Source organism: Nonomuraea sp. NPDC049486 (assembly GCF_040676925.1).
Lineage (GTDB): Bacteria > Actinomycetota > Actinomycetes > Streptosporangiales > Streptosporangiaceae > Nonomuraea > Nonomuraea ferruginea.
Map to the genome: position 1 here is coordinate 1 of NZ_JBFAPV010000031.1, position 46,355 is coordinate 46,355.

Annotated in this window: 44 protein-coding genes; 20 read left to right on the forward strand and 24 right to left on the reverse strand. The window is 71.1% G+C overall.

Annotated elements, in window-relative coordinates; translation table 11 throughout:
• Positions 1-153 precede the first annotated feature (153 nt).
• Positions 154-1,677: an MFS transporter gene (locus tag AB0K05_RS43325; protein ID WP_364237482.1), complete on the reverse strand. Its 1,524-nt coding sequence runs from the start codon at positions 1,675-1,677 to the stop codon at positions 154-156.
• 141 nt (positions 1,678-1,818) lie between these two features.
• On the opposite strand from AB0K05_RS43325, the gene glgB reads away from it, so the two are divergent.
• The 4 genes from glgB to sppA all read left to right on the forward strand — a co-directional run bounded on the left by glgB (position 1,819) and on the right by sppA (position 9,204).
• Entirely contained in the window at positions 1,819-3,969 is a 2,151-nt protein-coding gene (glgB, locus tag AB0K05_RS43330) for a 1,4-alpha-glucan branching protein GlgB (protein ID WP_364237484.1), read from the forward strand.
• A gap of 98 nt (positions 3,970-4,067) precedes the next feature.
• A complete protein-coding gene (locus AB0K05_RS43335; protein WP_271277195.1) occupies positions 4,068-5,993 on the forward strand; it encodes a S8 family serine peptidase in 1,926 nt (641 codons plus the stop codon).
• Positions 5,994-6,077: 84 nt separating this feature from the next.
• Positions 6,078-7,445 carry a S8 family serine peptidase gene (locus tag AB0K05_RS43340; RefSeq protein ID WP_364237487.1) on the forward strand — a complete coding sequence of 456 codons (1,368 nt, stop codon included), beginning with the start codon at positions 6,078-6,080 and terminating at the stop codon, positions 7,443-7,445.
• A gap of 61 nt (positions 7,446-7,506) precedes the next feature.
• Positions 7,507-9,204 carry a signal peptide peptidase SppA gene (gene sppA / locus AB0K05_RS43345; RefSeq protein WP_364237489.1) on the forward strand — a complete coding sequence of 566 codons (1,698 nt, stop codon included), beginning with the start codon at positions 7,507-7,509 and terminating at the stop codon, positions 9,202-9,204.
• Here sppA and AB0K05_RS43350 read toward each other — a convergent pair.
• From AB0K05_RS43350 to AB0K05_RS43370, 5 genes are read right to left on the reverse strand one after another with little or no spacing between them, the layout of a single operon-like run.
• A complete protein-coding gene (locus tag AB0K05_RS43350; protein ID WP_261808325.1) occupies positions 9,201-9,683 on the reverse strand; it encodes a flavin reductase family protein in 483 nt (160 codons plus the stop codon). The genes sppA and AB0K05_RS43350 overlap by 4 nt on opposite strands.
• A gap of 31 nt (positions 9,684-9,714) precedes the next feature.
• Positions 9,715-10,626: an ABC transporter substrate-binding protein gene (locus AB0K05_RS43355; RefSeq protein ID WP_148029421.1), complete on the reverse strand. Its 912-nt coding sequence runs from the start codon at positions 10,624-10,626 to the stop codon at positions 9,715-9,717.
• 15 nt (positions 10,627-10,641) lie between these two features.
• The gene (locus AB0K05_RS43360) at positions 10,642-11,334 is read right to left on the reverse strand and encodes an ABC transporter permease subunit (protein WP_148029420.1); all 693 of its coding nucleotides are present in this window, start codon (positions 11,332-11,334) and stop codon (positions 10,642-10,644) included.
• Positions 11,331-12,005 carry an ABC transporter permease gene (locus AB0K05_RS43365; RefSeq protein ID WP_148029419.1) on the reverse strand — a complete coding sequence of 225 codons (675 nt, stop codon included), beginning with the start codon at positions 12,003-12,005 and terminating at the stop codon, positions 11,331-11,333. Before AB0K05_RS43365 ends, AB0K05_RS43360 begins: the two co-directional genes overlap by 4 nt.
• On the reverse strand, positions 11,998-13,056 hold the full coding sequence (locus AB0K05_RS43370; RefSeq protein WP_219550988.1) for an ATP-binding cassette domain-containing protein: 1,059 nt from the start codon (positions 13,054-13,056) through the stop codon (positions 11,998-12,000). Before AB0K05_RS43370 ends, AB0K05_RS43365 begins: the two co-directional genes overlap by 8 nt.
• Positions 13,057-13,326: 270 nt before the next feature.
• Here AB0K05_RS43370 and AB0K05_RS43375 point away from each other — a divergent pair, with 270 nt between their 5' ends.
• The gene (locus AB0K05_RS43375) at positions 13,327-15,198 is read left to right on the forward strand and encodes a hypothetical protein (RefSeq protein ID WP_364237495.1); all 1,872 of its coding nucleotides are present in this window, start codon (positions 13,327-13,329) and stop codon (positions 15,196-15,198) included.
• Between the two features lie 31 nt (positions 15,199-15,229).
• Here the strand turns inward: AB0K05_RS43375 and AB0K05_RS43380 are convergent, their stop codons facing one another.
• Together AB0K05_RS43380 and AB0K05_RS43385 are read right to left on the reverse strand one after the other, a co-directional pair.
• Positions 15,230-16,384: an acyl-CoA dehydrogenase family protein gene (locus tag AB0K05_RS43380; RefSeq protein WP_271277200.1), complete on the reverse strand. Its 1,155-nt coding sequence runs from the start codon at positions 16,382-16,384 to the stop codon at positions 15,230-15,232.
• On the reverse strand, positions 16,384-17,589 hold the full coding sequence (locus tag AB0K05_RS43385) for an acyl-CoA dehydrogenase family protein (protein ID WP_364237497.1): 1,206 nt from the start codon (positions 17,587-17,589) through the stop codon (positions 16,384-16,386). The genes AB0K05_RS43380 and AB0K05_RS43385 overlap by 1 nt, the downstream gene beginning before the upstream one ends.
• A 253-nt stretch (positions 17,590-17,842) precedes the next feature.
• Between AB0K05_RS43385 and AB0K05_RS43390 the strand changes: the two genes are divergently transcribed.
• The gene (locus AB0K05_RS43390; protein ID WP_219551039.1) at positions 17,843-18,469 is read left to right on the forward strand and encodes a TetR family transcriptional regulator; all 627 of its coding nucleotides are present in this window, start codon (positions 17,843-17,845) and stop codon (positions 18,467-18,469) included.
• Positions 18,470-18,493: 24 nt separating this feature from the next.
• Here the strand turns inward: AB0K05_RS43390 and AB0K05_RS43395 are convergent, their stop codons facing one another.
• The gene (locus AB0K05_RS43395) at positions 18,494-19,048 is read right to left on the reverse strand and encodes a helix-turn-helix transcriptional regulator (RefSeq protein ID WP_271277202.1); all 555 of its coding nucleotides are present in this window, start codon (positions 19,046-19,048) and stop codon (positions 18,494-18,496) included.
• A 92-nt stretch (positions 19,049-19,140) separates the two neighbouring features.
• Between AB0K05_RS43395 and AB0K05_RS43400 the strand changes: the two genes are divergently transcribed.
• The 6 genes from AB0K05_RS43400 (at position 19,141) to AB0K05_RS43425 (ending at position 25,017) form a co-directional block, all read left to right on the forward strand.
• Positions 19,141-20,061 carry a serine hydrolase domain-containing protein gene (locus AB0K05_RS43400; protein ID WP_364237552.1) on the forward strand — a complete coding sequence of 307 codons (921 nt, stop codon included), beginning with the start codon at positions 19,141-19,143 and terminating at the stop codon, positions 20,059-20,061.
• A gap of 88 nt (positions 20,062-20,149) precedes the next feature.
• On the forward strand, positions 20,150-21,088 hold the full coding sequence (locus AB0K05_RS43405; RefSeq protein ID WP_271277224.1) for an NADP-dependent oxidoreductase: 939 nt from the start codon (positions 20,150-20,152) through the stop codon (positions 21,086-21,088).
• Between the two features lie 52 nt (positions 21,089-21,140).
• Positions 21,141-22,136: a sigma-70 family RNA polymerase sigma factor gene (locus AB0K05_RS43410; RefSeq protein ID WP_271277203.1), complete on the forward strand. Its 996-nt coding sequence runs from the start codon at positions 21,141-21,143 to the stop codon at positions 22,134-22,136.
• Between the two features lie 43 nt (positions 22,137-22,179).
• Positions 22,180-23,298 (forward strand): steroid 3-ketoacyl-CoA thiolase, encoded by a 1,119-nt coding sequence (locus AB0K05_RS43415; RefSeq protein WP_271277225.1) that lies wholly within the window; start codon positions 22,180-22,182, stop codon positions 23,296-23,298.
• Positions 23,295-24,317 (forward strand): MBL fold metallo-hydrolase, encoded by a 1,023-nt coding sequence (locus AB0K05_RS43420; protein WP_148029412.1) that lies wholly within the window; start codon positions 23,295-23,297, stop codon positions 24,315-24,317. Before AB0K05_RS43415 ends, AB0K05_RS43420 begins: the two co-directional genes overlap by 4 nt.
• Before the next feature lie 25 nt (positions 24,318-24,342).
• Positions 24,343-25,017 (forward strand): FadR/GntR family transcriptional regulator, encoded by a 675-nt coding sequence (locus AB0K05_RS43425; RefSeq protein WP_364237502.1) that lies wholly within the window; start codon positions 24,343-24,345, stop codon positions 25,015-25,017.
• Here the strand turns inward: AB0K05_RS43425 and AB0K05_RS43430 are convergent.
• A complete protein-coding gene (locus tag AB0K05_RS43430; RefSeq protein WP_364237505.1) occupies positions 25,014-25,835 on the reverse strand; it encodes a hypothetical protein in 822 nt (273 codons plus the stop codon). The two genes, AB0K05_RS43425 and AB0K05_RS43430, sit on opposite strands and share 4 nt — an antisense overlap.
• Complete coding sequence (locus tag AB0K05_RS43435; RefSeq protein WP_148029409.1) at positions 25,832-26,686, reverse strand: hypothetical protein; 855 nt, start codon at positions 26,684-26,686, stop codon at positions 25,832-25,834. Before AB0K05_RS43435 ends, AB0K05_RS43430 begins: the two co-directional genes overlap by 4 nt.
• 105 nt (positions 26,687-26,791) lie before the next feature.
• Here AB0K05_RS43435 and AB0K05_RS43440 point away from each other — a divergent pair, with 105 nt between their 5' ends.
• Positions 26,792-27,739, forward strand: a complete 948-nt coding sequence (locus AB0K05_RS43440; RefSeq protein ID WP_271277205.1) for a DNA polymerase ligase N-terminal domain-containing protein — start codon at positions 26,792-26,794, stop codon at positions 27,737-27,739.
• Here the strand turns inward: AB0K05_RS43440 and AB0K05_RS43445 are convergent.
• From AB0K05_RS43445 to AB0K05_RS43455, 3 genes are all read right to left on the reverse strand, one after another.
• Positions 27,694-28,863, reverse strand: coding sequence for a Cmx/CmrA family chloramphenicol efflux MFS transporter (locus AB0K05_RS43445; RefSeq protein WP_271277206.1), 1,170 nt, complete (start codon positions 28,861-28,863; stop codon positions 27,694-27,696). The genes AB0K05_RS43440 and AB0K05_RS43445 overlap by 46 nt on opposite strands.
• Before the next feature lie 183 nt (positions 28,864-29,046).
• Positions 29,047-29,778, reverse strand: coding sequence for an alpha/beta hydrolase (locus tag AB0K05_RS43450; RefSeq protein ID WP_271277207.1), 732 nt, complete (start codon positions 29,776-29,778; stop codon positions 29,047-29,049).
• Between the two features lie 294 nt (positions 29,779-30,072).
• Complete coding sequence (locus AB0K05_RS43455; RefSeq protein ID WP_364237511.1) at positions 30,073-30,702, reverse strand: hypothetical protein; 630 nt, start codon at positions 30,700-30,702, stop codon at positions 30,073-30,075.
• 38 nt (positions 30,703-30,740) lie between these two features.
• Between AB0K05_RS43455 and AB0K05_RS43460 the strand changes: the two genes are divergently transcribed.
• Entirely contained in the window at positions 30,741-31,337 is a 597-nt protein-coding gene (locus AB0K05_RS43460; RefSeq protein ID WP_148029404.1) for a UTRA domain-containing protein, read from the forward strand.
• Between the two features lie 139 nt (positions 31,338-31,476).
• Here AB0K05_RS43460 and AB0K05_RS43465 read toward each other — a convergent pair whose 3' ends face one another.
• Positions 31,477-32,349 carry an Ig-like domain-containing protein gene (locus AB0K05_RS43465; RefSeq protein WP_364237515.1) on the reverse strand — a complete coding sequence of 291 codons (873 nt, stop codon included), beginning with the start codon at positions 32,347-32,349 and terminating at the stop codon, positions 31,477-31,479.
• A gap of 260 nt (positions 32,350-32,609) precedes the next feature.
• On the opposite strand from AB0K05_RS43465, the gene AB0K05_RS43470 reads away from it, so the two are divergent.
• Complete coding sequence (locus tag AB0K05_RS43470) at positions 32,610-33,815, forward strand: ATP-binding protein (RefSeq protein WP_364237518.1); 1,206 nt, start codon at positions 32,610-32,612, stop codon at positions 33,813-33,815.
• On the forward strand, positions 33,816-34,280 hold the full coding sequence (locus AB0K05_RS43475; protein ID WP_364237521.1) for a GNAT family N-acetyltransferase: 465 nt from the start codon (positions 33,816-33,818) through the stop codon (positions 34,278-34,280). It abuts the gene before it with no gap.
• A gap of 15 nt (positions 34,281-34,295) precedes the next feature.
• Here the strand turns inward: AB0K05_RS43475 and AB0K05_RS43480 are convergent, their stop codons facing one another.
• On the reverse strand, positions 34,296-34,880 hold the full coding sequence (locus tag AB0K05_RS43480) for a hypothetical protein (RefSeq protein WP_364237524.1): 585 nt from the start codon (positions 34,878-34,880) through the stop codon (positions 34,296-34,298).
• 66 nt (positions 34,881-34,946) lie between these two features.
• On the opposite strand from AB0K05_RS43480, the gene AB0K05_RS43485 reads away from it, so the two are divergent.
• Together AB0K05_RS43485 and AB0K05_RS43490 are read left to right on the forward strand one after the other, a co-directional pair.
• Positions 34,947-35,807 (forward strand): alpha/beta hydrolase, encoded by an 861-nt coding sequence (locus AB0K05_RS43485; protein WP_364237527.1) that lies wholly within the window; start codon positions 34,947-34,949, stop codon positions 35,805-35,807.
• A complete protein-coding gene (locus AB0K05_RS43490; protein ID WP_364237530.1) occupies positions 35,807-36,592 on the forward strand; it encodes a MerR family transcriptional regulator in 786 nt (261 codons plus the stop codon). Before AB0K05_RS43485 ends, AB0K05_RS43490 begins: the two co-directional genes overlap by 1 nt.
• Here the strand turns inward: AB0K05_RS43490 and AB0K05_RS43495 are convergent.
• The 8 genes from AB0K05_RS43495 to AB0K05_RS43530 are packed head-to-tail and all read right to left on the reverse strand — an operon-like array spanning position 36,577 to position 44,159.
• Positions 36,577-37,506, reverse strand: a complete 930-nt coding sequence (locus AB0K05_RS43495; RefSeq protein ID WP_364237533.1) for an aldo/keto reductase — start codon at positions 37,504-37,506, stop codon at positions 36,577-36,579. The two genes, AB0K05_RS43490 and AB0K05_RS43495, sit on opposite strands and share 16 nt — an antisense overlap.
• Positions 37,503-37,808, reverse strand: a complete 306-nt coding sequence (locus AB0K05_RS43500; RefSeq protein WP_364237536.1) for an L-rhamnose mutarotase — start codon at positions 37,806-37,808, stop codon at positions 37,503-37,505. Before AB0K05_RS43500 ends, AB0K05_RS43495 begins: the two co-directional genes overlap by 4 nt.
• Entirely contained in the window at positions 37,808-38,806 is a 999-nt protein-coding gene (locus AB0K05_RS43505; RefSeq protein WP_187280961.1) for an ABC transporter permease, read from the reverse strand. Before AB0K05_RS43505 ends, AB0K05_RS43500 begins: the two co-directional genes overlap by 1 nt.
• On the reverse strand, positions 38,803-40,251 hold the full coding sequence (locus tag AB0K05_RS43510) for a sugar ABC transporter ATP-binding protein (protein ID WP_364237540.1): 1,449 nt from the start codon (positions 40,249-40,251) through the stop codon (positions 38,803-38,805). Before AB0K05_RS43510 ends, AB0K05_RS43505 begins: the two co-directional genes overlap by 4 nt.
• Positions 40,252-40,280: 29 nt before the next feature.
• A complete protein-coding gene (locus AB0K05_RS43515; protein WP_271277217.1) occupies positions 40,281-41,309 on the reverse strand; it encodes a sugar ABC transporter substrate-binding protein in 1,029 nt (342 codons plus the stop codon).
• 8 nt (positions 41,310-41,317) lie between these two features.
• Positions 41,318-42,061, reverse strand: a complete 744-nt coding sequence (locus tag AB0K05_RS43520; RefSeq protein ID WP_271277218.1) for an SDR family oxidoreductase — start codon at positions 42,059-42,061, stop codon at positions 41,318-41,320.
• Positions 42,058-43,365 (reverse strand): L-fuconate dehydratase, encoded by a 1,308-nt coding sequence (locus AB0K05_RS43525; protein WP_271277219.1) that lies wholly within the window; start codon positions 43,363-43,365, stop codon positions 42,058-42,060. Before AB0K05_RS43525 ends, AB0K05_RS43520 begins: the two co-directional genes overlap by 4 nt.
• Positions 43,362-44,159 (reverse strand): fumarylacetoacetate hydrolase family protein, encoded by a 798-nt coding sequence (locus AB0K05_RS43530; protein ID WP_271277220.1) that lies wholly within the window; start codon positions 44,157-44,159, stop codon positions 43,362-43,364. Before AB0K05_RS43530 ends, AB0K05_RS43525 begins: the two co-directional genes overlap by 4 nt.
• Positions 44,160-44,503: 344 nt before the next feature.
• On the opposite strand from AB0K05_RS43530, the gene AB0K05_RS43535 reads away from it, so the two are divergent.
• Both AB0K05_RS43535 and AB0K05_RS43540 read left to right on the forward strand, forming a co-directional pair.
• Positions 44,504-45,697: a cytochrome P450 gene (locus tag AB0K05_RS43535; RefSeq protein ID WP_364237545.1), complete on the forward strand. Its 1,194-nt coding sequence runs from the start codon at positions 44,504-44,506 to the stop codon at positions 45,695-45,697.
• A 38-nt stretch (positions 45,698-45,735) separates the two neighbouring features.
• Positions 45,736-46,355, forward strand: a 620-nt coding sequence (locus AB0K05_RS43540) for an ATP-binding protein (RefSeq protein ID WP_364237548.1), incomplete at its 3' end; no start/stop codon positions are given.

The window sequence follows — 46,355 nt, forward strand, 5'->3', positions numbered from 1 at the left end:
GGGGCTTACCTAAAAGCGCTGCTCAAGCGCGTGCCATCGATGGGTCCGAAGGTAATCGTCGCGCAAGGGAAAGGGCAAGCGCGGGACGGGCCCCGGCGACGGGATCCCCTATGACATCGGGGATCCCGCACGAATTCTTTACCTTCGATCCGGTTACGAACCGTCGGGCGAGGAGCCGAGCCGGGGGACGTGGCGCAGGGTGGTGGCCGCCAGGATCGCCGCGGCGAGCAGGACGACCGAGGCGGCCGCCGCCGTGACCGTGAGGCTCGTGGTGAAGGCGGCCCTGGCCGCCTCCGCGAGCGTGGCGGCGACGGAGGCGGGCTGACCGGACGCGACGGCCATGGCGCCGCCCAGGGTGTCGCGGGCCGCTGCCGCCGCCTCGGCGGGGACTTCCTCCGGTACGCGCAGGCGGGCCTGGTAGACGGCGGCGGCGATGCTCCCGAAGACGGCCAGCCCGGCCGCGCCGCCGAACTCCTGGGCGGTCTCCGACAGCGCCGCCGCCGAGCCGGAGCGCTCCGGCGGCGCCGCGCCGACCACGATGTCGATGCCCAGCACGAGCAGCGGCGAGCCGCCCAGGAAGAACAGCGTCTGCCCGGTCACCAGCGCGGCGAGCCCCGACGTGCCCGCCATGGTGAGGAGCAGGACCCCTGCCGCGCCGAGCACCAGTCCCCCGGCCGCGAGGACCGCGGGCCGGACCCGCCGCGCCAGCGCCGGGGTCGCCACGAACCCGAAGATGATCGCCACCGCGTTGGGCAGCGTCCACAGCCCGGCCTCCAGCGGCGACAGGCCGAGCACGAGTTGCAGGTACTGCGCCGTCAGCAGGCCGATCCCCGGCCCCACCAGGATGACCAGCATCAGCGTGCCCAGCGCCCCGGAGAAGCGCCGCTCGGCGAACAGCCGCAGGTCGAGCAGGGGTTCGGCCAGCCCGCGCTGCCTTCGTACGAAGACCACCGCCAGCGCCGTCCCCGCCACCAGGGAGAGCGGCGCGACGGCGCCCGCCCCGCCGGCGGCCAGCTCCTTCACCCCGTAGGTGACCGCGAGCGCGGCCGCCACCGACAGCACCACACTGGGGGCGTCGATCCGGCCCACGGCGGGCGAGCGGTACTCGGGCAGCAGCAGCGGCCCCGCCACCAGCAGCACGGCCATCACCGGCACCCCGAGCAGGAACGCCGCCCCCCACCAGAAGGTCTCCAGCAGTGATCCGCCGAGCAGCGGCCCGATCACCATGCCGCCGGTGAAGCCGACCATCCACAGGCTGATCGCGGTCGTCCGCTGGGCGGGGTCGTGGAACATGGTGCGGATCAGCGACAGTGTCGAGGGCATCAGCGTCGCGCCCGCCACGCCCAGCGCGGCGCGGGCGGCGATGAGCACTTCGGCGCTCGGCGCGTACGCGGCCGCGGCGGAGGCGAGCGCGAAGGCCGCGGCCCCGATCAGCAGCAGCCGCCTGCGCCCGATCCGGTCGCCCAGCGTGCCCATGGGGATGAGGAAGCCGGCGATCAGGAACCCGTAGATGTCGTTGATCCACAGCAGCTGCGCCCCGGTGGGCCGGAGGTCCTCACTCAGCGCGGGCACGGCCAGGTGCAGCACGGTCACGTCTATCGAGAGCAGCAGGGTCGGCAGGATGAGGACGGCCAGGCCGATCCACTCCCGCTTTCCCGCACGCTGTTGTATGTCCATGCATGGAACGCTAAAAACCCAACCACGCTTGAGGTCAATCCCCGATAAACCCAAGATTCCGCACTTTCGGTGATTGTCGGGGTGAATGCGGGCAGTGCCACAGATGGACGGTCGCCATAGGGCAGTGTTGGGAGCATGCCGATGAGGACAGAGCTCGACCGCCTCGCGGGCGGGGCGCACCACGATCCGCATTCCGTGCTGGGCGCCCACCCAGGCGCGGGTGGGGTGACCTTCCGAGCGCTGCGCCCGCTCGCCGAACGGGTCCGCGTGGTGCTGGACGACGGCACCGCGCACGACATGAAGCACGTGGCCCACGGCGTGTTCGAGACCACGGTCCCCGGTCTGGACAAGGTTCCCTCGTACACCTTGAGCGTGCGCTATCCCGGCGGTGAGGCGCACGAGACGCGCGACCCGTACCGGCACTGGCCCACGCTGGGCGAGGTCGACCTGCACCTGATCGGCGAGGGGCGGCACGAGCGGCTGTGGGAGGTGCTCGGCGCCCGCGTGATGGAACACCAGGACACGCCGGGCACGGCGTTCGCCGTCTGGGCGCCCAACGCCCGCGGCATCCGGGTGATCGGCGACTTCAACCACTGGGACGGCACCGCCTACCCCATGCGCTCGCTGGGCCGCTCGGGGGTGTGGGAGCTGTTCGTCCCCGGTCTCGGCGCGGGCGAACGTTACAAGTACCAGGTGCTGGGCGCCGACGGCGTATGGCGCGACAAGGCCGACCCGATGGCGCGCAGGACCGAGCTGCCCCCGCAGACCGCCTCGGTCGTCGAGCAGTCCGACTACGTCTGGGCCGACGAGGAGTGGATGGCGGGGCGGCGCGACGAGCAGCCGCGCAACGGGCCGATGAGCATCTACGAGGTCCACCTGGGCTCGTGGCGGCCCGGCCTGTCCTATCTGGAGCTGGCCGACCAGCTCTCGGAGTACGTGGCCGACCTGGGCTTCACGCACGTGGAGCTGCTGCCGGTGGCCGAGCACCCGTTCGGCGGGTCGTGGGGCTACCAGGTGACCTCCTACTACGCGCCGACGGCCCGCTTCGGCACCCCCGACGAGTTCCGCGCGTTCGTCGACCGGATGCACGCCAAGGGCATCGGGGTGGTGCTCGACTGGGTGCCGGCGCACTTCCCGATGGACGACTGGGCGCTGGCCCGCTTCGACGGCACCCCGCTCTACGAGCACGCCGACCCGGCCAGGGGCGAGCACCCCGACTGGGGCACGTACGTGTTCGACTTCGGGCGCCGCGAGGTGCGCAACTTCCTGGTCGCCAACGCGCTCTACTGGCTCAAGGAGTTCCACATCGACGGCCTGCGGGTGGACGCGGTGGCCTCGATGCTCTATCTCGACTACTCCCGCCGGGAGGGCGAGTGGACCCCCAACGTCTACGGCGGCCGGGAGAACCTCGACGCGGTCGAGTTCCTCAAGGAGATGAACTCGGTCTGCTACCGGGAGGCGCCCGGCATCGCGACCGTGGCCGAGGAGTCGACCGCCTGGCCGGGAGTGTCACGGCCGGTGCACCTGGGCGGGCTCGGCTTCGGGTTCAAGTGGAACATGGGGTGGATGCACGACACGCTGGAGTATCTCCGGCACGAGCCGATCTTCCGGCAGTACCACCACCATCAGATGACGTTCTCCCTCATCTACGCCTACTCGGAGAACTACGTCCTGCCGCTCTCCCATGACGAGGTGGTGCACGGCAAGGGCTCGCTGATGGGCAAGATGCCCGGCGACGAGTGGCAGCGCTTCGCCCAGCTGCGCGCGCTGCTGGCGTTCATGTGGGCGCATCCGGGCAAGCAGCTGCTGTTCATGGGCGGCGAGTTCGGTCAGGGCTCGGAGTGGTCGGAGGAGCGCGGGCTCGACTGGTGGGTGCTGGAGTTCGACGGTCACCAGGGCGTGCAGAGGCTGGTACGCGACCTCAACCGGTTCTACAAGGACACCCCGGCGCTGTGGGAGCAGGACACCAGGCCCGAGGGTTTCCGGTGGATCGACGCCGACGACGCGCCGGGCAACACGTTCTCGTTCCTGCGGTACGCGAAGGACGGGTCCGCGGTGGCGTGCGTGGTCAACTTCAGCGGCGGGGCGCACGAGAACTACCGGCTCGGGCTCCCGTACGGGGGGCGGTGGGAGGAGGCGGTCAACACCGACGCCTACGAGTACTGGGGCAGCGGCGTGGGCAACATGGGCGAGGTGGAGGCGGTCGACGAGCCGTGGCACGGCCTGCGCTACTCGACGACGTTGCGGGTGCCGCCGATGGGCGCGGTCTGGCTGACCTCTCCGCCTTCCTGACTGGTGCCTGAAAGTCTGGTGAGAAAGGAGCGGCAGGGCCTGTCCGGTCCTGACAAATCACCTTAAACTCCGAGATCATGTCTCCTCGGAGGAAGCCGGTGCGACTTCGCCCCCTGATCGCCACCGCGATCATGCTGGCGCTGCTCCCCGCGGCGCCGGCGTTCGCCGACGATTTAACGCCGACGCTGCCCACACCGACCCCCACCCCCGCCGCCACGAGCGCCGAAGAGAAGGTCGAGGAGGGCTTAGCCGTCGACGGCGGCAGCGTGCGCGCCATCGTCGAGCTGACCGACCCCGCCCAGCACGCCCCGATGGCGGCCAGGGCCGCCGAAGGCAGCGTCGAGGTGCTGCTGCAGCCTCAGGCCCAGCCGTTCATGGTGGTCGAGGGCACGGCCGAGGAGCTGGCCGCGCTCGCCGAGGACCCCCGGGTGACGTCCATCCACCGCGACCGCGCCTACCCGCCCGCGCTGGCCTCCAGCATCGCGCAGATCGGGGCCGACCAGGCGCACGCCGCCGGTCACACCGGGGCCGGACAGAACATCGCGATCCTGGACACCGGCGTCGACCTCGACCACCCGTTCCTGAGCGGCCGGGTGGTGGCCGAGGCCTGCTTCTCCGCCGTGGACGCGGGCGTCGAGTCGCTCTGCCCCAACGGCCAGACCAGCCAGGTCGGCGCCGGCTCGGCCGACGCCACCACGGCCAAGTGCCTGCTGGACGGGACGAACCTGTGCGACCACGGCACCCACGTGGCCGGCATCGCCGCGGGCACCGGCGGCGTCGCGCCCGGCGCGGGGATCGTCGCGGTGCAGGTGTTCAGCCGGGTCAACGACGAGGACCTGTGCGGCGCGGCCGCCTGCCTGCTGGCGTACGAGTCGTCGCTGCGGCTGGCCCTGGACCACGTGGCCTCGCTCACCGAGCCCATCGCGGCGGTGAACCTGAGCCTGGGCGGCATGCCGTACGAGACGAGCTGCGACGACAGCGAGGAGGCGCAGGTCTTCAAGCCGAAGATCGACGCGCTGCTCGCCAAGGGCGTCGCGACCGTAGTCGCGGCCGGCAACGAGTACTTCGAGGGCGCCACGTTCCCCGCCTGCATCAGCTCCGCGGTGGCCGTCGGGGCGAACGACGACGGCGACGCCATCGCCGACTTCTCCAACCGGGGCGCGCTGCTCGACCTGTTCGCGCCCGGCGTGGACATCGAGTCGTCGGTGCCTGACGACCAGATGACCACCTACAGCGGCACCTCGATGGCCACCCCGCACGTGGCGGGCGCGCTGGCGCTGCTGAAGGCGCAGTCGCCGGACACGCCGATGCCAGACCTGATCGCCAAGCTCGTGTCGACCGGCAGGCCGTACGTCTACCAGGTCGACGGCGCCGAGGTGCGCACGCCGAGGCTGGACGTGGCGGCGGCGGTGACGGGCGGCACGCCGCAGCCGGAGATCAGCCAGAGCCCGCCGGCCGCCCCCGACCCGGCCGATCCTGGCCCGGGGGACCCGGACCCGGCCGACCCGGACCCGAGCCCTCAGCCCGACCCGACGGGCAGCGGCCCGACCCCCGAGCCGGAGCAGCCGTCCGACGACCCGACGCCGGTGCCGCTGCCGACGGTCACCGTCACAGTCACGATCACCGTCACGCCGACCCCGGCCGCCAAGGCCGCGCCGGTCTGCACCAGGGGCACCGCGGCCAAGCGGCTGACCGCCAAGCAGTGGGCCAAGGAGATCCACCGCGGCAGCGGCACGATGAGCGACGAGACCCTCACCTGCTACCTGAAGCTGGTGGGCAAGGCCAGCAAGGTCTTCCCCGAGCTGACCAAGGCCTCGTCGCTGGGCAAGGCGTACCGGGTGATCAAGAACACCAAGACCGCCAAGCGCAGGCTGGACAGCGCGCTGCTCACCGGCTGGCTCAACTGGGCGCACGGCGTGAACGGCACCAAGACCCTCAAATCATCAGAGAAGGTGCGGCTGGCCAAGAAGCCCACGAATGCCGCGCTCAAGAAAGCTGCCACCAAGGTGATCAAATCCCGGTAAAAGGCTAGAAAACCGAGGCGTCACGGACGACACGACCGGGGAGCTATCCGCCGTGTCGTCCGCTTGACGTCTCGGAGGAAACCCGTGGGATCTCGCTCTGTGCTCGCCTGCGCGGTCGCGCTGACGACGATCGTGGGCACGGCGCCCGCGGGGAACGCCGGCACTCCTGTCAGCGACGGTCCCACCGTCGGCAACGGCCTGGTCGAGCAGATCAGGTCCGAGAAGAAGGTCCGCTCCATCGTCGAACTGCGGCCAGGCCAGCCGGTGGGCAAGGTCGCCACGGACGTCGAGCGGGCCTCGGCCGGCGCCAAGGTGCTGGAGTCGTCCGCCTCGGCGGGCTTCCTGGTCGCCGAGGTCGACGCCGCCACCCTCGCCGAGCTGCGCAGGGACCCCCGGGTCCAGGCCGTGTACGCGGACCGGCCGAGCGTGCCCTTTCTGGCCGACAGCACCCGGGTGATCGGCTCGGACCGGGCCAACGCGGCGGGCTGGACGGGCCGCGGCGCCACCGTCGCCGTCCTGGACCTGGGCATCGACGGCGACCATCCGTTCCTGTCCGGCCGCATCGTGGACCAGGCCTGCTTCTCCACCACCGACGCGAGCACCGGGTCCGTGTCCCTGTGCCCGAGCGGCGAGGACACCCAGACCGGGCCGGGCGCGGCGGACACCACGATCCCGCGCTGCATGTCGCGCGGCGTCAACCAGTGCGGCCACGGGACCCACGTGGCCGGCATCGCCGCGGGCCGGAACGCGCCCGGCGCCCCCGGCAACGGGGTCGCCCCCGACGCGGCGGTCCTGCCCATCCAGGTCTTCAGCCGGGTCGACACCGCCACGGGCTGCGGCGGGGTCGGCGCCCAGGCCCCCTGCTTCGTCACCTACACCTCCGACCAGAAGCTGGCGCTGGACTACGTCACCCGCGTGGCCAGGACGTACAACGTGGCCTCGGTGAACATGAGCTTCGGCGGCAGCGGCCCCTTCCGGGCGCACTGCGACGCCGACCCGGAGGCGTCGGCGCTCAAGGGCCAGTTCGACACGCTGCTGAACCTGGGCGTCGCGCCCGTGGTGGCGGCCGGCAACGGGAGCGCGCGCGACGGCGTCGCCTCGCCCGCGTGCATCTCCAGCGCCGTCACGGTGGGCGCCACCGACGACGCCGACGCGGTCGCCGTCTTCTCCAACCGGGGCGCGCTGCTCGACCTGTTCGCGCCGGGCGTGACGATCGAGTCCTCGGTGCCGGACGACACGTACGCGTCGATGAGCGGCACGTCGATGTCCGCGCCGCACGTGGCTGGGGCGTTCGCGGTGATGAAGCAGGCGTTTCCGGCGCTCGACGCGGCGCAGATCCTGCGGCGGCTCCAGGAGACCGGCCGGTCCATCGTCTACAGCGCCTCCTCCCGGAGCGTCGGCACGCCGCGCATCGACCTGGGCCGCGCGACCTCGGCCGTCACGCAGGGCTGAGCCGCCCCACTTGGCAGGAGTTGGACACACGCGCCCGACTTCTGCCGCTTAGGGTGGCTCTATGGACCCAGGCAAGGCGATCTTCGAAACCGTCGAGAAGCTCCGGCAGCGGCGCACCGCTCCGCTCGTACTTGAACTCGACCTCACCGAGGGGCTCACCCAGGGGCCGCCCTCGGACCCGCTGGCCGCGCTGCTGTCCATGCGCAAGCCCCGCCTGTCCGACGTGCTGGCCGGGCTCAAGCGGGCCCGGCAGGACTCCCGGGTCAAGGCGCTGATCGTGAAGATCGGCGGCAATCCGATCGGGCTGGCGACCGTCCAGGAGCTGCGCCAGGCCGTCGTCGAGTTCCGCGCCTCCGGCAAGCGGACCGTGGCCTTCGCCGAGACGTTCGGCGAGTTCGGCGCCGGCACGATCCCGTACTTCCTGGCCAGCGCCTTCGACCGGGTCTACCTGCAGCCCAGCGGCGACGTGGGGCTCACCGGCGTGGTCCTGGAGCAGCGCTTCCTCAAGAACGCGCTGGGCAAGCTCGGCGTCGACTACGAGATCGGCCAGCGCCACGAGTACAAGACCGCGGCCAACACCTTCACCCAGGACCACATGACCGAGCCGCACCGCGAGTCGATGGCCCGGATCGTCGAGTCCATCACCGAGCAGATCGTGGCCGGCATCGCCGACGGCCGCCGGCTCGACCCCGGCAAGGTGCGCGAGCTGATCGACCGCGGCCCGTTCATCGGCGCCGAGGCGGTGGACGCCGGGCTGGTCGACGGCCTGGCCTACCGGGACGAGGTGTACGGCGAGGTCAAGCGCGCCGCCGGCGAGGACTCCCTGCTGCAGTACGTGTCCCGCTACCACCGGGCGTCGGCCGTCAAGAAGCTGCCGCATCCGACCGCCGACGGCATCGCGCTCGTCCACGGCGACGGCGCGATCCGCACCGGCCGCAGCGGCCGCAGCCCGCTCGGCGGGGGCGGCGCGATGGGCTCCGACACGATCAGCGCCGCGCTGCGCGCCGCCCGCCGCGACGAGCACGTCAAGGCCGTGGTGTTCCGCGTCGACAGCCCGGGCGGCTCGTACGTGGCCTCCGACACGGTGTGGCGTGAGGTGGTGCTGACGCGCAAGGTCAAGCCCGTGATCGTGTCGATGGGCGACGTGGCGGCCTCCGGCGGCTACTTCGTCTCGATGGCCGCCGACGTGATCGTGGCTCAGCCGGGCACGCTCACCGGCTCGATCGGCGTGCTCGGCGGCAAGCCGGTGCTGTCGGAGCTGCTGGAGAAGCTCGGCGTGGACACCGACCACGTCGCCCAGGGCGCGAACGCGGGCATGTTCTCCACCTCGCGCGGCTTCTCGCCGGAGCAGTGGGAGCGGGTCAACGCCTGGCTCGACAGGATCTACGACGACTTCGTGGGCAAGGTGGCCGAGGCCCGTGATCTGAGCCGTGAGCGCGCCCACGAGCTGGCCCGCGGCCGAGTCTGGACGGGCGCCGACGCACGGGCGGGCGGCCTGGTCGACGAGCTGGGCGGGCTGGAGGACGCGCTGCAGCTGGCCAGGAAGCGGGTCGGCCTCGCCGAGGACGCCCCGGTCCGGGTCTATCCCAGGCTCAACCCGCTGGAGCGCCTGCGCGGCCCCGAGTCCAGCGACGACAAGGCCGCGGCCCTGGCCAGGGTGCGCCTGGACTCCTGGGGCCCGCTGGCCAGGCTCTCCGCCGAGCTCGGCCTCCCGGCGACCGGTCCGCTCGCGCTCCCCGCCTGGTACACGATCCGCTAGGCGCCGACCGCGCGGTAGCGGCCCCGCAGGCGGATGAGAGGCCGCAGGCCCGGGGCCACGTAGTCGACGGCCAGGACCCGGGCCACGAACAGCGTGTGGTCGCCCGCCGGCACCACCCGCGTGGTCTCCGCCTCCAGCGCGGCGACGCCGCCGTCCAGGACGATCGCGTCCGAGTGCGGGCCGCGATGGTGCGGGACGCCCGCCACCAGGTGGCGGGCGCTCGGCCGGCCCGCCGCCGCGAACCGGCTGGCCATCGCCGCCTGGCCTGACGACAGCAGGGAGCACGCCCACCGGTCCTGGCGCAGCAGCACCTCGTTGACGTAGCCCCCGCTGCCCAGGCTGACGAGCATCAGCGGCGGGTCCAGCGACACCGACATCAGCGTGGAGACGGTGACGCCCACGTCGTCGCGCCCGTCGCGCACGGTGACGACCGACACGCCCGCCGCGAGCTGCGCCATGGCGTCGGTGAACTCGCTCACCGCCCGGCCCCCCGGATCCGGGCGGGGCGGGTCAGCCGAGGCCGTTCGAGGTCAGCCATTCCCCGGCCACCGTGGCGGGCTCGTCCTTGTTGACGGAGATCTTCTGCATCATGTCGAGCAGCGAGTCCGTCGTCAGCTTGGCGGAGACGCCGTTGAGCGTCGTCCTGACCGTGTCGTCCACCGTGGCCTTGTGGACCAGCGGGGTCACGTTCTGGGCCGGGAAGATGTTCTTGGTGTCCTCAAGGGGCGCCAGCTCGTTGATGGTCATCTTCGGGTCGGTGCTGAAGACGTTGCCCACCTGGATGGAGCCGTCCTTGATGGCGTCGGCCGTCGTGGGCCCCGTCGGCTTCCACTCCTTGAACTCGATCCCGTACACGTCCTTGAAACGCTGCTCCCAGCGGTCCTTGAACTCCGGCGGGCCGCCCACCACCATGTCCTTCGACACCTTGGCCAGGTCGTCCATGGTGGCGGTCTTCTGCGCCGTCTCCTTGGTGACCGAGAGGGTGTCCTTGTCCTCGGCCGGGGAGGAGTCGAGCACCTCCAGCTCGGGCGGCAGCTTCTCCTTCAGCGCGGCGTTGATCTCCTCGGCGGTCGCCGCGGTGTTCTCCTTGTCGACGTAGGCGAGCAGGTTGCCGTTGTACTCGGGCACGATCGTCAGCCCGCCGCCCTTCACCTGGTCGTAGACGACCTCGCGGCTGCCGATCCGCGGCTTCTCCTCCACCTGCACGCCCTTGGCCTCCAGCGCCTGGGCGTAGATCGACGCGAGCAGCACGCTCTCGTCGAAGTCGAACGACCCGATCACGACAGTCCCCCCGCCGGAAGCCGACCCGGTCGGCGTGGCGGCCGTGCTCTGCAGCGGGTTGTCACCGCCGCCGCCGCCACAGCCGGCCAGCGCGAGCGCCGCGGACAGGAGCACCGCCGCGGTGCCGAACATGCGTCTCATCAGTTGTTTCCCCTTCTAGCGGGAGGTTGCACCACTGTCACGTACCTTCAGTCGCCGGCTCACGCCCGGGGAGACGGTCACTCTCTGTACGAGCGTGAATCCGACCTGCACCACGAGCGCGAACAGCACAATCAACACAGAACCCCCGAAGACGCTCGCGTAATCCTGTGTCGCGAAACCGTCGATGACGAACCGCCCGAGCCCGCCCAGACCGGTGTAGGCCGCGACCGTCGTGGTCGCGACCACCTGGATGGCCGACAGCCGCAGCCCCAGCAGGATCAGCGGCAGCGCCACCGGCACCAGCACCTGCCCCAGAACCTGCCCGCCACGCAGCCCCATCCCGTACGCGGCGTCACGCAGCTCCGGGTCCACCCCCCTGATCCCCTCGAAGGTGTTGACCAGGATCGGCGGCACGGCCAGCAGCACCAGCGGGATGATCACCGGCCAGATCGACGCGGTGCCGAGCAGCAGCACGAACAGCACCAGCACGCCCAGCGTGGGGATCGCCCTGGCCAGGTTGGCGGAGACCACCACGACCAGGTGGCCCCTGCCGGTGTGACCGATCAGCAGGCCGAGCGGCACCGCGACCAGCGTGGCCAGGAAGAGGGCCAGCGCGGAGAACTCCAGGTGCTCCAGCAGCCGCACCGGGATCCCGTACGGCCCCGACCAGTGCGCGGGGTCGCCGAAGAAGTCGACGAGCCAGTTCACGTCGCCCTCCTCGCCCGTTCCCACGGCGTCAGCAGCCGCTGCGCGAGCACCAGCAGCCCGTCGGCGACCAGCGCGAGCAGCACGATCAGCCCGATGCCGACGACGACCGGCGGCAGGAACGGGTTCTGGTAGGCGCGGGTGAACAGCATGCCCAGCCCGCCCTGCCCGATCAGCGCGCCCACGCTGACCAGGCTGATGCTGGAGACGGCCACCACCCGCAGCCCGGCGATCACCACCGGCGCCGCGATCGGCAGCTCCACCTGCACCAGCCGGCGCAGCGGCGTGAAGCCCATGGCCACCGCCGACTGCCGGACGTGCTCGGGCACCGCGCGGATCCCGTCGACCACGGCGGGGATGAGCACGGCCATCGCGTAGAAGATCAGCGGGATGATCACGGTGACCGGCGACAGCCCGGTGACCGAGATCAGCAGCATGAACAGCGGCAGCGACGGCAGCGCGTAGAGCACGTTGAACACGGCCGCGGTGGGCTGGTAGAGCCACCGCCACCGGATGCAGGCGAGCCCGAGCGGCAGGGCCAGCGCCAGCCCGGCGACGATCGGCACCAGCGACATCAGCAGGTGGTCGCTCAGCAGGTCCCTGATGCTGCCGGCCCGCCCGGTGTCCCAGTTGCGGGCGATCCACTCCCAGAGTGAGGGAGGCCCGTCACCCATGGACGGCCTCCGTCAGCGCCTCGTCGAGCGCCTGCCGGGTGGCCACCCCGACGACCTTGTCCTGCTCGTCCACCGCCACCGCGTGACCCGACGGGGACAGCAGCGCCGCGTCCAGCGCCGCGCGCATGGAGTCGCGGCCGTGGCGGAACGTGCCCGCGGGCCCCAGCTCGCCCGGCCGGCCGCGCGCCAGCCAGCCGGCGGCCCGTCCCTCGGCGGTGAGCGCGAGCAGCCACGGCTCGTCGCCCCGCCCGTCGGCGCCCTCCCGCACGGTCAGGTCGGTGCGCAGGCGCAGCCCGCCCGTGGAGACGAACTGCAGGCGGCGGATCCCCCGGTCGCGGCCGAGGAACTCGCGCACGAAGTCGTCGGCGGGCTCCGTCAGCAGCGTCTTGGGGTCGGCGACCTGCGCCAGCTTGCCGCCCACGCGCAGCACCGCCACCCGGTCGCCGAGCTTGATCGCCTCGTCGATGTCGTGGGTGACGAACACGATGGTCTTGTTCAGCTCGGCCTGGAGCCTGATCAGCTCGTCCTGGAGGTTCGTGCGGACCACCGGGTCGACCGCGCTGAACGGCTCGTCCATGAGCAGCACGGGCGGGTCGGCGGCCAGCGCCCTGGCCACCCCCACCCGCTGCTGCTGCCCGCCGGACAGCTGGAACGGGTAACGCTCGCCCATCGCGGGGTCCAGGCCGACCCGCTCAAGCAGCTCCATGGCCCGGCCGCGGGCCCGCTTGCGGTTCCAGCCGAGCAGGTACGGGACGGTGGCGACGTTGTCGACGACCTTGCGGTGCGGGAAGAGACCCGCCTGCTGGATCACGTACCCGATGCCGCGGCGCAGCACCGGGGGATCGACGGTGTCCACCGGAGCGCCGTCGAGCAGGATCCGGCCCTCGCTGGGGTCGATCATCCGGTTGATCATCCGGAGCGACGTCGTCTTGCCGCACCCCGAGGGGCCGACGAGCACGGTGATCTCCCCCGTGCGCGCCTCCAGGCCGAGGCGGTCCACGGCGACCGTCCCGTCCGGATAGCGTTTGGTGACAGCATCGAAAGTGATCACGCGCGACCTCCCGCATCGAGCAGGGCCGCGACCCCCTGCCACGACCGCCGCATGATCTCTTGAACCCACAGACTACGGCGATCCATCCCCCTCTGTCCTAGCGGGTCCGAACTGAACCGCTTCACCGACCTGCGATTCCCCAGTAATTCGCCCTTCGGTAGTGCGCTCCACCAGGGATTGTTGGCATGATTGCCTCCACAACCTCCAGATTCACCGGCGCACCCCCTCCCCCTCAGCGTCCGCCCTTGCTATTAAGAGGAACCGGTCAACGTGACACACCCGCTCACCGATCAGCGCTCCCGTCGCGAGCAGATCGCCGAGCTCTACGACGGTCACGCCGCCGGGCTGTTCGTCTACTGCGCCGACCAGCTCGGCGATCTCGGCTCGGCGGCCGACGTCCTGGAGTCCGTCCTCACCAGCGCGCCGGAGGATCCTCCCCGGGCCGCCCTTTACGCGTTCGCCCGCCGGGAGATCCACCGGCGCGACGTCGTCTACGCGCCGCCGGTCGTCGATCCGCTGACCGACCCCGTGTCCGCGCTGGTCGAGCGCATCCTGCGCGAGCTTCGGCCGCAGCAGCGCGAGGTGCTCGTGCTCGGCCACGTCTGCGGGCTCGACCTGGCCGAGCTCGCCTGGGTGCTCGACGTGGCGGCCGACACGGCCGAGGAGCTGGCGCTCAGCGCCGCCCACCGGTTCCGGCAGATACTCAACATGGCGCTGGCCGCGACGGGGGCGGGCGGCTCCAAGCCGGTGGCCGACGTCTACGGCGCGCTCGCGGTCGCGCCGCTGCGCGACGTCTTCGGCCGCCTGCCGTGGCCCGAACCACCCGGCACCCTCCGCATCCACCTGGCCGGCTCCAGCACCGCCGATCCCGCGCCGCTGTTCGTCAAGCCGCGCTGGCCCGTGCCGCCGGCCTGGCCGCAGCCGCTCGGCACGGCCGACCCGGCGACCACGACCGTCCTCTTCCCCCGCGACCTGCTCAGGCCCCCCTCGCCGTCGCGCGTCCCCGACCACGACGCGACCACGACGCCGATGCCCAAGTTCCGCGACGACGTACGCGAGGGCCCGGCCTCCTTCGACGCCCTCCGCGCGAACCCCTTCGACGCCCTGCGCTCGAACCCCGCGTCCCCGGCCTCCTTCGACGCGTTGCGCTCGAACCCGGCGTCCTCAGCGCCCTTCGACGCCCTGCGCTCGAACCCCGGGTCCTCGGCGCCCTTCGAGCGCCTGAGGGGGAACCCCGCCTCGCTGAAGCCCTTCGAGGCCCGCCCGACCCCCTTCGAAGCCTTCCGCCCCCGGCGGCCCTCCCAGCCCGGCGCTGCTCAGCCCGGTCCTGCTCAGCCCGGTCCTGCGCAGCCCGGTCCTGCGCAGCCCGGCGCTGCTCAGCAGGGTCCCGCTCAGCCCGGCGCTGCTCAGCCGGGCCCCGGCAGGTCCGGTCCCGCTCAGCCGTCCGGTCCCGCTCAGTTCGCCCCCGGCCGGCCGACGCCGCGAGGGGCGAAGCCCGGTATGGGCGAGCCGCCGATGGCCGCGCCCACCGGTTTTCTGACCGGCGGCGACGTGCTCGACGACCCGGGCGGCACCAGCCCGGCGGTCGGCGGCCTCCCGGACATGGCGGCTCCCATGACCGGCGACTTCCTCGCCCAGCCCGGCCCCGCCCGTGAGGCCGGGCCGCTGTTCACCCCGCGCGCCCAGCCAAGGGAGCCGGTCTACCGCATGCCGGCCGCCCCTTCAGCCCCGGAGCCGGAGACGCCCCCGATCCAGGACCTCCGCCCTCAGCCGGCGAAGCCCTCCCCCGCCGACTCCCCCACGGCTGACGCCCTCAAGGCCGACTTCCTCAAGGCCGACTCCCGTACCTCTGACTTCCTCCCGGCTGACTCCCGTACGGATGGGTCACGTACGGGAGAGTCCGGACAGCTTCGTACGGCGGGTGGCGGGGAGAAGGCGGATCCGCTGGCGACGAAGCCGCGTCCCGCCCTCCGGAAGCCGCAGGCGCAGAAGGGCCGCAAGCCGTCCCCCGCCAAGAACAGAAAGAAGAAGAAGCGCCGCAACCGTCACCACGACTGGGCATGGGAGCTGATCGGCTTCCTGATCTGCGTGGCGATCGCGATGATCGTGTTCTTCTCGGTCCCCATGATCCTCAAGCCCTGACCGGCCCCGGGCGAAGCCGGGACCAGCGCCGTCACCGAGGCGGCCTGGGCAGGCTCAGCCCGAGCATGGCGATCAGCTCCCGCTGCACCTCGTTGACGCCGCCGCCGAAAGTGAGCACCAGGCCACCCTTGACGCCCCGGTCGGTCACCTCGATCAGCGCGGCCGTCTCCGGGTCGGCCGGGTCGCCGTAGCGGGCCAGGATCTCGCCGACGAGCCGTCCCGCATCCTGCATCCGTTCGGAGGCGTAGATCTTGGTGGCGGAGGCGTCGGGCGCGCCCAGCCAGCCGAGGTCCATGTTCGCCGCGACCTGCCAGTTCAGCAGCTCGTTCGTACGGGAGAAAGCCCGGACGCGGCCGAGCACGCGCCGCACGTCGGGCTGGTCGGCCAGCCCGACGCGGCGGGCCCAGGCCAGGAGGCGGTCGTGGATCTGGGCGAGGTTCCCGGCGGGGCCGAGCGTGACGCGCTCGTGGTTGAGCTGGTTGACGATCAGGTCCCAGCCCTTGTCGACCTCGCCGACCACCATGTCGACCGGGACGCGGACGTCGGTGTAGTAGGTGGCGTTGGTGTGGTGGCGGCCGTCCATGGTGGTGATCGGCGTCCAGGAGAAGCCGGGGTCGTCCGTGGAGGCGATCATCATGGTGATGCCCTTGTGCTTCTTCGCGTCGGGGTTGGTGCGGGCGGCCAGCCAGATGTACTGGGCGTAGTGGGCGCCGCTGGTGAAGATCTTCTGACCGTTCACCACGTAGTGGTCGCCGTCCAGCACGGCCGTGGTGCGGAGCGACGCGAGGTCGGTGCCGGCCTCGGGCTCGGTGTAGCCGATCGCGAAGTGGCACTCTCCCGCGAGGATGCTCGGCAGGAACCGTTCCTTCTGCTCCCGCGTCCCGTACTGCATGATCGTCGGTGCGACGGTCTGCACGGAGATGAGCGGGTACGGGACGCCGGCGCGGGCGATCTCGTTGGCGAAGATCTGCTGCTCGATGGGGCCGAGACCGGCGCCGCCGTACTCCTCCGGCCAGCCGAGGCCGAGCTTGCCGTCTCGGCCCAGGCGGCGGCAGTGGGCCATATACGCCTCGCCGAACGGATCATCGGCGATCTTGGCGCGCTCCTCGGGAGCCAGGCAGGCGGCGAAGTACGCGCGCAGCTCGCCCTGGAGGCGGCGCTGTTCTGGGGTCAGGTCGATGAGCATCAGGCGAGCGCTCCGATCAGGTCGAGCTGGGCGTCGGCGCCGCCGAGCAGGTGCGCCAGGTGCTTGGCGTGCGCGAAGTAGCGGTGCAGCGGGTACGTCACGTCGAGCCCCAGCCCGCCGTGCAGGTGCTGGCAGGTGTAGAGCGCGCGGGCCGCCTCGCTCGTGTGGTACGCGGCCAGCGCCAGGTCCTCCTCGGCGGGCAGCCCTTCGGCCAGCCGCCAGGCCCCGGACCACATGGCGACGTCGAGCGCCCGCGCCGCGATGTAGACGTCGGCGACCTGCGTGGTGACGGCCTGGAACTCGGCCAGCGCGCGGCCGAACTGTTTGCGGTTCCTGACGTGCTCGGTGGTCAGCCGCAGCGCCCCGGCCAGCACCCCGGACGCCTGCGCGGCCGTGGCGGCCGTATAGAGGTGGCGCACCCCCGCCACCGCCTCGGGACCCGCGACCCGCTCCGCCGGCGCCGCGTCGAACGTGACGGTCGCGACGACCTCCCCCGTCGAGGCGAACTCGGACACCGCGACCACGGCGGCGGCCTCACCCCCCGAGGCCGAGCCCGACGCCGGGACGGCGATCCCGGGCGCCGGGGCAGTCGCTTCGGCCGTCGGGGCGGAGCCGGACGTCGGGACGGTGGTCTCGGCCGTCGGGGCGGAGCCGGACGCCGGGACGGCGGTCTCGGCCGTCGGGGTGGAGCCGGGTGTGGGGACCAGGAAGAGGCCCTCGTCCGCGGTGACCAGCAGGTCGCCGTCAGGGTAGGCGACGCCGCACTTGCGGCCGGTCAGCGCCCAGCCGCCTGCCTTCCGCTCGGCGGTGGTGGCGGGTGGGTCGGCCAGGGCCCTGCCCGGCTCCCTGATGGCGACCGTGGAGACGGCGGCGCCGGTCAGCCGTTTCTGCTGGTCCGGGGTGCCGTACCGGCTCGCGGCCAGGGTGCTCACCAGGGTGGCGGCCAGCGGGCCCGGCGCGGCCCGCGCGCCGGCCTCGCGCAGCACCACCGCCATCTCGACGGGCCCCAGCCCCGCGCCGCCCGCGTGCTCCGGCACGCAGATCGCGGTCAGCCCGGACTCGCGCAGCGCCTGCCACAGCCGTTCGTCGTACGGTGCGCCGCCGCGTTCGTGCGCCTCCAGCCGCTCCTGGCTCGCCTCCTTGGCGAGCAGGCCGGCGGCCAGGTCGCGCAGGGCTTCCTGGGTCTCGTCAAGGCCGAAGTCCATCTGCCCTCCACCAAGCGCTCGGTCAACCGAATCGAAAACTAGAACAGATTCCAATATCTGTCCAGTGCCAATTAATCCGAATAATCCTCGATATATCCCCGTAACGGGGAAGACATGCACTGATAGGCCTTCTTTGTGACCGGCGAGTAACAAGCCGGGGCATCGGGAAATCAGATAACGTGTTCTTATGCGTACCCCGCAGGCGGCCACTCGCGGAGCCATCGCCACACCCCCCACCCACCCTGAGGGGACCATGGAGCACGACCTCACACCCGACGGCCTCACGTCCGGCGGATCCTCTCCCGACGGCCAGGGCGCCCGCTCGCGCAGCCAGCACCAACGCCGCAAGCGCATCGTCCAGGCCGCCGCGGCCCTCGCCTCGCGGGGCGGCGTCGAGGCCATGCAGATGCGCACCGTCGCCGAGCGGGCAGGCGTGGCGCTCGGCACGCTCTACCGCTACTTCCCGTCCAAGATGGACCTCGTCGTGGCCGTCGTCGGCGAGGAGATCGACCTGCTGGAGAGCAGCATCGAGCGGCGCCCGCCGAGCGCGGCCACCCCGCCGGGACGCGCGGTCGACGTGCTGATGCGGGCCACCAGAGGGCTCATGCGCGAGCCCGAGCTGGCCGACGCGCTGATCCGCTCGCTCATCCTCGCCGACGACGTCGAGATCCCGCTCGGCGACCGCATGGCCGGCCTCCTGCTGCGCGTCTCCACCGGCACCACCCCCGAGCAGGCCACCGAGGAGCAGCTCGCCCTCGCGGGCTCGCTGGCGAGCGTGTGGGTCCAGGAACTCCTGGAGATCCTCCGGGGCCGCCGCACCCACGACCAGATCCAGCGCCGCATCGAGCTCGCCGCCGACCGCCTCCTCGCCGGCCTCTGACCCGCCGGGCGCGCCGGGGCGGTCTCAGCGGTCCGGCGACTCCTCCCTGTCGATCCGGTGGCTGAACCAGTCGAGCGCGAACCGGAGTGCGGCGACGCCGTAGTCGAGCGTCGCGCGCTGGTATGCGGCGATGTCCCGATGTTCCTCGAGGATGTCCAGGGCGTCGAGCCGCTCGTCGAGGGCCGTGAGCCTGGCGAGGTCGGTCTCGATGCGCGCGGTGATGCGGCGCAGCACCGGCACGCGTTCGCCCGGCTCCAGCAGGCCGAGGAAGAAGAGCCTGGACAGCGCCGCGGTCTCCAGGTCGGGGCCGGCCGGCTCCCCTGTCAGCCACGCGCGGAACTCCTCGCGGCCGGCGTCGGTCACACGGTACGTCTTCCGTCCCCGGCCTCCGGCTTCGACGCTGGCGACCTCGATGTGCCCTTGCGCCAGCAGGATGTCCAGCGCGCGTTTGATGCTGCCGGAGCTGGCGCTGTAGAAGAGCGCCGCGCCTGCCTCGAAATTCTTGATGAGGTCGTACAGGCTCTGTGGGGTGATCTGACGGACCTGCTCGGGCGCCTCGTCACGCGGTCCGGCATCCACCACGCCGACCTCGCCGTCACCAGCGGCGACGGGAAACAGCGCTGGGCCGCCGCCGCCGGCCCCGGCCGCTGGATCCCGGCACCCCGTTCTTCATCGCGAGCGTCACCAAGCGGTTCATCGTCACGCTGGTGCTCCAGGCCTGCGAGCGCGGCGAGCTGGAGCCGGCGGCGCCGATCAGCGACTACCTGCCGGACGCGACTATCGCCGGACTCCACGTGCTCAGGGGGGTCGACCGGACGCCCGCGATCACGGTGCGCCACCTCGCGAGCCACACCTCGGGGCTGCCCGACTTCTTCGAGAAGCGCGATCCTGGCCCCAGCCTGTTCGAGCAGCTCGCGGCAGGCCGTGACCAGGCCTGGACCTTCGATGACGTGATCCGGATGACGCGCGGGCAGCGCCCGCACTTCGAGCCGCAGGACCTCACCGCCACGCGGCAGCGGGCGCGCTACTCCGACACCGGCTTCCAGCTGCTCATCCGCATCCTGGAGACGGTGACCGGTCAGCCCTTCGCCGACCTGCTGGCCGAACGGATCGTCCGCCCGCTCGGCCTGACGCGCACCTGGCTCCCGGGACGCCTCCCGCCCGATCCGGAGGCCCCGGCGCCCTCACCCCTGCACGCGCGACGGCGTCGCGTGGAGCTGCCCTCGCTGATCGAGTCCAGCAACGACCTTTTCAGCACCACCGGCGATCTCCTCGCCTTCCAGCGGGCGCTGCTCGACGGCGCGCTCTTCGACGACGCCCGTTCACTGGAGCTGATCACCGAGCGGCGCAACCGGCTGCGCAACGTCCCCGTCCTCCAGTACGGGCTGGGCACCATGTTCTTCAAGGTCAACCGGTTCATGTCGCCGGACGGCAGGCCCGTCACGCTCGTCGGCCATTCGGGGTCCACCGGGACGTGGCTCTTCCACTGCCCGGAGCTGGACGTGCACCTCGCCGGCACCGTCGACCAGACCGAGGCCCGGGCCATACCCTTCCGGATCATGGCGCGGTGCCTGAAGGTCTGGCGGATGTGACGCGTCGTTTGGCCGGATCTTTGCGGATGTCGGCTTCCCGATCTCTCGTCCGTACGGGGACAGAAGGCGCAAGCTGGTACGCATGAGGATGCTTGCGATCACTCAGGACACGCTCGGCGACCCTGAGGTGCTGAAGATGACGGAAACCGACAAGCCGGTGCCCGGCCCGACCGAGGTGCTGGTGCGGGTGGAGGCCACCGGCGTCAACCCGACCGACTGGAAGACGCGCGCCACGGGCGGGCTGCTGGGCGAGCCGCCGTTCACGCTCGGCTACGACGTCTCCGGCGTGGTGGAGGGCTCCGGCCTCGGCCAGGCCCTGTACGAGCCGGGCGACGAGGTGTTCGGCATGCTGCGCTACCCGTACGGCAACGGCGCCTACGCCCAGTACGTCACCGCGCCGTCCCGTCACTTCGCCCGCAAGCCGCCCAGCGTCGACCACGTGCACGCGGCGGCCGTCCCGCTCGCCGCGCTGACCGCGTGGCAGGCGCTGGTGGACGTGGCGGGGCTCAAGGGCGGGCAGCGGGTCCTCGTCCACGCCGCGGCCGGCGGGGTGGGCCACTTCGCGGTGCAGATCGCCAAGGCGCGGGGCGCGTACGTGATCGGCACGGCGAGCGCGGCCAAGCATGGGTTCCTGCGCGGGCTCGGCGCGGACGAGCTGGTCGACTACCGCGAGGTCGACTTCGCCGAGGTCGTCGGCGACGTGGACGTGGTGCTGGACGGCATCGGCGGCGACTACGGGCGGCGCTCGCTGCGCACCATGCGCCGGGGCGGCACGATCGTCACGCTGCCCCTGTCGGTGATGGACGAGGGCGTGCACGACGAGGCGGCCGCGCTGGGCGTCAGGTCGGCGGTGATGCTGGTCGAGCCGGACCACGCCGCCATGCGCGCGCTTGCGGCGCTGATGGAGGCGGGCAGACTGCGCCCCGAGGTGGCCGCCGTGCTACCGCTGCGGGACGCGGCCAAGGCGCACGAACTCGGCGAGAGCGGCCGTACCACCGGCAAGATCGTCCTCACCGTGCCGCACTGACCCTGACCTGCGCGTAAGCGATCTGTCGGTGGCGTCGTCTATACAGGACTGTATGACCGAGAGGCCATCTAACGAGGAGTTCCTCCGGCAGGCCGATCCGATGCGCCGGGAGCTGCTCGCCCACTGTTATCGCATGATGGGCTCGGTGCACGACGCCGAGGACCTGGTGCAGGAGACCTACCTGCGGGCCTGGCGCCACTACGACGGGTTCGAGGGCCGCTCGTCGCTGCGCACCTGGCTCTACCGCATCGCCACCACGCAGTGCCTGACCGCGCTCGACAGCCGCGGGCGCAGGCCGCTGCCGACCGGGCTGGGCGCGCCGGCGTCCGAGCCGACCGCGCCGCTGGTGGAGCGGCACGAGGTGCCGTGGCTGGAGCCGGTCCCCGACGGGATGGTGGGCGCGGGCGGCGACGACCCGGCCGCGATCGTCACCGCCCGCGAGAGCATCCGGCTCGCGCTCGTCGCGGCCCTGCAGCACCTCCCGCCGCGCCAGCGGGCGGTGCTGGTCCTGCGTGACGTGCTCAAGTGGCGGGCCGCCGAGGTGGCCGAGGTGCTCGACACCACCACCACGGCGGTCAACAGCGTCCTCCAGCGCGCCCGCGCCCAGCTGGAGCAGGTCGCGCCGAGCCTCGACGACCGGCCGGAGCCGCTCACTCCGGACCAGCGCGAGCAGCTCGACCGCTACGTCGAGGCGTTCGAGTCCTACGACGTCGGGGCGATCGTCGAGCTGTTCACCAAGGACGCGGTCTTCGAGATGCCCCCCTTCGACGGGTGGTACCAGGGCGCGGAAGACATCGCCCGGCTCGTGCAAGCGCAGTGCCCCGCAGAGGCGCCTGAGGATCTGCGGCTGGTTCCGGCACGGGCCAACGGGCAGGAGGCGTTCGCCCTCTATCTGCGCGAGGGCGACACCTATCGGGAGTTCGCGCTGCAGGTGCTCGACTTCGACGGGCCGCAGGTCAGCCATGTCGCGATGTTCTTCGAGCCGGGGATGTTCGCGCGGTTCGGGCTGCCCGCCTCGTTGCCCGCCGGGGCTTCCGGATCAAAGTAGAACAAGTTACAGTCGCGACCAGAGTAACGTTCTGGAGGTGACTGTGCGCACACCCGTCATCGTCGAGGCCGTCCGCACCCCGATCGGCAAGCGCGGCGGCTGGCTGGCCGAGCTGAAACCGCAGCAGGTGCTGGCCACCGCGCTCAACGGGCTGATCCAGCGGGCCGGGATCGATCCCGCGCTGGTCGACCAGGTGTTCGCGGGGTGCGTGACGCAGGCGGGCGAGCAGGGCGGCCACGTCGGCAGGCACGCCTGGCTCTACGCCGGTCTCCCCTACCGGACGGGCGTGACCACCATTGACGCCCAGTGCGGCTCCTCCCAGCAGGCGGTGCACCTCGCGGCGGCCATGATCGCGGCCGGGGTGATGGACGTCGGCGTGGGCTGCGGCGTCGAGGTGATGAGCCGGGCGCCGCTCGGCAGCAACGTGCTGCCGGCGAACCCGCGGCCCGACGACTGGAGCATCGACCTGCCCGACCAGTTCACGGCCGCTGAGCGGATCGCCCGGCGGCGGGGGCTCACCCGGGAGCGGCTCGACTGGTTCGGCGCCCGGTCCCAGCAGCGGGCCGCGAAGGCGTGGTCCGACGGGCGGTTCGAGCGCGAGATCGTCCCCGTCGGGACCGTCACCAGGGACCAGGGGCTGCGCGAGACCACGGCCGAAGGGCTGGCCCGGCTCAAGCCGGTGCTGGGCGAGGAAGGGCTCCACACCGCCGGCACCTCCTCGCAGATCTCCGACGGCGCCGCCGCCGTGCTGCTGATGAGCAGGGAGGCCGCCGCACGCCACGGGCTGCGCCCCCGGGCGCGGATCCTGGCCCAGACGCTCGTCGGCGCGGAGCCGTACTACCACCTGGACGGGCCGGTGGACGCGACCGCGAAGGCGCTGGCGGCGGCCGGGATGACGATCGGCGACATCGACCTGTTCGAGGTCAACGAGGCGTTCGCGTCGGTGGCGCTGTCCTGGGCGCAGGTGCACGAGCCCGACCTCGACCGGGTCAACGTCAACGGCGGCGCGATCGCGCTCGGCCACCCGGTCGGGGCGACGGGCGCGCGGCTGATCACCACGGCGCTGCACGAGCTGGAACGGTCGGACGGCTCGACGGCGCTGGTGACCATGTGCGCGGGCGGCGCCCTGGCCACCGCCACGATCATCGAGCGTCTCGCGTGACCCGTCGTTCGTACGCCGAGCAGCGCCCGCTGGACCTCGGCTTCGGGGTGTGGAGCGTGCCCGTGCCCATCCCCGGCAACCCGCTCGGCTACACGCTCGTGTACGCGATCGAGTCCCCGCGCGGGCCGGTGCTGGTGGACGCGGGATGGAACCACCCGGAGGCGTGGGCGGCGCTGCGTGACGGGCTGGCGGCGGCGGGGATCGACGTGGCGTCGGTGCACGGGGTGGTCGTGACCCACTTCCACCCGGACCACGCCGGGCTGGCCGGGAGGGTCAGGGAGGAGTCGGGCGCCTGGATCGCCATGCACGAGGCGGACGCGGCGATCGTGGACATGATGAACGGCGTCCCCTCGGACGTCCGCGGGTCCTTCCAGGTCGACATGCTCCGCCGGGCCGGCGCGCCGTCGGAGGACCTGCCCGAGGGCCCGGCGGCCGACGGCAGGCAGGACCCGCCCGCGCCGGCGGACCGGCGGCTGCGGGACGGCGACCTCGTCGACCTGCCCGGCAGGAAGCTGCGGGTGGTGCACACCCCCGGCCACACTCCCGGCCATGTCTGCCTGCACCTGGAGGACGCCGACCGTCTCTTCACCGGCGACCACGTCCTGCCCGGCATCACCCCGCACATCGGGATCTATCCCTTCGACCGGGACGACGTCGATCCGCTGGGCGACTTCCTGGAGTCGCTGACCAGGGTCGGCGAGCTGGGAGAGCTCGGCGCCCTGCCCGCTCATGAATGGACATTTCCAGATGTGGCGGCACGGGCCGCGCAGATCCGTCACCATCACGAGGAGAAGCTCGAACGGCTCCTCGCCCTGCTGGCCGAGCGCGCGGAGCCGCTGACCATCTGGGAGACCGCCGCCATGATGACCTGGAACCGGCCCTGGTCCGAGCTGCCGCCGATGCTGCGAGGCATGGCGGCCGGCGAGGCCGCCGCCCACCTGCGCACCCTGGAGGTCCGCGGCGTGCTCCGCCGCCTGCCGGGGGGCGATCCGGTACGTTTCCAAGCCCTAGAATCGTAGACATCCGATGTCTAGGGAGAAAAGCGTGGCGGTCACCGACGCGGCCATCGACAAGATCAAACAGATGATCCTCTCGGGCGAGGTCGCCCCGGGAGACAGGCTGCCCAAGGAGGCCGACCTCGCCGAGCGGCTCGGGCTGTCACGCAACTCGCTGCGCGAGGCGGTGCGCGCGCTCGCCCTGATCAACGTCCTGGACGTACGGCAGGGCGACGGCACCTACGTCACCAGCCTGGAGCCCCGGCTGCTGCTCGACACCATGTCGTTCGTCCTCGACCTGCACCGCGACGACACGGTGCTGCAGTTCTTCGAGGTACGCCGCATCCTGGAGCCGGCCGCCACCGCGATGGCCGCCGAGCTGATGACGGACGACGACATCGACGAGCTGCGGGTGATCCTGGAGTCGCTGCCCGAGGAGCCGACGATCGAGGAGCTGGTCGCCAACGACCTGCGGTTCCATCAGCGGATCGCGCTCGGGTCGGGCAACAGCGTGCTCTGCTCGTTCATCGAGAGCCTGTCGGGGCCGACCACCCGGGCGCGCATCTGGCGCGGCCTCACCCAGGAGGGCGCGCTGGCCAAGACCCGCGAGCAGCACACCGCGATCTACGAGGCGATCGCCGCCCGCCAGAGGGAGGTGGCCCGTGCCTGGGCCACCGTCCACGTGGCGGGCGTCGAATCCTGGCTCCGCAAGGCCCTCGACTAGCGGAGCCCGAGGAGACCGTCTCGGAGCATGCCGGGCTCCGTGATCTTGTCGTTGAGGTCTTCGAAGGGGAGCACCTCGTCCTCGGCCGGGGGCGTGATCACCAGGAAATGTCCCCAGTCGGTGTATCTGGTGTCGGCGGTGGTGACCCAACCCGTCTTCTTGGAGGTCCGCAGACGCTTGATCAGGCCCGCGCCGTCGGTCCAGAGCCGATAGTCGACCGTCCGCTTGCCGAACGCGGCCCCCGGAACGCCGTCGAAAGAGGCGCCGTAGTAGGCCTTCGAGGCCTCGTACAGCTCCTTGTACGTCACGACGCCGGAATAGAGGTAGCCGCCGGAGACCCGCTGCGGACGCTCGCCCTTCAAGGTCGCCTTCAGCACGGCCGGGTCGAACACGTTGATCGGCTGCTGGGTGACAGGCAAAGTCGGTAGCAGAGGACCGGTTCCCTTCACCGCCTCGGTTTTCACCCACAGCTTTCCGGGAGGCAGCATCATGGCCAGGCCCTCACCGCCGAGGTACAGGTGCCGCTCGAATCCGAGCATCTCGGACGTGCCTGGTTCTCCCGTCACGTTCTCCATGGAGACGTAGGTGGCGACGGGGCCGGACGGGGAGAGCTGGACGCCGCCCTTGGCCCGGGTGTGCACCGGGTCGTCCTCGATCCCGCCCTTGATCAGCTCGCTCAGTTTGACGCCGCGTTCGGCCTTGAGCTGCTTCTGCAGCGCCCGGACGGGGTCGGGGGCGGCGGTCCGGGCGGCGGCCGGCGGGGCCGTGATCAGGGCGGCCAGCGTGGCGGTTACAACCGCGAGAACGAACCGCCTCACGACTGGCCGGTGCCGGCGTACGCGTCCGTCAGGACCAGGTCGTTCACGGAGTTCGCGGTGCCGGGGCGGCTGCGGTCCTTCCACTCGACGACCTCGGCCCTGGCCGGGGCGGTGACGATGAGGTGCTCGCCCCAGCTGGAGTAGCGGGTGTCGATGGTGCGGTACGCGCCGGACGTGGCCCGCTCGGTGGTCGAGAGCCGCACGGGCAGGCCCCGGCCGTCGGTCCAGAGCTTCCAGGAGATCGCGGTCTTGGCGAAGGAGCCGCGCGGGGCGCCGTCGAACAGCTTGCCGTAGTGGCCCTTCGCGGCCTCGTACAACTTGGCGTACGTGATCGTGCCCTTGTAGTGACGGCCGCCGGTGACCGCCTTGCCACCCTTGCCCTTCAGCACCGCCTTGAGCACGGCCGGGTCGAACACGTTGATCGTCTGCTTGCTGGCCGTGCCCAGCGCCAGGTTGGGGTGGCCGCTCTGCTTCACCCGGATCCAGAGCTTGTCCTTGGGCAGCAGGTCGGCGACGGCCTCGCCGGAGGTGTAGACGGACGTGCCCACGGCGGCCTTCTGGCCGGGCTTGGCGCCCAGGCCGTCCTGGCTGCGGGTGTCGGAGGCGTCCTCGACGTCGGCCCACGAGGCGACCGGGCCGGTCGGGGCGAGCTGGATGCCGCTGTGGTAGCGGGTCCTGGTGGACGCCTTGCCGGTCACGGTCCGCGAGATCTCGGCGATGCGCACCCCGCGCTCGTGCCGCAGCTGCGCTTTGACGGCCTGCGCCGGGTCGGGGGCGGCCTGGGCCACGGCGGGGGTCGCGGGTAGAGCCGCGGCCAGCGCGACGGCCGCGGGGAGGATCCAACGCCTCATGATTCTGATGTCCTTGGGAGGGGGGATTGCTTGGGAGAGATCATCCTTCCAGAAGCCGGCGGGGGTTCGCTCGTCCATTCGCGAATAACCGGGTAGTACGGCTGTGTGGCTGACAAACTCACGCAATACAGGAGCAAACGCGACGCCAGCCGTACCCCCGAACCCGTCCCCCCGGCATCCCCCGCGCCCGGCGGCGGCGACTCCTTCGTCATCCAGGAGCACCACGCCCGCTCCCTCCACTGGGACCTCCGCCTGGAACGCGACGGCGTGCTCGCCTCCTGGGCCATCCCCAAGGGCCTGCCGTCCGACCCCGCCACCAACCACCTGGCCGTGCACACCGAGGACCACCCGATGGAGTACCTCACCTTCCACGGCGAGATCCCCCAGGGCGAGTACGGCGGCGGCACCATGACGATCTGGGACCAGGGCACGTACGAGACCGAGAAATGGTCCGAGCGCGAGGTCAAGGTCGTCCTGCACGGCTCCCGAGCCGAGGGCCGGTTCGTGCTGTTCCAGACGAACGGCAAGAACTGGATGATCCACCGCATGGATCCCCCGTCCCGCGCTCCCCTGCCGGACGTCGCGCCCATGCTCCCTTCGCGCCGCTCCCGCCTGCCGCGCGACACCGCCGCGTACGCGTACGAGTTCGCCTGGGGCGGGCGCCGCCTCCTGGTCCCGATCGAGGGCGGCCGCACCGCCGCCGCCCGCGAGCACCCGTGGCTGCGGCCGCTCGCGGCGTCGTTCGGCAGCCGCACCGCCCTCCTGGACGGCGAGCTCGCCACCCTCTCGGGCGCCGAGGTGCTGGTCTTCTACGACCTGCTGTACGACGACGGCCGGGTGTTGCGGGACGAGCCGTACGAGGTCCGCCGGGCGGCCCTGGAGGCGCTCGACCTGTCCACGCCCCGGTGGCAGACCGCACCCTCCTGGCCCGGCGACGCCCGGCCGGTCCTTGAGGCGGCACGCCGCCAGGGCCTGCCCGGCGTGGTCGCCAAACGCCTCGACTCCCCCTACGAGCCGGGCGAGTCGGCGGCCTGGCTGTTCATCCCGTCCTGACGCCGTACCAGGACGGTGAGGGCGAGCGCCACCAGCAGCGCGCTCACCCACAGCGGCGAGCGGAACCCGTGGCCCGCGCCGATGACGAGACCGCCCAGCCAGGGACCGAGCGCCGCGCCGACGTTGAACGCCGCCGTGGCGAACGCGCCGCCCAGCGTCGGCGCGCCCGTGGCGGCGTAGAGCACCTGGGAGATCAGCGTCGAACCGACGGCGAACGCGAGCGTCCCCTGGACGAGGACGAGCACGACCGTCGCCACCGGGCTGGCGGTCAGCGCGAACACCACCCACCCGGCGAGCAGCGCCGCCCCGCCCAGGACCAGCAGCCGCGCGGGCCGTACGTCGGCGACCCGGCCGGCGACAGTGACGCCGGCGAACGAACCGAGGCCGAAGAGCGCCAGCACGACGGGCACCCACGCCGTACCCATCCCCGCCACGTCGGTGACGATCGGCGCGAGGTAGGTGTAGGCGCAGAAGGTCGCCCCGTTCACCAGCGCGCCGAGCAGCAGCGTCACCAGCAGGCGCCGGTCGCGCAGCGCCCCGAGCTCCGGGCGCGCCCCGCCCTCGCGGGAGACGACGGCCGGAGAGGCGGGCACCGACCTGAGTATCGCGGCGAACGCCGGCGCCGACACCAGGGCCACCGCCCAGAACGCCGACCGCCACCCCCACATCTGGCCGAGCAGCGCCCCCGCGGGCACGCCGACGACGCAGGCGACGGTGACCCCGCCGAGCAGGACAGCGGTGGCGCGCCCCTTGGCGTCCGGCGCGACCAGGCCGGTGGCCGCCGACAGCGCGACAGCCAGGAACCCGGCGTTGGCGAGCGCCCCGACGACCCGCGTCAGCAGCAGGACGTCGAAGCTCGTGGTGACCGCGCCGAGGACGTGCACGAGCAGGAAGACCGCCAGGAACGCCAGCAGCGCGCGCCGCCGCGGCCAGCGCAGGCTCAGGATCGCCATCAGCGGCGCGCCGACGATCATCCCCACGGCGAACGCCGAGGTGAGCCGGCCGGCTTCCGGGATGGTCACGCCCAGGTCCTGGGCGACGCCCGGCACCAGGCCGGACAGCATGAACTCGGACGTGCCCATGGCGAACACGGCCAGCCCGAGCAGGTGGACGAAGAAAGGCATGAAGAGGCTCCGCACCCAGAGAGGGATCGACAGGAAAGCGGGGCCGGTGATCCGGTGGTCTCTTTACGCCACCGGATGACCGGTGGCTACCGTCTTGACGCCTCTGGGCTGGACACGCCCGGCAACCTAACAACGGGCGTCCTGCGATGCCAACCGATTATCCGCCTGGCTCGCGTCCCTGGGTCAGCGGAGGTGGCGGGCGAAGAACCGCAGCGTGCTGTCCATCTCGAACAGCGGAATCTCCGCGTGCTTGCCTGGGTTGGCGTGCAGCGTCTTCTCGGCCGAGCCCAGGGCGTCGAACAAGGCCAGGCTCTGGGCCCTGGGGACCCGCTCGTCGTCCCACTGCACCAGGAACTCCACCGGGACGGTGATGCGCGCGGCGTCCCCGGCCGATGACAGCGCCCCGCCCAGCCCCAGGACCGCCGCCTGGACCCGGGGCTCGGCGGCGACGAACGGGACGCCGAGCCCGCAGCCCAGCGACACGCCCCAGTAGCCCACCGGGCCCGCGCCGACGTGGTCGAGTTCCTGGACCGCGTCCAGGACCGCCCGCCACTCCGGTACGGTCCGGCGGGCCACGAGGGCCTGGAAGGCGGCGATCAGCGGAGCCAGTTCCTCTCCGGCGTCCGCGCGGGCCTGGTTCGCGGTCGCGATCCGGTCGTACTCCTCGTCCTTCGGACGGTCTCCATGGCTGGGCACGTCGACCGCCACCACCGCGTAACCGCACTCGGCCACGAAGCGGCCCGCGCGGAACACGATGCCGGGAGCCTTCTTGTGCTGGCCGCCGCCGTGGCCCATCAGGACGAGGGGCCGAGGACCGGTGGCGTCTTCCGGCGTCCACAGCACGCCGGGGATCTCACCGAGGGTGAAGAGCTGTTCGGAGACGCCGTCGGACGACGTTTCAGAGGTGAAGCGCATAGCGATTGAAGCCTTTCGGGATGCCTTCTTCGGGCACTCCCTAGGCCATGCGAGGGAGGGAGCCCCGACCTGTCACAGCGTTGATCGGTCTCACCTCCTCAGTCTTTAGCGGCGCATGCCGCCGCCGAACGTATCACGGAGGTGGTGGGATGCGGGCGATGCCGGTGAGCGCGTTGTGGGAGGTTGGCTGAGTGCATTTATCCGAAATATCGGCGGATCGGCCGGGCCTGCCCGGCGTGGTCGCCAAACGCCTCGACTCCCCCTACGAGCCGGGCGAGTCGGCTTCCTGGCTGTTCATCCGGTCCTGACCAGCTCGCGTACATCGTGCAGCTGGACGACCTGCGACGTGGCCAGGATATGCGGGTGGCGGGCGAAGGCGTCCCAGGAGACGTAGACGTTGTGCGCGGTCAGCGTCGGCACCGGGCCGGGCTCGTACATGTCGGCCAGCACTCCGGCGGGCTCGACCCGGCCGACGGTGCACACGGTGGCATCGGCGCGCAGCATCGGGCACTCGCTCAGCGCGATGTCGACGCAGGCGCGGCAGGTGGGCGGCGCGTTCGTACGGCCCCCTCGCCCGCTGTCGTCGACCTCGAACACGGGCGGGACGAGGATCCACCATGACCGGCCGGTGCCCGGTTCGGTCGCGGGGCGGGAGCAGACCTGGCACAACAGCCGGTCCATGCACAACCACTGCCGTCTCGTGTTGAGCTTGCGCATCCGCTCGGGGCCGCGCTTGCCGACACGCCTGCGCAGGTCCCGCACGCGGGCGCGCAGGACGCCGCCGACGCGGTCGCCCTTGCGCGGGATCTCGTACGCCAACCGCAGCCCGCGGTCCGATCCGTCGTGCGGCTCGAACACGAGCCGGTCGCGTACCTCCTCGCGGGCGTAGGCGATCACAAACGGGACGACGCTGTAGCCGCTCACGGCCGGTCCCACAGCTCGACGTAGATCATCCGTCCGGTGTGCGTGGCCTGCTCCCCGTACGCGTCGGCGAGGCGGGACAGCAGGTGCTGGTGCGCTCGTGGTTCCGGGAGCGGCAGGACGGCTCGCCGTTCGGTCCGGCGATAGAGGAGCAGGGCCGTCACGGCAGCTTGGAGTACACCTCCGACACGATGCAGGCCCCGCCGGAGATACGCGAGCGGCTCGGCCTCGCCGAAGCGGACGGGCACTGGCACGACGTCATGCGCACCGCCTACCTGTTCTCGACCAAGGACGAGGGGCCGTGGATGCTGCTGACCTCATGGGAGCCGCTGGCGCTGACGAAGGGCACGCCGATCGCGTTCCCCGAAGGCGGCGAGTTCGCGGGTCAGGGCGTGCCACGCCGCATGGCCTCCATCGGGCTGATGGTGGACGCCTGGGACGAGCGGGTGTCGGCGCGGGTGGCGACCCACAAGGAGGCGAAGCGGCTCGACATCGGCGCGGGAAGCGTGGTGATGGTGATCCAACGGGCCCACCTCGCCGGCGATCGAGTGGTGGAGGTGGCGGACATCGTGGTGCCCGCGGAGTCGACCATGCTGGCGTACAACGGCCCGGTCGGCGATGCGGCGGCTACCTCGTGAGGTCCGCGCCGCAGCCACGGCGTTGGACTCCTATGGCACAGCAGAACAGAACTACAGTTTCAGCAGGGTGAAGCTGACGATGTTCGGAGTGAACTCCTCGCGACCGAGGGATTGACGATGGACAGCGATACTCCAGACATCAGCCCGCCGCCTTGTGCTCGGTTGGAGATGTCTCGCCGGTGGTGAATGACCAGGTGTAGGGCGCCATGACATTGCCGGAGTCGTTCTTGGCCCCGCTGACCTCCACCCGGTACACGGTCGAGACGGCGAGCGGCGCCGCCGGTGTGAAGGTCCACAGGGTGTTGCCGTTGTCGCTGCTAAGCGCCCCCTGTGCGGCCGTGTCCGATGGATCCTTGATGATGACTTGGACGTCGGTCACCGCCTCGTTGATCGTCATCATGACCTTGATGTCCGGGGGCGCATCGGTGGCATCCCGGCCGGGTTCGAACCCGCTCACGGTCGGAACGTCAGCCCCCGTGGTGAACGACCAAGTGTGCGGGCCGGACATGACGTTGCCCGCCGCGTCCTTCGCACCGGACACTTCGACGGTGTATCGGGTATCGACGGCCAGCGGCTGCTCGGGCAGGAACGCTGCGATGTCTTCGTTCTCCTGCTGGGAGGTGCCTGCGACCGGGGAGCCGTCGGGGCCCTTCAGCTCCATCCGCGCTTCGGTGACCGACTCGCTGAACACGGCCCAAATCTCGGCCTTGGGATGTACTCCCGCCGCGTCCTTCTCTGGGCCAGAGGCGACCACTGTGGGCGGATCGGTGTCCTCGACAGGTGGATCGATCTGTTCCAGTGGTACGGAAAGGAGCGGGTCGTTGCTATCGCGAACTGACCGAGTGTCGACCGCCTGCAACTGCTCCAGCAGTTCCTCCGCGGTGATGTCCTCAGGGTCGGGCAGCGCCGGATAACCGCGAAAGCGATCTGGATCGTTCATGAACGCTTCCCACTCTTCGGACATCTGCGGCTCAGGTTCGCCTTCGTAGTAGAAGCGCATCACCTCAGACATGGACAGCCAATCTATTCACCAGGGCGCAGCAGAGCTACCGCAGTTGCTGGCGGCTAGTGCTGCCGGAGACGATCAGCGGGTTGGGTGGGAGTCTCAGCCAGGGTACGGCCAACCCACCACGGCATGAGCGGCCAATCACCCATACGAAGGGCGACCAAACCACCACGTGATTAGCGTCCAAACCACCGCTGATGTGCGATGCTGACCTCATGGCGCATACCCCCTTGGGCAGAGTGGTCGTCCGGCACGCGGAAACCCTCGTGAAGGAAGCCCTGACGGACACACGGGTGGTGCTGATCAACGGCGCCCGCCAGAGCGGCAAGAGCACGCTCGTGAAACAACTGGTCAACGAGCACGCGGCAGAGTGGCGCGATCTGGACGTGGCGTACATTCTCCAGGGCGCCCGAGCGGATCCCGATGGCTTCGTCGACGTTCCCGGCATGATGGTCATCGACGAGATCCAGCGGGCACCCGAGTTGCTGCTCGCCATCAAGGCTCAAGTCGACGCCGACCAACGTCCCGGTCGGTTCCTCCTGACGGGCTCGTCCCGTGTTCTCGCGCTGCGAACGTTGCCTGACACGCTCGTGGGACGGATGGAAACGATAGAACTGTGGCCCTTCTCCCAAGGAGAGATCGACGGCGCCCCCGACGGCTTCATCGATGCCGTGTTCGACCAAGGGCCAGACCTACGTCACACCGCCGATGTCTCACGAGCCGACTATGCGGAACGCGTCGTGCGGGGCGGTTTTCCGGAAGCGGTGGCGCGGGTGAACGATCGCAGACGGCGGCGCTTCTTCAGCTCCTATGTCGATCATCTGATTGCCCGCGACATGACCGCGTTGCTGGAGATCGAACGAGTGGCCGAGCTGCGCGTGCTCATCCGGCTACTCGCGGCACGTTCCGGACAACTTCTCGTCAGCCAGTCCCTCGGTGGCGAGGCAGGGCTGCCGGCCACCACGGCCTCCCGCTACCTGAACCTGCTCGAAGAGGTCTTCCTGATCAAACGCATACCTGCCTGGTCGAGAAACCTGAGCAACAGGGCCATCCGCACTCCCAAGGTGGCGTTCGTGGACTCCGGGATCGCCGCATACCTGCTCGGCGCCGACGCACGGGGCCTCGTACGTCCTGGGGGACAGTTCGGCCCCCTTATGGAGGGGTTCGTGCTCATGGAGCTCGCCCGCCAGCTGACCTGGACGGAAGAGCAGGTGGACCTCTACCACTACCGGACCAAAGACAAGGTGGAAGTGGACGCGGTCCTGGAAAACCGCCGGGGTCAGGTCGTGGGTATCGAGGTCAAGGCCGCATCGACCGTACGGCCGGACGATTTTCGAGGACTGCGGCACCTCGCCGACCGCCTTGGGGACGACTTCATCGCCGGGATCGTGCTCCACACGGGAACGCAGACGCTGCCGTTCGGGGATCGGATGAGGGCGATGCCGGTGAGCGCGTTGTGGGAGATTGGCTGAATGCGTATATCCGAGATCTCAGCTGATCAGCCGGGCCTGATCGATCTGCAGCACGCCGCCTACCGGGTCGAGGCGGAGATCATCGGTGATGACCGCATCCCGCCGCTGCACGAGACATCGGAGGAATTGCGGGCCCAGCTGCTCACCTGGCTGGGGGCGTTCGACGACGACGGCGAGCTGGCCGGGGCCGTGGCGTGGGAGGAGACGGCCGGGGAGATCGACCTGAACCGGCTCATGGTGCACCCCGGCGCGCACCGGCGGGGCATCGGCCGTGCTCTGGTGAAGGAGGTCATGGCCAGGGCCGGCGAGCGCCGGGTCGCGGTCTCCACCGGGCGCGACAACAAGCCCGCCAGGATGCTGTACGAGCGACTCGGGTTCACTCTCACCGGGGAGGCGGAGCCGGTGCCGGGGCTGTGGGTGGTGCACTACTTGCGATCCCGGTGTCTCTCGACGGACGCTGGTTGACCCGGCCATCACGCCTCACCAGTTGTCCCATCCATGATGACCGAACCAGCGACCGCCGACGTGGCGGTATTCGTCGTCGATGGTCTCCGCCTCCGGTTCTCCATGAGGCACCATGAGGAAGCCCGTGTTGCTGTCGATGACCCATTCTTCGGTGCCGAGGTAGGCCGAGCCCGGGACCGGTTCCGAGTCGACGTAGTGCGGAGCCGAGTAGCACACGCGATACAGCCCGACCCATTCGCAGGGCGCGTCGAGCCGCGACTGCTCCTTGACCGTCGCGGCATACGCCTCCATTTCGGGAAGAGAGATCGCGAATCTCAACTGGAAAGGCGCGTCCGTGACGAGCGACAGCAACATGACCCAGACGATCAGCGGGGCTGCCAGCCATCTCCATGGGCGACCGCCGGCCTGGCCCTTCAGCGAGGCCGCGATGAGGCGGCCGATGTAGATCAGAACCAGCGGGCCCAGGACGAAGACCCCTACCAGCAAGATCTCGGCGCGATACCAGAACGGCACGCTGGCCCAGTAGAGCACGAGCAGGCACGGGGCCAGCAGCCCGATCAGGAAGACCCACCCGGGTGGCTTGGTGATCGTGAAGATCATTAGAACACCATAGTCTCGGAGGAGCCGCTTGCCCCTGACGCAGGGTCAACCCCACAGCATGGTGAGATGACCACGAAACCCACGGTGACCGAGGTCGCCGGACCGCACCGGTCGCACGGCGAGCACGACGACGGGGAGCGGGCCGAGAAGGGCGACAGGACGATGCGGCACTTCACGATCCACCACGACGGCGTCACGATCCCGGTGTCCCGGGGCGGCCGGGGACGACCGCTCGTCCTGTGCCCCGGGCTGCACTCGACGCGGGCCCACCTGCGCGAGCTGGCCGGCCTGCTGCGGCGCGACCACGACGTGGTGACCTTCGACCTGCGCGGCCACGGCTTCGCCTCGGCCGCCGGCCGGTACTCCTTCGAGGGGTTCCTGAGCGACCTCGGCGCGGTCATGGCGGAGCTGTGCCTGCCGGAGGCGCCCGTGCTGGCGGGTTACTCGCTGGGCGCCGACCTGGCCGTGCACCATGCCGCCGCGCATCCCGGCTCCGTCTCCGGGCTCGTCCTCATCGACGGGGCGAACCCGGTGCCCGAACCGTTCGTCACCGAGGCCGTCCTTCCGGCGTTCCGGGCCATGTGGGCGGATCTGGAGACGCGGCAGGAGGCCGAGAGGGGCACCGCACGCCAGGTGCTGCTCACCGCCCAGGAGACTCTCGACCTGAATCTCGAGATCGATGCCATCCGGTCCGACATCCTCGACCGATACCGGAGGATCGACGTGCCCATCAGCCTGATCATGTCCACCTCGATGGCCGGCGACGGGCCGCCGCGGTTCAACGCGAACTGGCGTGCCGGCGCCGAGCGGCTCGTCCGCGAACATCCGCACATCGCCCTGTCCTGGCTCGACGCCGACCACCAGCTGGTCTTCACCCATGCCCCGGACATCGCCCGGATCGTCCGGGATTCGACCGGCCGGGTGTGATGCTGACCATCGGCGAGCTGGCGTCGTACGCCGGGGTGACGGTCCGCGCGGTGCGGCACTACCACGCCAGGGGGCTGCTGCCGGAGCCGGAGCGGGACCACTCCGGCTACCGCAGGTACGGCGCCGACTCCGTGGTCGAGCTGATCAGGATCCGGACCCTCGCCGAGGCCGGGGTGCCGCTGGCGCGGGTGCGCGAGCTGCTGCGGGCCGGCGAGGAGGAGTTCGCCGCGGCGATCGCGGACATCGACAGACGCCTGCGGGCGGAGATCCGCGAGCGGCGGCGGCACCGCGAGCGGATCTCCCGGCTCGCCTCCGGAGACGGCCTGGCGCTGCCTCTGGAGGTGGTCGAGTATCTCGACCGGCTGCGGGCGCTCGGCGTCGACGAGCGGATCGTCCAGGCCGAGCGCGACGGCTGGATCCCGCTGGCCGCGCGCTCACCCGAGCGGGTCCCCGGCTGGATGGCGCGCAAACGGGAGCAGCTCGACGACCCTCGGCTCGCCGGCTTCTACCTGACCCTGAGCCAGGCTCTTGACCGGACCGACGACGACCCGCGGCTGGTCGAGCTGGCCGACGAACTGGCCGCCTACCTCACGCGGATGGCGGACGAGCGGGGCGAGGAGTACGTCGACGACACCGATATCGACTCGCCGCTCGCCCGGCTGATGGACACGCTGGCCTTCGACGTCGTGCCGCCGGCGCGCCGGCTGATCGCGTTGCTGGAGCAGCGGGGCTGGACGGGCTGGACCAGGCTTGAGCGCGTGCCGCCTGATCAGCGCCCCTCGTGAAGCAGGCCCTCGGCGCGCAGCTCGGACCAGAGCGCGCCGGGGACGGGCCGCTCCATCGACGCGGCGTTGGTCTCGACCTCGCCGGGCGAGCGCGCGCCGAGGACGATCGCCGCCGTCGCCGGGTGCAGCAGCGGGAAGGCCATCGCGGCCCGCGGGAGCGTCACCCCGTGGGCCGCGCACACCGAGGCGATCCGCCGGGCCCGGTCCACCAGCTCGGGCGGGGCCGGGTGGTAGTCGTAGGTGCCCGACGGCTCGGGCGTCGCGAGGAGGCCGCTGTTGAAGACCCCGGCCGCCAGCACCCGGACGCCCCGCGACGCGCAGGCGTCCAGGAGCGGCAGGCCCGACTGGTCGAGCAGGGTGTAGCGACCGGCGAGCATGACCACGTCGAGGTCCGTTTCCCGGACGAATCTCAACGGCGCCCGCCACTGGTTCATGCCGACCCCGACGGCCTTGACCACGCCCTGCGAGCGCAGTTCGGCCAGCGCCGGGTACGCCTCCGAGAGCGCCTGGTCCAGGTGGTCGTCCGGGTCGTGGATGAGCGCGAGGTCGACGCCCGGCAGCCCGAGCCGCTCCAGCGACTCCTCCAGCGAGCGGAGCACCCCGTCGCGGGAGAAGTCCCACACCCGCTCGACGTCGGCCGGCACGTCGAAGCCCTGGGAGTCACGGCCGCCCCGGGACGAGGGCACCAGCAGCCGGCCGACCTTGGTCGAGAGCACGTACCCGGACCTGCCGCGGAGCGCCGCGCCCAGGCGGCGCTCCGACAGGCCGAGCCCGTAGTGCGGTGCGGTGTCGAACAGGCGCACCCCGCTCTCCCAGGCCGCGTCGACGGTGGCGCGGGCCTGCTCGTCGGTGACGGCCGAGAACAGGTTGCCGATGGGCGCGGCGCCCAGGCCGACGCGGGGCAACGCGATCACGTCAGCTCCCAGACCAGCCGGAGACCGCCGGAGTCCTTGTCGAAGTCGCCGTCGAGGAGCCGGTTCATGCGGGCCTGCCACGCCCGGTCGGCCGGATGGTCGCGGAGCGCGGCCTGCAGCGCGGCGTAGTCGTCGACCTCGACGAAGTGGAACAGGTCCAGCCCGTCGCGGTAGATCCGCCACGAGTGCAGGCCGTGCGCGCGCATGGCCCGCTCAAGCTCCGCCGGGAGCTCGGCGTGCTCGCGGTCGTAGACCTCCTCGCAGCCGGGCTTCAGCCTGGTACGCAGCGCGAGCCGTTCCATCAGTCCTGTGCCTTCCCGCCGGCTATCCGGCTGATCATGAGGGCGAACAGGATGATGGTCCCGTAGACGACCGGCTGCCAGAAGCCCGAGACGCCCTGGAGCGTGAGCAGGTTCTGCACCAGGCCGATGACGAGCACGCCGGTGAGCGCGCCCAGGATGGTGCCCTTGCCGCCGTCCATGCTGACGCCGCCGATGACCGCCGCCGCGAACACCATGAAGATCCAGTTGACGCCCATGCCGGAGCCGATGGCGCCGAGCCGGCCCGTCTCCAGGATGCCCGCCAGCGCGGCGAGCGTGCCGCCGAGGATGAACACGCCCCACAGCACCCGGTCCACCCGGATGCCGGCGGCGCGGGCCGCGTCGATGTTGCCGCCGATCGCGTACAGGGACCGGCCGACCCGCAGGTAGGCGAGCCCGGCGATGCCCGCGGCGAACAGCGCGCCGGCGATCCAGATCGAGGCCGGCAGGCCGAGCCAGACGGCGCCGCCCAGGTAGAGCATCGACTCGGGTAGCTCGAACAGCGTCTTGCCCTCGGTCGGGCCCAGGTGCAGGCCGTGCACGATGATCAGCATGGCGAGCGTGACGATGAACGCCGACAGCTGGAACTTGATGATCAGGAACCCGTTGAACGCCCCGATCGCGGCCCCGATGAGCAGGCAGAGCGGGATCACCAGCACGGCCGGCAGCCCGATGCCGAGCCCTCCGGCCGACACCGGCACGACCAGGAGCACGGCCAGGGCCGGCGCCATGCCGACGGTCGACTCCAGCGACAGGTCGAACTTGCCGGAGATCAGGATCAGCGCCTCGGCCAGCACCAGCAGCGAGATCGCGGCCTGCTGCTGGAGGACGTTGGTCAGGTTGCCGGCCGTCAGGAAGACCGGGTCCAGGAACGCGCCCACGATCAGCAGGAGCACGATCACCGGGACCAGCGTCAGGTCCCGGAACCTGGCCAGCCTGAGCCGGGGCACGGCCGGGGTCAGTGCGGTCGGTGTGGTCACTCTTCGATGCCTTCCATCACGGCCACGAGTTCGTGGTCACTCCAGCCACGCGGCACGTCCTTGACGACCCGTCCGTGGAACATCACCAGGACGCGGTCGCAGATCCGCAGGTCGTCCAGCTCGTCGGAGACGAGCACGGCGCCCGCGCCCCGGTCGGCCGCGTCCTCGACGGCGCCGAGCAGCGCCTGCTTGGCCTTGACGTCGACGCCCGCGGTCGGGTTGATCACGACCAGCGCGTCCGGGTCGTCGGCCAGCGCCCGGGCGAACACCACCTTCTGCGCGTTCCCGCCGGACAGGTCGCCGACGGGCTGGTCGGGCCCTTCGGTCTTGATGTCCAGGTCCTGGATCATCCGTACGGCACGGGCGCGGCGTCTCGCGGGTGAGACGGCGCCGAGCCGGCCCAGCTTGTGCGCGATCGACATCGTCCCGTTCTCGGCCACGGACAGCAGTGGCACGAAGCCCTGGTGGTGGCGGTCCTCCGGGACGAACCCGAGCCCGGCGGCGAGCGCGGCCGGGACGTCGCCCGGCCTGACCGCCCGGCCGTTCACGGTGACGGCGCCGGTGTCGGCCCGGCGCAGGCCGACCAGGGTCTCGGCGAGCGACACCTTGCCGCTGCTGCCTGACCCGGCCAGCCCGACGACCTCGCCTGACCGTACGGACAGCTCGACGTCCTGGTAGCGGCCGGCGAGCGAGAGGCCGGACGCGGCCAGCACCACCGCCTCGCGCGGGGTGCGGGCGCGGGCCTGGTAGGCCGCGGTCGCCTCCCCGGTCATGGCGTCGACCAGCTCGTCGTGCGGCAGGTCGGCGACGGGTGAGGTCATGATGTGCCGGGCGTCGCGGAAGACCGTGACGCTCTGGCAGATCTCGTAGACCTCGTCCAGGTGGTGCGAGATGTACATCATCGTCACGCCCTGCCGGCGCAGCGCGCGCATGCGGTCGAACAGCCGCTCGATGGCCGGACCGTCCAGGCGCGCGGTCGGCTCGTCCAGGATGATGAACCGCGCGCCGAAGGAGAGGGCGCGGGCGATCTCCACGAGCTGCCGCTGCTCGACGCCGAGGTCCCCGGCCAGCGCCCCCGGGTCGACGTCGACCTCGTACGTGTCGAGCAGTTCGCGCGCCCTGGCCCGCAGCGCCCGCCAGTTGATGAGGCGGCCCTCGGTCTGGCGGTTGAGGAACAGGTTCTCGGCCACGGTCAGGGCGGGGATGATCGTGGACTTCTGGTAGACGCAGGCGACCCGCTGCCGCCAGGCGTCGCGGTCGGCGAGGGCGGGGGCGGGCTCTCCCGCGAACCGCACCTCGCCCTCGTCGGGCCGCTGGAGCCCGGTGAGGATCGACACCAGCGTGGACTTGCCGGCGCCGTTCCTGCCGACGAGCGCGTGGGTCTCGCCCTCCGCGATCGAGATGCCCGCTCCGTTGAGCGCCGTGGTCGGGCCGAAGCGCTTCACGACATTTCGGGCTTCAACGTGATAAGTCATCACTTGACCTGGTTGCCCCAGAGGGTCTGGTCCTCGACGTTGTCCTTGGTGACCAGCGGCGCGGGAAGCTGGTCCTCAAGGCCGTTCGGCAGCTCGATGATCGTGCTGTCGTGGTCCGTCGCGCCCGGCTGGAACGTCTTGCCCTCCAGCGCCGCCTTGGCGTAGTAGAGCGCGTACTTCGCGTACAGGTCGGCCGGCTGCGAGATGGTGGCGTCGATCTCGCCCTTGCGGATCGCCTCGAACTCCTGCGGGATGCCGTCGTTGGAGATCACGACCACATGCTTGGGGTCGTCGGGCGGCAGCAGCAGGCCCTTCTGCTTGAGCACCTGCAGCGTCGGGGCCAGGTGCACACCGCCCGCGTGCATGTAGACGCCCTTGACGTCGGGGTGCTGCTCCAGCCGGGTCTGCAGCATGGACGCGGCCTTGCTGCCCTCCCACTCGGTGGGCTCGTCGAAGACCGTGATGCCGGGGAACTTGGTCTTCATGCACTCGCCGAACGCCTCGGCCCTGTCGCGCCCGTTGATCGAGCTGAGCGCGCCCATGAGCTGCACGACCTTGCCCTTGCCGCCGAGCCGCTCGCCGAGGAACTCGCAGGACTTGGTGCCGTAGGCGCGGTTGTCGGCCCGGACCACCATGTAGACCTTGCCCTTGTCGGGGCGGGTGTCGACGGTGACGACCGGGATGTTCTTGTTCTCCAGGTTCTGCAGGGTGCTGGCGATGGCGCCGGTGTCCTGCGGGGCCATGACGATCGCCTTGGCGCCCTGGCCGATCAGCGCCTGCACGTTGTTGACCAGCTTGGCCACGTCGTTCTGCGAGTTCGTGGCCGGCATCAGCTCGACACCGAGCTCGCCCGCCATCTCGGGGACGTACTTGATGTAGGAGTTCCAGAAGTCGGAGTCGGCGCGCGGGTGGTCGATGCCGACCTTGCCGCCTTCCCCTCCCGCTGCCGGGGTCGTGGTGGCGTCCGAACCGCACGCGGCGAGGGCGGCGACGAGGGCCGCGCAGGCGGCCAGCGGCTTGAGCTTCATCAGGGGGGTTACCTTTCTGGATGGTGCGGGCGGAGCCTCAGCCCCTGCATGCCGCCGTCCACGGCCAGGGCCGTGCCGGTGGTGGAGCCGGACTCGGGGCCGGCCAGATACGCGATGGCGGCGGCGACCTCTTCGGCGCTGACCAGGCGGCCCATCGGCTGCCTGGCTTCCAGCGCCGCCCGCTCGGCCGCGGGGTCGTCGGCGGCGTCGAGCAGCCGGGCGACCCAGGGGGTGTCGGCGGTGCCCGGGTTGACGCAGTTGACGCGGATGCCCTCGTGGATGTGGTCGGCGGCCATCGCCAGCGTGAGCGACAGCACCGCGCCTTTGGTCGCGCTGTAGAGGGCCCGCATAGGGAGACCGGCGGTGGCCGCGATCGAGCACGTGTTGACGATCGAGGCGTGCTCCGACCTGCGCAGGTACGGCAGCGCGGCCCGGCTGACGCGGACCATGCCGAACACGTTCACGTCGAACACCCGGCGCCACTCCTCGTCCGGGTTGTCCTCGACCGTGCCCTGGGCGCCGATGCCGGCGTTGTTGACGAGCACGTCGACGCCGCCGAGCCGGTCGGCCGCCTCGGCGACGGCCCGGCGCACCGCGGCGTCGTCGGCGACGTCGGCCGCGATGCCGATCAGCGGCTCGCCGGGCGGGTTCAGGTCGAGGCAGGCGACCTTCATGCCCCGCCCGGCGAGCAGGGTGGCGGTGGCCAGGCCGATGCCGGAACCGCCGCCGGTCACGATGGCTCTCAGGTTCACGTGTTCCTCCAGACCTCTCCGCCGGGGTAGGTGTGGGCGGCGATCGACTCGGCGTGCATCTCGGAGCTGAAGCCGGGCGCCGACGGGGCTCGGTAGCGGCCGTTCTCGATCACCACCGGGTCGGTGAAGTGCTCGTGCAGGTGGTCGACGTACTCGATCACCCGGTTCTCCATGGTCCCGGTGACGCTCACGTAGTCGAACATCGACAGGTGCTGCACCAGCTCGCACAGGCCCACGCCGCCGGCGTGCGGGCACACCGGCACCCCGAACCTGGCCGCGAGCAGCAGGATCGCGATGTTCTCGTTGACGCCGCCGACCCGGGCGGAGTCGATCTGCAGGTACGAGATCGCGCCGGCCTGCAGCAGCTGCTTGAACACGACGCGGTTCTGCACGTGCTCGCCGGTGGCGACCGGGACGGGTTTGATGCCCTCGGCGATGGCGGCGTGGCCGAGCACGTCGTCGGGGCTGGTCGGCTCCTCCACCCAGTGCGGGCCGAACGGCTTGAGCGCGGTCACCCACTCGATGGCGGAGGCGACGTCCCAGCGCTGGTTGGCGTCGACGGCGATGGGATAGTCGGGGCCGCACACCTCGCGGGCCACGGTGAAGCGGCGCACGTCGTCGGCGAGGTCGGCGCCGACCTTGAGCTTGATCTGGCCGAAGCCCTGGTCGAGCGCCTCCTGGCAGAGCCGGCGCAGCTTGTCGTCGTCGTAGCCGAGCCAGCCGGGCGAGGTGGTGTAGGCGGGGTAGCCGGCGCTCTTGAGGTGCTCGATGCGCTCCCGCTTCCCGCTTTCCGCATTTTTCAGGATCTGGAGGGCCTCGTCCGGCGTGAGCGCGTCGCTCAGATACCGGAAGTCGACGAGCTCGACGATCTCCTCAGGCGTCATCTCGGCCAGCAGCAGCCAGAGCGGCTTGCCCGCCCGCTTGGCCTTGAGGTCCCACAGGGCGTTGACCACGGCGGAGATCGCCATGTGCATGACGCCCTTCTCCGGCCCCAGCCAGCGCAGCTGCGAGTCGTAGACCATCTCCTTGTAGAGCGCGCCCAGGTCCTCGGCGTCGCGGCCGATCACGTACGGCTCCAGCGCGGAGATGGCGCCGGTCTGCACGTCGTTGCCGCGCCCGATGGTGAACGCGAACCCGTGCCCGGCGTACCCGTCGTCGGTCCTGAGCACCACGTAGGCGGCCGAGTAGTCGGGGTCGGGGTTCATCGCGTCGGAGCCGTCGAGCTCCCGCGAGGTCGGGAAGCGCACGTCGTGCGTCTCCATCGCGACGATCCGGTACGAGCCCGCGCCCTGTGTCGTCGTCATGCCTGACCCACCGTCTGCCGCTGCCGGCCGAGGCCCTCGATCTCCAGCTCCACGACGTCACCGGCCCGGAGGTAGGGCTGGCCGGGCATGCCCATGGCGACCCCGGCCGGGGTGCCGGTGTTGATGAGGTCGCCGGGCTCCAGCACCATGAAGTGGCTCAGGTAGCGGACGATCTCCGCCACGTCGAAGATCATGTCCTTGGTGGAGCCGTCCTGCCGCCGCTCGCCGTTCACCCAGAGCCGCATCGCCAGGTCTTGCGGGTCGCCGACCTCGTCGGCGGTCACCAGCCAGGGGCCGAGCGGGTTGAAGGTCTCGCACGACTTGCCCTTGTCCCATTGGCCGCCCCGTTCGAGCTGGAACTCCCGCTCGGACACGTCGTTGGCCACCGCGTACCCCGCCACCGCGTCGAGGGCCTCCTCCCGCGACTCCAGGTAGCGGGCGCGCCTGCCGATCACGACGGCCAGCTCGACCTCCCAGTCGGTCTTCACGCTGCCGCGCGGCACCAGCACCTCGTCGTACGGCCCGACCATGGTGTCGCTCGCCTTCATGAAGACGACGGGCTCGGCGGGCGGCTCGGCGCCGGACTCGGCGGCGTGGTCGCGGTAGTTCAGCCCGATGCACACGATCTTCCCCGGCCGGGCGACGGGGGCGCCGACGCGCAGGCCCCCGGCGTCGGCGACGGGCAGCGTGCCGCGCTCCAGGGCCTCCCGCACGCGCGCCACTCCGCCGGAGGCGAGGAAGGCGCCGTCGATGTCGGGCTCCCCGATGTCGCGGAGGTTACCGTCGGCATCCATCGCCACCGGTCGTTCCTGGCCTACGGGTCCTACTCGCAGCAGCTTCACACCGCGTCCTTCAGTCATACATCGGATGTCTCGCCTCCCGATGCTGAAGGCGGCCTCGGGTGCGTGTCAAGAGCCTCACGCTGGTTAAATCCGATCCGTGACCTGAGGGTCCGGCCCGCCGCGCTCTGACTGCCCGCCGCACGGAACAGGAGAAACATCGGAGGACATCACAGGCTTACGCGCAGGTGAAACAGCCGTTACAGGTTGACCGGCCGCTTTCCCGTCAACTTGACGGCCGTACAGACGCGTAATAGAACCCGTTTCAGCAGGGTTTCGCGAAGTGTTCGATCAAGAGGGTGAGCCGGGTGCACATCGACCTCGTAGACCAGGACCGTTACGCTGACGCGGGCCCCCCGCACGAGCAGCTCGCCTGGCTCCGGGAGCACGATCCGGTTCACTGGCACGAGGGCGAGCCGGGATTCTGGGCCGTCACCCGCCACGAGGACGTGGTGCACGTCTCGCGCCACTCGGAGCTGTTCTCGTCGGCACGGAAGCTGGCCCTGTTCAACGAGATGCCCGAGGAGCAGCGGGCGCTGCAACGCATGATGATGCTCAACCAGGACCCGCCCGAGCACACCCGCCGCCGCTCCCTGGTCAACCGCGGCTTCACGCCGCGTGCCATCGGCGCACTCGAACAACACATCCGCGACATCTGTGACGACCTGCTGGACCAGCTCGGCACCGAGGCCGACTTCGTCACGGAGGTCGCCGCCCCCCTGCCGCTCTACGTGATCTGCGAGCTCCTCGGCGCCCCCGTCGAGGACCGTGACAAGATCTTCAACTGGTCCAACCGCATGATCGGCGCCCAGGACCCCGACTACGCCGCCTCCCCGGAGGAAGGCAGCGCCGCCGCCGCCGAGGTGTACGCCTACGCCAACGAGCTGGCGGCCAAGCGCCGCGCCAACCCGCGCGACGACATCGTCACCAAGCTCCTGCAGACGGACGAGAACGGCGAGACGCTGTCGGAGGACGAGTTCGACCTGTTCGTCCTCCTGCTGGTGGTGGCCGGCAACGAGACCACCCGCAACGCGGCCTCCGGCGGCATGCTCGCCCTGTTCGAGCACCCCGGCCAGTGGGACCGCCTGGTCGCCGACCCCTCGCTGGCCGCCACGGCCGCCGACGAGATCGTCCGCTGGGTCTCCCCCGTCAACCTCTTCCGCCGCACCTCCACCAGGGACCAGACGCTCGGCGGCAAGACCATCAAGGAGGACGACAAGGTCGTCGTCTTCTACTCCTCCGCCAACCGCGACACCTCGATCTTCCCGGACGCCGACGTCTTCGACATCGGCCGCAACCCCAACCCGCACATCGGCTTCGGCGGCGGCGGCGCCCACTTCTGCCTGGGCAACCACCTGGCCAAACTGGAGCTCCGCGTCCTCTTCGAACAGCTCGCCCGCCGCCACCCCCGCCTCCGCCAGACCGGCCCCGCCCGCCGCCTGCGCTCCAACTTCATCAACGGCATCAAGGAACTCCCGGTCGCCATGAGCTGACGACGTCCGCGACACAGGGGTGGTGACAGTATGTGACCATGCGACCACCCCCAGCGAAGACCTTCAACACCGCCGGTCCGTGTGACCCCCGGCTTCACTACATGATCCCGCCCACGCCGCGGCTTCCCGAGGCGCGGGCGCTGATCGACCTGGACCGGTACTTCGTGGTCCACGCGCCCCGGCAGACCGGCAAGACGACCGCGCTGGAAGCCCTGGCGTCCGAGCTGACCGCCGAGGGTGACACCGCCGCCCTGATGTTCTCCTGCGAGACCGCCAAGGCCGCCGGCGAGGACGTCGCCCTCGCGGAGTCGCTGCTGCTGGATTCCCTCCGCGACGCCGCCGAGTGGTCGGGATGGCCGGAGGAGCTGCTGCCGCCGGATCCCTGGCCGCACTCCTCTCCCGGCAGCCGGCTCCGTGCGGCGTTGCGTGAATGGTGCCGCCGCAGCCCGCGCCGGGTGGTGCTGCTCCTGGACGAGATCGACGCCCTCCAGGGCAACAGCATGATCAGCATCCTCAGTCAGCTCCGTGACGGTCACAACTCGCGGCCGAAGGGGCGTCCGTTTCCCGCGTCCGTGGTGCTGTGCGGGCTGCGCGACGTGCGTGACTACAAGGTCGCCTGCGGCGGCGACGCCGACCGGTCGAACCCGATCAGCCCGTT

Excerpts from the sequence above, each read along its gene's own strand:
- AB0K05_RS43380 (WP_271277200.1), bottom strand. The coding sequence starts at position 16,384 with ATGCTCATCGACCTGACCCCAGAACAGCGCCGCCTCCAGGGCGAGCTG.
- glgB (WP_364237484.1), top strand. The coding sequence starts at position 1,819 with ATGAGGACAGAGCTCGACCGCCTCGCGGGCGGGGCGCACCACGATCCG.
- sppA (WP_364237489.1), top strand. The coding sequence starts at position 7,507 with ATGGACCCAGGCAAGGCGATCTTCGAAACCGTCGAGAAGCTCCGGCAG.
- AB0K05_RS43365 (WP_148029419.1), bottom strand. The coding sequence starts at position 12,005 with ATGGGTGACGGGCCTCCCTCACTCTGGGAGTGGATCGCCCGCAACTGG.
- AB0K05_RS43435 (WP_148029409.1), bottom strand. The coding sequence starts at position 26,686 with ATGAGGCGTTGGATCCTCCCCGCGGCCGTCGCGCTGGCCGCGGCTCTA.
- AB0K05_RS43325 (WP_364237482.1), bottom strand. The coding sequence starts at position 1,677 with ATGGACATACAACAGCGTGCGGGAAAGCGGGAGTGGATCGGCCTGGCC.
- AB0K05_RS43475 (WP_364237521.1), top strand. The coding sequence starts at position 33,816 with ATGCGTATATCCGAGATCTCAGCTGATCAGCCGGGCCTGATCGATCTG.
- AB0K05_RS43515 (WP_271277217.1), bottom strand. The coding sequence starts at position 41,309 with ATGAAGCTCAAGCCGCTGGCCGCCTGCGCGGCCCTCGTCGCCGCCCTC.
- AB0K05_RS43530 (WP_271277220.1), bottom strand. The coding sequence starts at position 44,159 with ATGGATGCCGACGGTAACCTCCGCGACATCGGGGAGCCCGACATCGAC.
- AB0K05_RS43450 (WP_271277207.1), bottom strand. The coding sequence starts at position 29,778 with ATGCGCTTCACCTCTGAAACGTCGTCCGACGGCGTCTCCGAACAGCTC.
- AB0K05_RS43410 (WP_271277203.1), top strand. The coding sequence starts at position 21,141 with ATGACCGAGAGGCCATCTAACGAGGAGTTCCTCCGGCAGGCCGATCCG.
- AB0K05_RS43485 (WP_364237527.1), top strand. The coding sequence starts at position 34,947 with ATGACCACGAAACCCACGGTGACCGAGGTCGCCGGACCGCACCGGTCG.
- AB0K05_RS43480 (WP_364237524.1), bottom strand. The coding sequence starts at position 34,880 with ATGATCTTCACGATCACCAAGCCACCCGGGTGGGTCTTCCTGATCGGG.
- AB0K05_RS43490 (WP_364237530.1), top strand. The coding sequence starts at position 35,807 with ATGCTGACCATCGGCGAGCTGGCGTCGTACGCCGGGGTGACGGTCCGC.
- AB0K05_RS43385 (WP_364237497.1), bottom strand. The coding sequence starts at position 17,589 with ATGGACTTCGGCCTTGACGAGACCCAGGAAGCCCTGCGCGACCTGGCC.
- AB0K05_RS43355 (WP_148029421.1), bottom strand. The coding sequence starts at position 10,626 with ATGAGACGCATGTTCGGCACCGCGGCGGTGCTCCTGTCCGCGGCGCTC.
- AB0K05_RS43390 (WP_219551039.1), top strand. The coding sequence starts at position 17,843 with ATGGAGCACGACCTCACACCCGACGGCCTCACGTCCGGCGGATCCTCT.
- AB0K05_RS43465 (WP_364237515.1), bottom strand. The coding sequence starts at position 32,349 with ATGTCTGAGGTGATGCGCTTCTACTACGAAGGCGAACCTGAGCCGCAG.
- AB0K05_RS43445 (WP_271277206.1), bottom strand. The coding sequence starts at position 28,863 with ATGCCTTTCTTCGTCCACCTGCTCGGGCTGGCCGTGTTCGCCATGGGC.
- AB0K05_RS43525 (WP_271277219.1), bottom strand. The coding sequence starts at position 43,365 with ATGACGACGACACAGGGCGCGGGCTCGTACCGGATCGTCGCGATGGAG.
- AB0K05_RS43405 (WP_271277224.1), top strand. The coding sequence starts at position 20,150 with ATGCTTGCGATCACTCAGGACACGCTCGGCGACCCTGAGGTGCTGAAG.
- AB0K05_RS43500 (WP_364237536.1), bottom strand. The coding sequence starts at position 37,808 with ATGGAACGGCTCGCGCTGCGTACCAGGCTGAAGCCCGGCTGCGAGGAG.